This is a genomic window from Pseudomonas sp. 3B-A001-10F, assembly GCF_056313565.1.
Genome location: NZ_JBQYFW010000009.1, coordinates 114,649 through 172,319, shown reverse-complemented (window position 1 = coordinate 172,319; position 57,671 = coordinate 114,649). Strand labels below are relative to the sequence as shown.

General features: G+C 60.7%; 40 protein-coding genes (2 of these 40 only partly in view). 29 read left to right on the top strand and 11 right to left on the bottom strand.

Features of this window, described 5'->3' with window-relative positions:
- The 4 genes from speA to AC0ZWN_RS11680 form a co-directional block, all read right to left on the bottom strand.
- Positions 1–1,700, bottom strand: partial view of an arginine decarboxylase gene (gene speA, locus AC0ZWN_RS11695; RefSeq protein ID WP_093430253.1) — the 5' portion only. 214 nt of this gene lie to the left of the window's left edge; the window shows 1,700 of its 1,914 coding nt (coding positions 1–1,700); its start codon is at positions 1,698–1,700; the stop codon falls past the left edge of the window.
- A gap of 219 nt (positions 1,701–1,919) precedes the next feature.
- Complete coding sequence (locus AC0ZWN_RS11690) at positions 1,920–2,291, bottom strand: translation initiation factor Sui1 (protein WP_007914613.1); 372 nt, start codon at positions 2,289–2,291, stop codon at positions 1,920–1,922.
- A gap of 284 nt (positions 2,292–2,575) precedes the next feature.
- Complete coding sequence (locus AC0ZWN_RS11685) at positions 2,576–3,133, bottom strand: NUDIX hydrolase (protein ID WP_095047360.1); 558 nt, start codon at positions 3,131–3,133, stop codon at positions 2,576–2,578.
- Positions 3,134–3,136: 3 nt separating this feature from the next.
- Positions 3,137–4,204 (bottom strand): DUF2333 family protein, encoded by a 1,068-nt coding sequence (locus AC0ZWN_RS11680; protein WP_016984927.1) that lies wholly within the window; start codon positions 4,202–4,204, stop codon positions 3,137–3,139.
- A 425-nt stretch (positions 4,205–4,629) separates the two neighbouring features.
- Here AC0ZWN_RS11680 and gcbA point away from each other — a divergent pair, with 425 nt between their 5' ends.
- From gcbA to accC, 5 genes are all read left to right on the top strand, one after another.
- The gene (gene gcbA / locus AC0ZWN_RS11675; protein WP_093430251.1) at positions 4,630–6,300 is read left to right on the top strand and encodes a diguanylate cyclase GcbA; all 1,671 of its coding nucleotides are present in this window, start codon (positions 4,630–4,632) and stop codon (positions 6,298–6,300) included.
- A 51-nt stretch (positions 6,301–6,351) separates the two neighbouring features.
- On the top strand, positions 6,352–8,298 hold the full coding sequence (locus tag AC0ZWN_RS11670; RefSeq protein ID WP_476335120.1) for a methyl-accepting chemotaxis protein: 1,947 nt from the start codon (positions 6,352–6,354) through the stop codon (positions 8,296–8,298).
- Positions 8,299–8,539: 241 nt separating this feature from the next.
- Positions 8,540–8,992, top strand: coding sequence for a type II 3-dehydroquinate dehydratase (gene aroQ, locus AC0ZWN_RS11665; RefSeq protein ID WP_093430249.1), 453 nt, complete (start codon positions 8,540–8,542; stop codon positions 8,990–8,992).
- 48 nt (positions 8,993–9,040) lie between these two features.
- Entirely contained in the window at positions 9,041–9,505 is a 465-nt protein-coding gene (gene accB / locus AC0ZWN_RS11660) for an acetyl-CoA carboxylase biotin carboxyl carrier protein (RefSeq protein ID WP_093430248.1), read from the top strand.
- 17 nt (positions 9,506–9,522) lie between these two features.
- The gene (accC, locus tag AC0ZWN_RS11655) at positions 9,523–10,878 is read left to right on the top strand and encodes an acetyl-CoA carboxylase biotin carboxylase subunit (RefSeq protein ID WP_093430247.1); all 1,356 of its coding nucleotides are present in this window, start codon (positions 9,523–9,525) and stop codon (positions 10,876–10,878) included.
- A gap of 66 nt (positions 10,879–10,944) precedes the next feature.
- Here the strand turns inward: accC and AC0ZWN_RS11650 are convergent, their stop codons facing one another.
- The gene (locus tag AC0ZWN_RS11650) at positions 10,945–14,904 is read right to left on the bottom strand and encodes a type III effector 1 (RefSeq protein WP_476335117.1); all 3,960 of its coding nucleotides are present in this window, start codon (positions 14,902–14,904) and stop codon (positions 10,945–10,947) included.
- Between the two features lie 192 nt (positions 14,905–15,096).
- Here AC0ZWN_RS11650 and prmA point away from each other — a divergent pair, with 192 nt between their 5' ends.
- The 8 genes from prmA (at position 15,097) to AC0ZWN_RS11610 (ending at position 25,459) form a co-directional block, all read left to right on the top strand.
- Complete coding sequence (gene prmA, locus AC0ZWN_RS11645; RefSeq protein ID WP_093430245.1) at positions 15,097–15,975, top strand: 50S ribosomal protein L11 methyltransferase; 879 nt, start codon at positions 15,097–15,099, stop codon at positions 15,973–15,975.
- A 30-nt stretch (positions 15,976–16,005) separates the two neighbouring features.
- Positions 16,006–17,301: a DUF3426 domain-containing protein gene (locus tag AC0ZWN_RS11640; protein ID WP_099757888.1), complete on the top strand. Its 1,296-nt coding sequence runs from the start codon at positions 16,006–16,008 to the stop codon at positions 17,299–17,301.
- Between the two features lie 185 nt (positions 17,302–17,486).
- Positions 17,487–18,497, top strand: a complete 1,011-nt coding sequence (dusB, locus tag AC0ZWN_RS11635; protein WP_093430243.1) for a tRNA dihydrouridine synthase DusB — start codon at positions 17,487–17,489, stop codon at positions 18,495–18,497.
- Positions 18,494–18,814, top strand: coding sequence for a DNA-binding transcriptional regulator Fis (gene fis / locus AC0ZWN_RS11630; protein ID WP_003221275.1), 321 nt, complete (start codon positions 18,494–18,496; stop codon positions 18,812–18,814). The genes dusB and fis overlap by 4 nt, the downstream gene beginning before the upstream one ends.
- Positions 18,815–18,897: 83 nt before the next feature.
- Entirely contained in the window at positions 18,898–20,505 is a 1,608-nt protein-coding gene (gene purH, locus AC0ZWN_RS11625) for a bifunctional phosphoribosylaminoimidazolecarboxamide formyltransferase/IMP cyclohydrolase (RefSeq protein ID WP_476335114.1), read from the top strand.
- Between the two features lie 120 nt (positions 20,506–20,625).
- A complete protein-coding gene (gene purD, locus AC0ZWN_RS11620) occupies positions 20,626–21,921 on the top strand; it encodes a phosphoribosylamine--glycine ligase (protein ID WP_095047354.1) in 1,296 nt (431 codons plus the stop codon).
- Between the two features lie 99 nt (positions 21,922–22,020).
- Positions 22,021–24,798 carry a hybrid sensor histidine kinase/response regulator gene (locus AC0ZWN_RS11615; RefSeq protein ID WP_095126112.1) on the top strand — a complete coding sequence of 926 codons (2,778 nt, stop codon included), beginning with the start codon at positions 22,021–22,023 and terminating at the stop codon, positions 24,796–24,798.
- Positions 24,799–24,862: 64 nt separating this feature from the next.
- Positions 24,863–25,459: a MarC family protein gene (locus AC0ZWN_RS11610; protein WP_025111770.1), complete on the top strand. Its 597-nt coding sequence runs from the start codon at positions 24,863–24,865 to the stop codon at positions 25,457–25,459.
- A gap of 90 nt (positions 25,460–25,549) precedes the next feature.
- Here the strand turns inward: AC0ZWN_RS11610 and AC0ZWN_RS11605 are convergent, their stop codons facing one another.
- The 5 genes from AC0ZWN_RS11605 to cobG form a co-directional block, all read right to left on the bottom strand.
- Entirely contained in the window at positions 25,550–32,611 is a 7,062-nt protein-coding gene (locus AC0ZWN_RS11605) for a TcdA/TcdB catalytic glycosyltransferase domain-containing protein (RefSeq protein WP_476335111.1), read from the bottom strand.
- 300 nt (positions 32,612–32,911) lie between these two features.
- The gene (gene cobJ, locus AC0ZWN_RS11600) at positions 32,912–34,612 is read right to left on the bottom strand and encodes a precorrin-3B C(17)-methyltransferase (RefSeq protein ID WP_476335109.1); all 1,701 of its coding nucleotides are present in this window, start codon (positions 34,610–34,612) and stop codon (positions 32,912–32,914) included.
- A complete protein-coding gene (locus AC0ZWN_RS11595; protein WP_371857758.1) occupies positions 34,612–35,346 on the bottom strand; it encodes a precorrin-2 C(20)-methyltransferase in 735 nt (244 codons plus the stop codon). Before AC0ZWN_RS11595 ends, cobJ begins: the two co-directional genes overlap by 1 nt.
- On the bottom strand, positions 35,343–35,969 hold the full coding sequence (locus AC0ZWN_RS11590; protein ID WP_093430238.1) for a precorrin-8X methylmutase: 627 nt from the start codon (positions 35,967–35,969) through the stop codon (positions 35,343–35,345). Before AC0ZWN_RS11590 ends, AC0ZWN_RS11595 begins: the two co-directional genes overlap by 4 nt.
- A complete protein-coding gene (gene cobG / locus AC0ZWN_RS11585; RefSeq protein ID WP_476335108.1) occupies positions 35,962–37,257 on the bottom strand; it encodes a precorrin-3B synthase in 1,296 nt (431 codons plus the stop codon). Before cobG ends, AC0ZWN_RS11590 begins: the two co-directional genes overlap by 8 nt.
- Positions 37,258–37,389: 132 nt before the next feature.
- Between cobG and cbiE the strand changes: the two genes are divergently transcribed.
- The 10 genes from cbiE (at position 37,390) to AC0ZWN_RS11535 (ending at position 46,353) form a co-directional block, all read left to right on the top strand.
- Complete coding sequence (gene cbiE / locus AC0ZWN_RS11580) at positions 37,390–38,601, top strand: precorrin-6y C5,15-methyltransferase (decarboxylating) subunit CbiE (RefSeq protein ID WP_476335107.1); 1,212 nt, start codon at positions 37,390–37,392, stop codon at positions 38,599–38,601.
- The gene (locus tag AC0ZWN_RS11575) at positions 38,594–39,691 is read left to right on the top strand and encodes a cobalt-precorrin-5B (C(1))-methyltransferase (RefSeq protein ID WP_476335106.1); all 1,098 of its coding nucleotides are present in this window, start codon (positions 38,594–38,596) and stop codon (positions 39,689–39,691) included. The genes cbiE and AC0ZWN_RS11575 overlap by 8 nt, the downstream gene beginning before the upstream one ends.
- On the top strand, positions 39,688–40,404 hold the full coding sequence (locus AC0ZWN_RS11570) for a cobalt-precorrin-6A reductase (RefSeq protein WP_476335105.1): 717 nt from the start codon (positions 39,688–39,690) through the stop codon (positions 40,402–40,404). Before AC0ZWN_RS11575 ends, AC0ZWN_RS11570 begins: the two co-directional genes overlap by 4 nt.
- Before the next feature lie 171 nt (positions 40,405–40,575).
- Positions 40,576–40,878 (top strand): type II toxin-antitoxin system RelE/ParE family toxin, encoded by a 303-nt coding sequence (locus AC0ZWN_RS11565; RefSeq protein WP_093430233.1) that lies wholly within the window; start codon positions 40,576–40,578, stop codon positions 40,876–40,878.
- Between the two features lie 3 nt (positions 40,879–40,881).
- Entirely contained in the window at positions 40,882–41,172 is a 291-nt protein-coding gene (locus AC0ZWN_RS11560; RefSeq protein ID WP_093430232.1) for an addiction module antidote protein, read from the top strand.
- A 97-nt stretch (positions 41,173–41,269) separates the two neighbouring features.
- Entirely contained in the window at positions 41,270–41,668 is a 399-nt protein-coding gene (locus AC0ZWN_RS11555) for a DUF2946 domain-containing protein (protein WP_122599673.1), read from the top strand.
- A 48-nt stretch (positions 41,669–41,716) separates the two neighbouring features.
- Positions 41,717–42,196: a copper chaperone PCu(A)C gene (locus AC0ZWN_RS11550; RefSeq protein WP_476335104.1), complete on the top strand. Its 480-nt coding sequence runs from the start codon at positions 41,717–41,719 to the stop codon at positions 42,194–42,196.
- Between the two features lie 21 nt (positions 42,197–42,217).
- Positions 42,218–42,664 carry a DUF2946 domain-containing protein gene (locus AC0ZWN_RS11545; RefSeq protein ID WP_476335102.1) on the top strand — a complete coding sequence of 149 codons (447 nt, stop codon included), beginning with the start codon at positions 42,218–42,220 and terminating at the stop codon, positions 42,662–42,664.
- A gap of 84 nt (positions 42,665–42,748) precedes the next feature.
- Positions 42,749–44,869 (top strand): TonB-dependent copper receptor, encoded by a 2,121-nt coding sequence (locus AC0ZWN_RS11540; protein WP_476335100.1) that lies wholly within the window; start codon positions 42,749–42,751, stop codon positions 44,867–44,869.
- 110 nt (positions 44,870–44,979) lie between these two features.
- Entirely contained in the window at positions 44,980–46,353 is a 1,374-nt protein-coding gene (locus tag AC0ZWN_RS11535; RefSeq protein ID WP_476335099.1) for a PepSY-associated TM helix domain-containing protein, read from the top strand.
- Positions 46,354–46,420: 67 nt separating this feature from the next.
- Here AC0ZWN_RS11535 and AC0ZWN_RS11530 read toward each other — a convergent pair whose 3' ends face one another.
- Positions 46,421–51,094: a DUF4329 domain-containing protein gene (locus AC0ZWN_RS11530; protein WP_476335098.1), complete on the bottom strand. Its 4,674-nt coding sequence runs from the start codon at positions 51,092–51,094 to the stop codon at positions 46,421–46,423.
- Positions 51,095–51,541: 447 nt separating this feature from the next.
- Between AC0ZWN_RS11530 and urtA the strand changes: the two genes are divergently transcribed.
- From urtA to AC0ZWN_RS11500, 6 genes are all read left to right on the top strand, one after another.
- Positions 51,542–52,807, top strand: a complete 1,266-nt coding sequence (gene urtA / locus AC0ZWN_RS11525) for an urea ABC transporter substrate-binding protein (RefSeq protein ID WP_095047339.1) — start codon at positions 51,542–51,544, stop codon at positions 52,805–52,807.
- Between the two features lie 143 nt (positions 52,808–52,950).
- Entirely contained in the window at positions 52,951–54,453 is a 1,503-nt protein-coding gene (gene urtB, locus AC0ZWN_RS11520) for an urea ABC transporter permease subunit UrtB (RefSeq protein ID WP_476335097.1), read from the top strand.
- Positions 54,453–55,532 (top strand): urea ABC transporter permease subunit UrtC, encoded by a 1,080-nt coding sequence (urtC, locus tag AC0ZWN_RS11515; protein ID WP_476335096.1) that lies wholly within the window; start codon positions 54,453–54,455, stop codon positions 55,530–55,532. The genes urtB and urtC overlap by 1 nt, the downstream gene beginning before the upstream one ends.
- Positions 55,529–56,398 carry an urea ABC transporter ATP-binding protein UrtD gene (gene urtD / locus AC0ZWN_RS11510; protein ID WP_093430222.1) on the top strand — a complete coding sequence of 290 codons (870 nt, stop codon included), beginning with the start codon at positions 55,529–55,531 and terminating at the stop codon, positions 56,396–56,398. The genes urtC and urtD overlap by 4 nt, the downstream gene beginning before the upstream one ends.
- A 139-nt stretch (positions 56,399–56,537) precedes the next feature.
- Positions 56,538–57,236: an urea ABC transporter ATP-binding subunit UrtE gene (gene urtE, locus AC0ZWN_RS11505; protein WP_095047335.1), complete on the top strand. Its 699-nt coding sequence runs from the start codon at positions 56,538–56,540 to the stop codon at positions 57,234–57,236.
- A gap of 43 nt (positions 57,237–57,279) precedes the next feature.
- A protein-coding gene (locus tag AC0ZWN_RS11500) for an urease accessory protein UreD (RefSeq protein WP_116255811.1) crosses the window boundary here: on the top strand, positions 57,280–57,671 show its beginning. The gene runs 448 nt beyond the window's last position; the window shows 392 of its 840 coding nt (coding positions 1–392); its start codon is at positions 57,280–57,282; its stop codon lies off the right edge, out of view.

Sequence of the window (57,671 nt, the reverse complement as noted above, 5' to 3'; positions counted from 1 at the left end):
ATGTTCACCGAGTCGGTGTCACCGAACAGGTTGTGCATGTCGCCGAGGATTTCCTGATAGGCGCCAACCAGGAACACGCCCAGCAGGTAATCTTCGCCTTCATTCAAACCGTGTACCGGCAGGCTGGTTTCGATGCTCTGCTCGTCGACGTACTGATTGATCTTGCCGTCGGAGTCGCAGGTCAGGTCTTGCAGCACCGCGCGACGCAGCGGCTCTTCATCGAGACGGTGCAGCGGAATGATCGGCAGGACCTGATCGATTGCCCAGGTGTCCGGCAGGCTCTGGAATACCGAGAAGTTGCAGATGTACTTGTCGGCCAGCTTGTCGTTGAGTTCGTCGAGCACTTGGCGGTGCGAACGCTGACGGGCTTTCAGCGAGTTGTGCAGGCGACGGCACACGGCGAAGTAGCACTGCTCGGCCAGGGCTTTTTCCGCCAGGGTCAGTTTGCCGTCGGCGTACTGCGCAGCCACGTCGCTCATGTAGTGGGTGGCGCGCCAGTAGGTTTCGGTGACCATTTCGATGTCGGTCGGGCCGAGCAGGTCAACCAGCCACTGCACGGTTTCCGGCAGGTTTTCCTTGTTTTCGATCAGCGGGATTTCGTCGTTGTGCTTCTCGACGTCGGTGACCTGCACCACCAGCATGGCGTGGTGCGCGGTCAGCGAGCGGCCGCTTTCGGAGAAAATGTGCGGATGCGGCAGGCTCTGCGCGTCGCAGAATTCCTTGAGCATGCCGACCACGACACCGGCGTAATCGTCCATGTCGTAGTTGATCGAGCTGGCGTTGCGCGAGTGCGTGCCGTCGTAGTCGACGCCCAGACCGCCGCCGACGTCGATGTGATCGACCGGCAGACCGAGATTGCGCAGCTCGCCGTAGTAACGGATCGCTTCCTTGAAGCCGTGCTGGTAGTCAGCCAGGTTGGCGATCTGCGAGCCCATGTGGAAGTGCAACAGGCGAATGCCCTGATCCAGGCCAGCCGCACGGAAACGCTCGACCACCGACAGCAGTTGTGCTGCCGACAGACCGAATTTGGATTTCTCGCCACCGGTGTCCGCCCACTTCGACGACGCCAGCGACGACAGACGCACGCGCAGGCCGACCTGTGGCTTGACCTTGAGCGAGGCGGCTTCTTCGATCACCAGACCGACTTCGGATTCTTTCTCGATGACGATGAAGACGTTGTGGCCAAGCTTCTGGCCCATCAGCGCCAGACGGATGAACTCGCGGTCCTTGTAACCGTTGCAGACGATGGTGCCGCCCTTCGGCGCCAGCGCCAGCACGGCCAGCAACTCAGGCTTGGAGCCGGCTTCCAGGCCGATGGAAACGTCCTGGGTGGCGATGATGTTCTCGATCACCGCTTCTTGCTGGTTGACCTTGATCGGGTACAGCGCGGTGTATTTGCTCTGGTACTCCAGGCGCTCGATGTTCGAATCGAAGGCACCGGTCAGTTGGCGAACACGGTCTTGCAGAATGTCGGGGAAGCGAACCAGCAACGGCAAGGACAAACCGCTTTTGCGCAGTTGGTCGACTTGTTCGAACAGGTCGATAGGCGAGCTGCTCGGACCGTTCGGACGAACTTCGACGCGACCGGCGTCATTGATCGCGAAATACCCGGCCCCCCAATGGCGAATCCCGTAAACACTGCGGCTGTCCGCAACTGTCCATTGGCTGCCATCGTCTTTGCGTGTGCGTCGTACGGACATCGAAGTCCCCTATAAAGAAGTCATAGTGCGTCGCCTGATCTCAGGCCGGCGCATTCTAAAGAATGAAAATGACGGTTTGTCAGCGCGGCGGTAGACCGCACTGACTGCGTGGAGTTTAGAAACCGGTCATGAACAGGCTCTGTGAAAACCATGGAGACGACGCCGGATCTGAAGTGTTTCAGCGCCGGATCAAGCCGCAGGTGGTTTTCACAGAGGCTGCTAGCCGCCGGACTTCTTCGCTTTGAAACCGTGCTTGATCAGCTCAGCCAAGAGTAGCTCGACATGATCGCCCTGGATTTCGATGATTCCGTCTTTCAACGCGCCGCCAGTGCCGCAACGTTTCTTCAACGTTGTCGCTAGCTCCTTGAGCGCGTCTTCGGCCAGTGGCACGCCGGTGATGGTAGTCACCGTTTTGCCGCCACGGCCCTTGCTCTCGCGTCGCACGCGGGCAATGCCGTCGCCAGCCGGGATCACGGTTTGTTTGCAGATACAGGCGTCCACCGGCTTACTGCATTCCGGGCAATGACGACCTGCGTCGGTGGAAAATACCAGGCCGCCCAGGGCGGCGAAGGATGCGGCTTTTTTGGCCACCGGCAATCCTCTCGGGAGGACAAAGACTGATCGCGACCTTGGGCAAGGTCATCGACCGCGAAGCCCCACTCAGGCAGGGGCAGCGCTACTGCACCGATAAAGCGCCAAATGTAGGAGCTGTCGAATGAAACGAGGCTGCGATCTTTTGATTTCGACGCCAAAACAAAAAATCAAAAGATCGCAGCCTGCGGCAGCTCCTACAAAAAGCACTCGCGGTGCAGCTTGAAAAGGTCGCGCAGTGTAACGGCAAAAATCCCGATTGCTAAGTGCCAATCGGCGCCAATTTATGTGTTCTTTGCGACGTCGCTTTGCTGCGCCTTGAGATAGCGCTTCAATGCGGCCAGAGAGTCCGGGCAATAAGGCTTCTGCTGGATTTCCTGCAGCACCTGCTCGACCGGAATAAAGCGCGCTTCCAGCACCTCCTCCGGTTGCAGTTTCAACGGGCCGTCCCATACGGCAGAAAACGCCGAACACCACAGGCGATTGCCGGTGTCCTCAAAATAGAAATGGTCATGAGCCGTCAGCTCGACGCCGCTGACGCCCAATTCCTCTTCCAGTTCACGGGCCGCCGACTCGGCGTAGGTCTCGTCTGCCTGGACCATGCCGCCCGCCGCGACGTCCCAGTAGCCGGGATAAATCGCCTTGCTCAAGGTGCGCCGGTGCACGCACAGCTCACCGGCGGAATTGAACAACATGATGTAGGTGCCACGACCGATCAACCCGCGCTCGCGCAAATCGGCGCGCACGAGCGCGCCGAGCAGGTTGTCCTGCTCATCGACCCAGGCGATCTGTTCAGCATCGGAGGCGGCGCGATGGGCCGCCTCTTTGGCGTTGTGGCTCATGAATCAGCCCTGATTGAGCAGTTGACGCAAATCGATCACCGCGGCGTTGGCCCGGGAAATATAGTTGGCCATGACCAGCGAGTGGTTGGCCAGCACGCCGAAGCCGCTGCCGTTAAGAATCATAGGACTCCAGACCGGCTCCTGCGAGGCTTCCAGTTCACGGATGATCTGGCGCACGCTGACGGTGGCGTTCTTCTTCGCCAGCACATCGGCGAAATCGACTTCAATGGCGCGCAGCAGGTGCGACAGCGCCCAGGCCTGACCGCGGGCTTCGTAGAACACGTTGTCGATCTGCATCCACGGGGTCTCGACGACTTCTTCGTCAACCTGCGGCACTTCGCCGATCGCCGGCACTTCGGTTTTCAGCGCGGTATTGAGTTTGACTCGGCCTACGCTGGCCGACAGGCGTTGCGACAGCGAACCGAGACGGGTGCCGACATCGCCCAGCCAGTTGTTCAGGTTGTCGGCGCGAGCATAGAACAGCGCGTTTTTCTGGGTTGGATCAGACAGGCGCGCCTGATAACGACTCAGCGAGTTGATGCCCTCCTGATATTCCGACTCACTCGACGGCAGGATCCAGCTCTTGTTGTCGAAGTTGAAACGCGGCTCGGCCTTGGCCAGATCGGCATCTTCCGCCGACTGCGACTGCGAACGGGCAAAGTCTTTACGCAGGGCACGGGTCAGGTCACGCACCTGCACCAGCACGCCGTATTCCCAGCTTGGCGTGTTGTCCATCCACAGGCCCGGCGGGAAGCGGTCGTTGGAAATGTAGCCGCCCGGCTTGTTGAGCAAGGTGCCGGCAACGGTCTTCAGGGTTTCGACGGTGGTGTAGCCGATCACCATCTGCTTGCCTTCTTTCTCGGCCGCCACTTGCGCGTTTTGTGCGACCGGAAACAGCGCCGGCTCCTGGCTCCAGTACCAGCCAAGGCCAATGGTCACCAGCAGGTAGATGCCGATCAGCGTGGCCAATGCACGGCTGAACAGTAATCCGCCAACATAGCTGCGGGTGGCCGACTTGGGTTCGGCGGCACGTTCAGGCGCGCTGCCCGCGCGGTTTTTCCAGTCCAGCATGGCGATATCCTTTCAATCACTTGGGTTCAACGGTTCGACCACAACCATACAACAACGTGCCGAGGCCGGGCACCCGCGCGTAAAGATAAGCCGCAATTCGTGTGGGCGAATGACGCTTCGACGATGACTAAGGGAATCCCCGATGCCCATGCTTCAGCCCATCGGATTGAAAACCATCGCAAAAGTCATTCACTGCACGGATAAAAGCACGACTGCCCCGTCATCCTGATCACCCAGCTTAGTCAGGGAGTGCCCGGCCTACGGGGACTTGTCAGACACTCAGGTCAAAAACAAAACCGCCCGGTCAGAAACTGAATGGTGACGCACTGCAGATTATTGACGTACGACACTCGTGTAAGGGAAAAGAGGTGCTAGCATAGAGCCACCAGTCGATCTCAGCATGCAGCCTAACTAGTAGTCAGGATATGACCGAGCCAGAAGACCCCAGCCGTGAGCGTCTCAAGCACCACTTTGCCCAGCGGGTAATTCATCAGGCACGTCAGATTCTTGAGATATGGCAGCGCCTGCAACGCACTGAGTGGTCCAATGTCGATCTCGCCGAACTGAGCGAGGCCAACCTGCGCCTGCTGCGTTTTGCCGAGCGCTTCGAACAGCCCGAACACACGCAGCTTGCGCGCCATATCAGCCAATCGCTGGAAGCGGTGGACGCCAATCGCGGTCGCCTGAGCAGTGGCTTGATCACCGACCTCAATCGCTTGATGCAGCGCTTGTCACGCACCGGCCTGCGCCATGGCGATCAACTCGACCAGACTTTCCTGCCACCGCTGCGCAAACCGATCTATGTGATGCTGCAAGATCACGACCGCGCCGAACGCCTGGCCAAACAACTGGAATTCTTCGGTCTGAGCGCGCAGGCGCTGGACAGTGTGTCGGCGTTTCGCTCCTCGATGGTCGAGCGCCTGCCCGCGGCGATCGTCATGGACGTCGATTTCAGCGGCGCCGGCATCGGCCTGAAACTTGCCGCGGAGGCCCAGGTCGGTTTGGAAGAACCGCTGCCGCTGCTGTTCTTCAGCCTGCACGAAACCGACACGCCAACCCGTCTCGCCGCCGTGCGCGCCGGCGGCCAGGAGTTCCTCACCGGCACCCTCGAAGCGTCGAGCCTGCTGGAAAAGATAGAAGTCCTCACCTGCGTCGCCCAGTACGAACCTTATAAAGTGCTGATCATCGACGACTCGCGTGCGCAGGCCTTGCACACCGAGCGCCTGCTCAACAGCGCCGGCATCGTCACGCGGACCTTGATCGAACCGATTCAGGCGATGGCGGAACTGGCCGATTTCCAGCCCGACCTGATCATCCTCGACATGTACATGCCAGCCTGCACTGGCACCGAACTGGCCAAAGTGATTCGCCACAACGATCGCTATGTCAGCGTGCCGATCATTTACCTGTCTGCCGAGGACGATCTGGACAAGCAGCTCGACGCCATGAGCGAGGGCGGCGATGACTTCCTGACCAAACCGATCAAGCCGCGCCACCTGATCACCACCGTGCGCAACCGCGCCGCCCGCGCACGCAACCTCAAAGCACGGATGGTCCGCGACAGCCTCACCGGTCTGTACAACCACACGCACATTCTGCAATTGCTCGAAGACTGCTCGTTCCGCGCCCGCCGCGAGAACAAGCCATTGAGCTTTGCGATGCTCGACATCGACCATTTCAAACGGGTCAACGACAGCCACGGCCACCCGATGGGCGACCGGGTGATCAAGAGCCTCGCGCTGTTTCTCAAGCAGCGTTTGCGCAAAACCGATTTCATTGGCCGATACGGCGGCGAAGAATTCGCCATCGTCATGCCCGACACCGATATAGAAGCCGCGCACAAAGTGCTCGACGAGATCCGCCAGCGCTTCGCTGAAATCCACTACCCGGCGCAGCCGCAGGATTTGTGGTGCACCTTCAGCGCTGGCGTGGTGGAAATGCACGACGACTGCGACAGCCTGATGATGGCCAGTCAGGCCGACGAAGCGCTGTACCGCGCCAAGGGCGCCGGACGCAATCGCGTGCAGACCGCGCGCGACTCAAAGCAAAGTGCCACTTTTTCATCGGATTCCACTGATTCGGTCATAACCCTGTAATAGAACCGCAATAAATTCAGGCGCTTACCATTTCTGCCGTTGGTAGCCGTCATGCGCCTGAAGTTGCTCACCAATCTCAATACCCTGCTGTTGGTCGCCGTGTGTCTCGCACTCGGCGCGACGCTGTGGTGGTCGCAAAAAGCCCTTGAGCGCCCGTACCTTTTGATGGAGCGCTATCTCGGTCTGTCGCAACAATTTCAGAACGAGGTGGCACGCAACGTCGAGGATTACCTCGCCAGCGGCGACGCCTTGCGCCTGAGCAGTGCCAGTCAGGCCATCGACAATTTGCAGAAAGAACTCGGCGAATTGCCGCCAGCGCTGGCCGACACCCTGCGCCCGAGCCTGTCGGGCCTTGATGAATTCAGCAAGACCGACTTGCTCGCTGCCGGCAAACTGGCGGGCGACCCGCAGGCCTTGCTGTTGCAGGCAGAGCGCGAACTGAGCGCCAGCCTCGATCAGCTCAGCACTTACGCCAACGGCAACGCGGCTTATCTGACGCCGTTGCTCGTCGCCTCTCAGCACTTAGGCAAACTGTCACTGGCGCGGGACAAACTGGTCAGCAGCGGGCGCAGTGAACTGGCCGCCGATGTTGAGCGCGAAGTCACCAATATCCGCTCGCAAGCTCAGGTAATTGAGGCCCTGCCCTTGCTCGGTGTTGTCGCCAAAAGCGAATCGGGCAGTGATGACTTTGCGGCAATGATGGGCATCGAGAACAGCGAAAAAACCGTCGCCGAAGACGCTGGTGTCGGGCTCAAACGTGAGCTCAACAGCTTGCTCGGACGCTATCCGGCGGAGCTGGCACGCACACGGGATCAGATCCAGAAACGCACCGACCTCAGCACCGCCACCCACCAGAAAATCGCCGCCGTGCAGCAGGCCATCGCCGGACTTGAGCCAGTCGTGCGCGCGCAGCACGGGCAAATTCAAGGCGAAGTGCGGCTGATGCAAGGCGTGATGATCGGCTTGATTCTGCTGATTGCGTTGCTCATCGACACCTTGCAGCGGCGGCTGGCCCGCACGCTGACCAATCTCGCTCCGGCGCTGTCGAACTGGGCCGAAGGCGATTTCAGCCGCGACATTCATTTGGGCAAAACCAACCGTGAACTGCACGACATCGAGGCCTCGCTCAATCGCTTGCGTGCCTACCTGGTGGACTTGGTTGGGACAATTCGCGGCAATGCCGAACAAGTCGCAGGCAGCAGTCGCACGCTCGCCGAACTAAGCAACGACTTGCACAGCGGCGCCGAACATCAGGCCGGTGACACCGCGCTGATCCGCGATTCACTCGGCGAGTTGGAGGCGACGATTCAGCAGGTCGCTGGCGATGCGCAGCAGGCGGCGGATGCCAGCCGTCATGCCGGACTGGCGGTCGAGCATGGCCAGACCGTGATTGGCCAAAGCCTCACCGGCCTGCACGCGCTGGTCGGTGAGGTTCAGGGCAACGCGCAAATGATCGAGCATCTGGCCGAGGAGTCAGCGACCATTGGTGGCGTATTGACGGTGATTCGCTCGATTGCCGATCAAACCAACCTGCTGGCGCTTAACGCGGCGATCGAAGCGGCGCGTGCCGGGGAAATGGGTCGAGGATTTGCCGTGGTGGCTGAAGAAGTGCGCTCGCTGGCACAACGTACAGCCGGCGCAACTGCCGAAATTCAAACCCTGATCGCCGGCCTGCAAACCGCTGCTCGTCAATCGGTCGAAGGCATGCGCGCGCAGGTCGAGCACGCCGAAGCCACGGCCAATCAGGCGCAAGCGGCGGATGGCGCGCTGGATAAAATCGTCGGCGCGATCCAGACCATTTCCGACACGGCGATCCGCATTGCCGACGTCACGGCGCAGCAGAGCGGCGCGGTCAGCGAGATTCGCGATCACAGTGAGCGGATTCATCAGTTGGGTGGGGATAATCTGGTGCGTATCGGCCGCGGGCGTGAGCAGGGTGAGAATCTGCTGGTATTGGGTGGGCAATTGCATACGGCCGTACAGGCATTTCGCGTCTGACAAATTGCCTTCGCGAGCAAGCTCGCTCCCACATTGGAATGCATACCCCTGTGGGAGCGAGCTTGCTCGCGAAGGCGTCAGTCCAGACACCACAAATGACCGGATCAAACCACTTGGTCACATATTTCGCGCAAACATCGGCCATCGTGCTGGCTATTGCATAGAACTGGACAGTCACAAAGTCTTTGCGGCATAGTCGCCGGGTTCTGACGATTGCTCATTCATAACAAGGACTACGCAGATGGCGACCCTCCTGGTGCTGCACGGCCCCAACCTGAACCTGCTCGGCACCCGCGAACCCGGCACTTACGGTTCAACGACCCTGGCGCAGATCAATCAGGATCTGGAGCGCCGCGCCCGTGAAGCCGGTCATCATTTGCTGTATCTGCAAAGCAATGCCGAGTACGAATTGATCGACCGCATCCACGCCGCGCGTGGCGAAGGGGTCGATTTCATTCTGATCAATCCAGCAGCTTTTACGCACACAAGTGTCGCATTACGTGACGCGTTGCTGGGAGTGAGCATCCCATTCATCGAAGTGCATTTGTCCAACGTGCACAAACGTGAACCTTTCCGCCATCACTCTTACTTCTCCGACGTTGCGGTGGGAGTGATCTGCGGCCTTGGCGCCAGCGGTTACCGACTGGCCCTGGAGGCTGCGCTAGAACAGCTTGAAACACAGGCAACGGCTTGAACTACAAGCGTTAAACGCCCCTGACCGACCCTTGGGAGTTGATGATTCATGGATATCCGTAAAGTTAAGAAACTGATCGAATTGCTGGAAGAGTCCGGCATCGACGAGCTCGAGATCAAGGAAGGCGAAGAGTCCGTACGCATCAGCCGTCACAGCAAGACCCCGGCTCAGCAGTACTACGCGCCGGCTCCGATGCACGCTCCGGCTGCCGCACCTGCCGCCGCTGCTGCTCCGGTTGCTGCCGCAGCCCCGGCTGCCGCTGCTGCACCAGCGCTGAACGGCACTGTTGCCCGTTCGCCGATGGTCGGCACTTTCTATCGCAAATCTTCGCCAACCTCGCCGTCCTTCGTTGAAGTCGGCCAGACCGTGAAGAAAGGCGACACTCTGTGCATCGTCGAAGCCATGAAGATGATGAACCACATCGAAGCTGAAACCAGCGGTGTGATCGAGTCCATCCTCGTCGAAGACGGCCAGCCGGTTGAGTACGACCAACCGCTGTTCACCATCGTTTGAACTGCGGAGAGCCTTTGATGACTGCGAAGTTGGAAAAAGTTCTGATCGCTAACCGCGGTGAGATCGCCCTGCGGATTCTGCGTGCCTGCAAAGAGATGGGCATCAAGACCGTCGCCGTTTACTCCAAGGCCGACAAAGAGCTGATGCACCTGGGTCTGGCAGACGAATCCGTCTGCATCGGCCCGGCTTCTGCCGCTCAGTCCTACCTGCACATCCCGGCCATCATCGCTGCCGCTGAAGTGACTGGCGCTACCGCCATTCACCCAGGCTACGGTTTCCTCGCGGAAAACGCCGATTTTGCCGAGCAGGTCGAGAACTCCGGCTTCGCGTTCATCGGCCCGAAAGCCGACACCATTCGCCTGATGGGTGACAAGGTCTCGGCCAAGCACGCGATGATCGAAGCAGGCGTGCCAACCGTTCCAGGTTCCGATGGCCCGCTGCCGGAAGACGAAGAAACGGCATTGCGCATCGGTCGTGAAGTCGGCTACCCGGTGATCATCAAAGCCGCTGGCGGCGGTGGTGGTCGCGGCATGCGCGTGGTGCACAAGGAAGAAGACCTGATCGCCTCGGCGAAACTGACCCGCTCCGAAGCAGGCGCGGCGTTCGGCAACCCGATGGTCTATCTGGAAAAATTCCTGACCAACCCACGTCACGTCGAAGTGCAGGTTCTGTCCGACGGCCAGGGCCACGCCATCCATCTGGGCGACCGCGATTGCTCGCTGCAACGCCGCCACCAGAAGGTTCTCGAAGAAGCGCCGGCACCGGGCATCGACGAGAAGGCTCGCGAAGAAGTGTTGGCTCGTTGCGTCAAGGCGTGCATCGACATCGGTTACCGTGGCGCCGGCACCTTCGAGTTCCTCTACGAAAACGGTCGCTTCTACTTCATCGAAATGAACACCCGTGTTCAGGTGGAGCACCCGGTTTCGGAAATGGTTACCGGTATCGACATCGTCAAGGAGATGCTCAGCATCGCCGCTGGCAACAAGCTGTCGTTCACTCAGGATGACGTGGTTATTCGTGGCCACTCGCTGGAATGCAGGATCAACGCTGAAGACCCGAAAACCTTCATGCCGAGCCCGGGCACGGTCAAGCATTTCCACGCACCAGGCGGCAACGGCGTTCGCGTCGATTCGCACCTGTACAGCGGTTATGCGGTTCCACCGAACTACGACTCGCTGATCGGCAAGCTGATCACTTACGGCGCGACCCGCGACGAAGCCATGGCCCGCATGCGCAATGCCCTGGACGAAATCGTGGTTGACGGGATCAAGACCAACATCCCGCTGCACCGTGACCTGGTTCGTGACGAAGGCTTCTGCAAAGGTGGCGTGAACATTCACTACCTCGAGCACAAGCTGGCCAAGCAGTCGTAAGACTGACCTGGCGTGGAAAAACCCGATCCCTGTGGATCGGGTTTTTTTATGCCTGCAACCAGCGCATCAGTACATCGACACCAAGGTAAAAGCCTGCCCCTGAATCATTTCAGGGGTTGCCCGGCGCCCGTTCTGGTCGACTACAGCGCCAGAGGCATCTTGGTGCAATGGCTTTCGACGAAACCGCTCCATGAATACCTGTGCACGTTTCGACACCGGATCGCTGGCATATCTGGCCCGCTGCAAAACCGGCGAATACAAGCGTTCAACCTGGCTGGCTGAAGTCTTGAACACCGTCGAAACACCGTTGTTCAGATTCAATGAAACAGCATAGGTATTACCCAGACAGGAAGAATACGACCAGTAATCCCATGTCGGCCTCAGCCCCTGTTGACGCAATACACTCCTGACCGGTCCACCGATGTCGGTGCCGGTCAGCCAGTCACCGCCCACCAGCGTGACCCGAACATCTTTGGGCGAGCCTCCCAGACGCGTCATCGCATCCTTGACGGTGTGGTTGATCAGCGAGCGAATGTTGTGATCGAAATGAATGACTGCGCCGACCTTTGTCGCCGGGTTGTACATCGAGGCAATCACGCAGGTCTGCGCATTCAGCGAAAACAGATAATTGTCCATAGACCCGGCGACAAACTTCGCCACCACAGCCTCGCCCTGCAACGCACCACGGTTCAGCACTGGCTCGACCCGGCCAGGAAACGCATTGCGCAGATTGTTCACTCGACCAAGATTACGTACCTGATCATTGCCGCCGCGCAGCCCGACCCGGTCATGCGTCCATTTGCCACTCGCGGTCAGACGTACGGAGCGCTGATAAATGGCTTCGGGGCGCCGGGCATCGATCAGGCTGAGCCCCCCGAAATGCTGGTTTTCCCTGACCTGGAAGTACTTGCCTCTGTTGCGGATGTAATAGGTCGGCTGGGGCTGTGCAGCACTGGGCGGACTGCGCCATGTGCCAAAAAAGACACCTTCTTCAGTGACCTGCTGCAAATTATCCGGCTTGTTGCTGACGGCCTGTCTGGCGTGAAAACGCACCTTGCGAACCGCCGGCAGCACTTCCTTGCGAATCGGATCCACGGTGCTCAAGCGTTCTGTGAGCAATGAGACCGGCCGCGTCGTGTGCTTCAGATTTCTGACCGTGCGCCCGAGTAACTTGACCGTACTGCCGGCGCCAACCATGGCAAACAGCGCGCCCCACGACGCCTCAAGCCAATGGCCGAGCGCGCCATCGACATCGCCCTCCAGATGCGCCGCGACGGCATCACCGGCACTGACGGCAATGAACACCACGTCCAGCAGCAAGGCGAAGGGCGGAAACACCATGCAAAACGGCGCGGCGGCGAACATCAGTCCCTTGACCATCTGTCTTTCGATCATTTCCGCGCGGCTGGTCGTGATGTCGTGCACATCCGTAACCGTGCGCTCGATGTAAGCGTTGAACTCAACCCGCGCGTCGCTCACTCGCTGCGCTTCGTACAACGTATCGACGCGCTGATTTTTTACCGCTATCGCATGCAAGGAGAGCGAAACGGTTTTGCGTGCAGCAACCGCCGTGCGCGCCATCAAGTAGTCATGCAGCTCGCCGGCGATGTCGCCAAACAGTGAATGGTACGGGCGCACCGCGAGGCCGTCAGGAGCATCCGGGGTATACAACCACCAAGACGGCTCGGGATCGAAAGCGGTAAAAACATAAACCCCGAGTACGACATGACCACGCACAGTAAACCTGAATACGCCGTCAGTCGTGACCCTGTTGGCGCCCGGCAAATGGCCCCCTGACGTTGGCAATTGACTCAACAGCGAGACCTGGCGGACGAGCGCTGTATACACCGTGTCGCTTAGCCGTGCCTGACTTCGCGCAACCCGCAAGTCACGATCCATTGTCGACAGCAGCACATTGCGCCAGGCAAACCGGCGCGGCTCGTAGTCCGCATGGCGAGCGTCGAGATATTTGCCTCGGATTTCGCTGGCGTACTTCTCACCCAGCCAGGCCCCGCGCAGATACAACGCCAGATCGGCGCTGCGCACCTCGCTCAGATCCTGGCCAACGGATGAGCGCACGCCCTTTTTCGGATTGTCGATACCAGCGTTGTCGTCGTAGCCGTAGATCGCCAGATCGAGCAGGCTGGCTACCGACTGTTTCCTGCGATCGGCGATGCCGGCGTTGTAATCGATCAACACGGTGGCCGGATCAACCGGTTCCAGCACCTGTTTGCTGCGCATATAAGGCGCGATCTCTGCGGCCACCGTGCGTCTGGCAAAGTCGACAAAGACTTCGAAACCGCCCAGCAACTCATTGAAGACCTGCTGATGAACAACCAGCTCCTGATTCAGGCTGCTGAGGCGTCGACGCGCATCCAGGGTCAGCGTTGAGTTCCAGCGCAGTAAATTGTCCTCTTCGACCTGCTGCAGGTTTTTGGCCAGGCCCATTTTTACAGCCGCTTCGACGCACTGAGCAAACGGCAGGGGCGCACGCCGAATATCACTGCTCATACCCCAACGGCCAGGGTCGGCAGCCACGGCGACAAGATACTCCCGCGCTCGACGATGGGCAGTGGGAGAAAGCTGCTGCAAAAGATATTCGCGACCGGACTCGCTCTGCGTCCAGCCCCAGACCTCTCCGGTCAATGCCGCCAGCGAAGGCAGGCGCACCCACTCCTGGCCGTCTGGCTTGTTTGGCGCGTACAGCAGCAGATCGCTCACCGCTGGTGCAGGCTCTTGCCGGTAAAACACCAGAAAGTCGGCACACTGCATGCTGTTGGGTAAAGTCAGTGCGGCGACGCGCAAGGATTCGCCCATGGTTTCCCCTGCCCACATCGATTCGAGACGATCATGATCGTCCACCGCCAGATGCCCCGCACAACGCGCAACGAACGCGCTTTGCTTGAGTCGCGCGACAAACCAGTCGATCAAGGCCTTTTGTACGTCCTCGCGCTCATACTGCCCGGCGAGGGCTCGCAGGTACCCGACCGGATAATCCTGGCCGGCCAGCATGTCGGCGATGAATGCCGGCTCCAGCGGCTGATTGCGTCGCGAAGGACCACTGGAGACTTCCAGAACGGCAGCGAAATCCGTACCGATCGGCCCCGCCGCGAGCAACTGGCTCAAACTGCGGTTCTGCGTCGGCTCGCCGACCGCTGAAAGCCACCTCAGGCGGACATCGATCCGGTCCGGTTCCACCTCCATGTCGAGTTTGAGCTGGATATAGTCAATCGCCTGTTGCCGGGCATAGGCGCGCAACGAGCCGTAGCCTTCCAGCAGATCATCGAGCGCTGCCTGGGCCTGCGACGTCTGTTCTTGATAACGACGCAGCCTGGCACGCTCCGGTTCGTTCAGCACCCGCAGCCAATGCGGCAATTGCGCGTATGACTGCGCTTCGAGCCTCTTCTTTTCCGCACCCGTTGCCAGTGCGGTCAACCGATAGCGGCGAGCGCCTCGTTCCTGAACCTTTTCGATTTGCCTGCGCAATCGATCCGGCGTCAGTCGCACGAGCCGGTCAGTGTGGAACAGCGCGTCGATGTCATCGATATAACGCTGCAATTTGCGCAAAACCAACTGATCGAACGCAGGCTCCTGCCCTTTGGTTTCCCAATGTGTTCGCAGGTAGTTTTTGTATTGATCAAGGAAATGCTCAGAAACGCTCTCCACAGTCTGGATGACCGCTTGACGATGGCCGAGCGGAAATCCCCGGTCAGCAGCACCCGGCCAGCGGTACGGAGCGTCCTGAATCGCCAGGTACATCATCGGCTTGCCGTCGATGATTTTCTGCAGAATCGAATCGAGCAAAGCCAGCACAAAACCCGGATCGATATTGCCGTGCGGGTAATGATTGCGCAGCTCGGTCAACGCGAAAGCTTCCATGGCCTCCAACAAGGTCAGCTGACTGCTCAGGCGCTTGTCGATGAGTACCTGCCAACGCGTGATCCGCAGCAGAATCTCCTGGGCCGTCCCTGTGGGCGCAGCGGCTTCCGGTGGTTTTTCTTCTACAATCCCTTGTTCACTCGCCATATCGTCCAGCCCGCTTGCGTAGAAATGAGCTTTCACTCTATTTGCCGGCAACCGCGCTCCGGGGATACATATGTATATCGCGCCGGCGAATGTGTAACAGCCAAGAGGCTTGTCCACTTTGCCGGCGACCTGGCGTAAACTGCGCGCTTTTGCAGCTTCGGGCTGCCCCACAGATTTTCAAAGGTGCCCGCCATGCCTTGGCTGCAAGTCCGTCTCGCCATCACCCCCGAACAAGCCGAAACCTACGAGGACGCATTCCTCGAAGTCGGCGCCGTGTCGGTGACCTTCATGGACGCCGAAGACCAGCCGATCTTCGAACCGGAACTCAACACCACCCCATTGTGGTCGCACACCCACTTGCTGGCGCTGTTCGAAGGCGGCACCGAACCAGCCCCGGTACTGGCCCATCTGGAACTGCTGACCGGCAGCCCGCTGCCCGAACACCACAGCGAAGTCATCGAAGATCAGGACTGGGAACGCAGCTGGATGGACGGTTTCCAGCCGATGCGTTTCGGCCAGCGCCTGTGGATCGTGCCGAGCTGGCACGCCGCGCCGGAACCTGATGCGGTCAACCTGCTGCTGGATCCGGGCCTGGCGTTCGGCACCGGCACTCACCCGACCACCGCTTTGTGCCTGGAATGGCTCGACGGCCAGGACCTGAAAGACTGCGACGTGCTCGACTTCGGTTGCGGTTCGGGAATTCTGGCGATCGCCGCCCTGTTGCTCGGTGCGAAAGAAGCCGTTGGTACCGACATCGACGTGCAGGCGCTGGAAGCCTCGCGCGACAACGCCGGTCGCAACAATATTGCCGACGAACTGTTCCCGCTGTACCTGCCGCAAGACTTGCCGCAGGTTCAAGCTGACGTGCTGGTTGCCAACATTCTTGCCGGTCCGCTGGTTTCGCTGGCGCCGCAACTGTCTGGTCTGGTCAAATCCGGCGGTCGTCTGGCCCTGTCGGGCATCCTCGCGGAACAAGGTGATGAAGTCGCTGCCGCTTATGCACAGGACTTCGATCTCGACCCGATCGCCAATCGCGATGGCTGGGTGCGCATCACCGGCCGTCGGCGCTAATATGTCCGCCTGCATAATCCGGATCGCCGCATGACTGACAGTTTCGTCACCCAGTGCCCGCATTGCCAAACCAGTTTCCGTGTCAGCCATGCTCAATTGAGCGTGGCCCGCGGGGTGGTTCGCTGCGGCTCCTGCCTGCAAGTGTTCAATGCCGCCAAACAGCTGCTGGAACAACACGCTGGCAAGGACGCGGTGACGCCGCTCGCGCCGTCGCTTGCCGAGCCACTGCCGATTGCGGAGCCACCGCCGATTGTCGAGTCGACGCCAGCCGTCGAACCCGTAGCCATCGTCGAGCCGCCGGCACCGCGCGCCATCAGCCAAAAGCAGTGGAGCGCCTCGGAGCTGGATCTCGACAGCCTCGATCTGGACCAGGAACTTGCCCGCCTCGAGCAACGGGAAATCCAGCCGACCACCGAATTCGGTCGTCCCCGCGAAGATTCCCTGAGCGCCCGGCGCGACATGCCTGAGCCGGACGAAACCGTCTGGCGCGACAGCCTGTTCAGCGAACATGCCGATGAGCACACGATCGAGCCCGACGACGAGGCAGAAGTCTCGGAGATCGAACCGGCCAAAGCCGCGCGCACCGAGCCTTCGCTGACTTTGGAACCGGTAGATCTCGACGACGAGCCGGCGATCCCGCAACTGCGCCTTCACGACCCGATCGATCCGAATGCCCGTCGTGAACGATTTTCTGCCAGCGACGACAACGATGACGGCGACGAGTTGCCATCGATCGAGCCGCTGCGCAAAAAGCGCGAGCGCGCAGAACCCGGTGTACGTGCTGAAGTCCTGCAGGACCTGACTGACGACCCGCTGCAACTGGACTGGCAGAAACGCCGCTCGCCGTGGGGACGCCGTTTGCTCTGGTTGCTGTTGGTGCTACTGGCGGCGGGCGGACTGGCTGCCCAATACATCGCCTATCATTTCGACGAACTCGCCCGCCAGGATCAATACCGTCCGTGGTTCCAGCAAATCTGCCCGCAGATCGGCTGCACGGTGCCGTCCAAGGTCGACATCGCCCGGATCAAGAGCAGCAACCTGGTGGTGCGCAGTCATCCAGAGTTCAACGGCGCATTGGTGGTCGACGCGATCATTTATAACCGCGCGACATTTTCTCAGCCCTTTCCATTACTGGAACTGCGTTTCGCCGACCTCAATGGCCACTTGATCGCCAGTCGTCGCTTCAAACCCGGCGAGTACCTCAGAGGGGACCTCGAAGGTCTGGCGGAAATGCCGCCGCAAACGCCGATCCACATTGCGCTGGATATCCTCGACCCAGGCCCGAAAGCAGTGAATTACAGCCTGAGTTTCCACTCGCCCGAGTGAATCCCTGCGGCGGTTTGCAATTGACGGCGGTTTTCTGACTTTGCCACCCACAACCAAACCTGTGGCGATAACGGAATAACTGTTCAGATTTTGTTCAATTCAGCCTTTATCCAGTCATCGAGAGCGGGTATCATGCCAACCCTTTTTCGAACTCTCATGATCCGGCCCCACCTCAGGGAAGTCCTATGTCGGCGGTACGCATCGGCCCATACACATTGCAGAACGGCTTGATTCTCGCCCCGATGGCGGGCGTCACCGACCAGCCCTTTCGTCAGCTGTGCAAGCGTTTGGGCGCAGGGCTTGTAGTCTCGGAAATGGTCACCAGTGACATGAGCCTGTGGAACACCCGCAAGTCGCGCATGCGCATGATCCACGAAGGCGATCCCGAGCCCCGCTCGGTGCAGATTGCCGGTGGCGACGCGCAGATGCTGGCGGATGCGGCCCGGGCCAACGTCGAATTGGGCGCGCAGATTATTGATATCAACATGGGTTGCCCGGCAAAGAAGGTCTGCAACAAGGCCGCCGGTTCCGCGTTGTTGAAGGACGAAGCACTGGTGACCGAGATCCTGCAGGCCGTTGTGGCTGCGGTTGATGTGCCGGTCACCTTGAAGATCCGCACCGGATGGGATCGCGACAACAAGAACGGCCTGACCGTGGCGAAGATCGCCGAGCAGGCCGGGATCACCGCGCTGGCAGTGCATGGCCGCACTCGCGCCGATCTGTACACCGGTGAAGCCGAGTACGACACGATTGCCGCGATCAAGCAGGCGGTGTCGATGCCGGTGTTTGCCAATGGCGATATCGATTCGCCGGAAAAGGCCCGTTACGTGCTCGACGCGACCGGTGCCGATGGCCTGTTGGTAGGCCGCGCCGCCCAAGGGCGGCCATGGATTTTTCGCGAGATCGAACACTTCCTGCGTACCGGCGAGAAATTGCCGGCACCGGAACTGATCGAAGTGGAACACATTCTGCTGGAGCATCTGGCCGCCCTTCACGCTTTCTATGGGGATGTGATGGGCGTGCGCATTGCGCGCAAGCATGTGGGCTGGTATCTCGCAACCTTGCCGGGCGCCAGGGAGTTTCGCGCCCACTTCAATCGTTTGGATGGTACGGAAACACAATGCGCCAACGTTCGGGAGTTTTTCGCCGAGCGTTACAAGAGCCTGACAGGGGACGAAGAAGGGGTGGCCGCATGACGATGATGACCGAGACTTTAGTGAGTGGAACAGCACCCGTGAGCGACAACGTGAATTTGAAACAGCACCTCAATACCCCGAGCGAAGAAGGCCAGACCCTTCGCGGGAGTGTCGAGAAGGCGCTGCACAATTATTTCGCCCACCTTGAGGGCGCGTCCGTCACGGATGTGTACAACCTGGTGCTCTCCGAAGTCGAGGCTCCCCTGCTCGAAAGCGTGATGAACTACGTCAAGGGCAACCAGACCAAGGCCAGTGAGCTGCTCGGACTTAACCGCGGCACGCTGCGCAAGAAACTCAAGCAGTACGATCTGCTGTAAGCATTCAATCAAACCAGAAAGGCGCCCGCGTAAAAAACGGTCGCCTTTTTTGCTGACTTCCTTTGCTTTTGATGGAAATTGAGATGACCGACCAGACTACCCGCCTGCCGATCCGCCGCGCCTTGATCAGCGTTTCCGACAAGACCGGGATCCTCGAATTCGCCAAGGAGCTTGAAACTCTGGGCGTCGAGATCCTCTCCACCGGCGGAACGTTCAAGCTGCTGCGCGACAACGGTGTTGCCGCAGTGGAAGTCGCGGATTACACCGGTTTCGCCGAAATGATGGACGGTCGGGTGAAAACCCTGCACCCGAAAATCCACGGCGGCATCCTCGGTCGTCGCGGTATCGACGACGCAATCATGAGCGAGCACGGCATCAAGCCGATCGATCTGGTGGCGGTCAACCTGTACCCGTTCGAAGCCACCATCAACAAGCCAGGCTGCGACCTGCCGACCGCCATCGAGAACATCGACATCGGCGGCCCGACCATGGTCCGTTCGGCAGCGAAAAACCATAAAGACGTAGCGATCGTGGTGAATGCCAGCGATTACGCCAGCGTCCTGGAAGGCCTGAAAGCCGGTGGCCTGACCTACGCGCAGCGTTTCGACCTGATGCTCAAGGCCTTCGAACACACGGCCGCCTACGACGGCATGATCGCCAACTACATGGGCACCGTGAATCAAGCGGCTGAAACCCTGAGCACTGAAGGCCGCAGCGAATTCCCGCGCACCTTCAACAGCCAGTTCATCAAGGCCCAGGAAATGCGCTACGGCGAGAACCCGCACCAGAGCGCGGCGTTCTACGTGGAAGCCAAGCCTGCCGAAGTCGGCATCGCTACCGCGACCCAACTGCAAGGCAAAGAACTGTCGTACAACAACGTGGCCGACACCGACGCCGCGCTGGAATGCATGAAGAGCTTCGTCAAGCCAGCCTGCGTGATCGTCAAGCACGCCAACCCGTGCGGCGTGGCCGTCAGCCCGGACGCTGAAGGCGGCATCCGTCAGGCTTACGAACTGGCTTACGCGACTGACACCGAATCGGCATTCGGCGGCATCATCGCCTTCAACCGTGAACTGGATGCCGAGACCGCCAAAGCGATCGTCGAGCGTCAGTTCGTTGAAGTGATCATCGCCCCTAGCGTCAGCGAAGAGGCTCGCGCCATCGTTGCAGCCAAAGCCAACGTGCGCCTGCTGGCCTGCGGCGAGTGGTCGGCAGACCGCGCAGCCGCGTGGGACTACAAACGCGTTAACGGCGGTCTGCTGGTACAGAGCCGCGACATCGGCATGATCAGCGCCGATGACCTGAAAGTCGTGACCAAACGCGCGCCGACCGAACAGGAAATCCACGACCTGATCTTCGCCTGGAAAGTGGCCAAGTACGTCAAGTCCAACGCCATCGTCTACGCCAAGAACCGTCAGACCATCGGTGTCGGCGCTGGCCAGATGAGCCGCGTAAACTCGGCGCGTATCGCCGCGATCAAGGCTGAGCACGCTGGCCTGCAAGTTGCCGGTTCGGTGATGGCATCGGACGCGTTCTTCCCGTTCCGCGATGGCCTCGACAACGCGGCCAAGGTCGGCATCACTGCGGTGATCCAGCCGGGCGGCTCGATGCGTGATGCTGAAGTGATTGCTGCTGCCGACGAAGCTGGCATCGCGATGGTATTCACCGGCATGCGTCACTTCCGTCACTGATTATTGCTTGATCGTACCCACGCTCTGCGTGGGCACGCAGAGCGTCCGTAGAGGCATTCCTACGCAGAGCGTGGGAACGATCAGCCCCCACAGAATTAGCGTCATCCGAGGTTTTTTGAAATGAATGTTTTGATCATTGGCAGCGGTGGCCGTGAACACGCCCTGGCCTGGAAAGTGGCTCAGGATCCGCGCGTACAGAAGGTGTTCGTCGCGCCGGGCAACGCTGGCACCGCCATCGAAGCCAAGTGCGAGAACGTCGCCATCGACGTATTGGCTCTTGAGCAACTGGCCGACTTCGCCGAGAAAAACGTTTCCCTGACCATCGTCGGCCCGGAAGTGCCGCTGGTCGCTGGCGTTGTTGATCTGTTCCGCTCCCGTGGCCTGGACTGCTTCGGTCCGACCGCCGGCGCTGCGCAGCTGGAAGGTTCGAAGGCCTTCACCAAGGACTTCCTGGCTCGCCACAAGATCCCGACCGCCGACTACCAGAACTTCACCGAAATCGAGCCGGCCCTGGCGTATCTGCGTGAAAAAGGCGCACCGATCGTGATCAAGGCCGATGGCCTGGCGGCCGGTAAAGGCGTGATCGTCGCCATGACCCTGGCCGAAGCCGAAGACGCCGTGCGCGACATGCTTGCTGGCAATGCGTTCGGCGACGCCGGTTCGCGCGTGGTAATTGAAGAATTCCTCGACGGCGAAGAAGCCTCGTTCATCGTCATGGTCGATGGCAAAAACGTCCTGCCGATGGCCACCAGCCAGGACCACAAACGTGTTGGCGACGGCGACAGCGGCCCGAACACTGGCGGCATGGGTGCCTACTCCCCTGCCCCGGTGGTCACTGCCGACGTGCACCAGCGCGTGATGGATCTGGTGATCTGGCCGACCGTGCGTGGCATGGCTGAAGAAGGCAATGTCTACACCGGTTTCCTCTACGCCGGTCTGATGATCGACAAGGCTGGAAATCCAAAGGTTATCGAGTTCAACTGCCGCTTCGGCGACCCGGAAACTCAACCGGTGATGCTGCGTCTGCAATCGAGCCTGGTGCTGTTGGTTGAAGCCGCTCTGGCGCAAGCGCTGGACAAGGTTGAAGCACAGTGGGATCCACGCCCGAGCGTCGGCATCGTGCTGGCCGCTGGCGGCTACCCGGGCGACTACGCCAAGGGCGCGGCGATCAACGGTCTGGACGCAGCGGCGAGCCTGGAAGGCAAAGTCTTCCACGCGGGTACCGCGCTGAAGGATGGTCAGGTTGTCACTGCCGGTGGTCGCGTACTCTGCGCCACTGCAATGGGCGCCAGCGTCGGTGAAGCTCAGCAGCAAGCCTACAAGCTGGCGGCAGCCATCGACTGGGAAGGCTGCTTCTACCGCAAGGACATTGGCTACCGCGCCATTGCCCGTGAACGTGGCGAAACCCAGGAATAAGCTGTCGATCGAGCCCGGCGAGGGATACCGTTCCTCGCCGGGCTGTTCCGCCGCCGCGCATCGTTATATTCTGGCATCAACCTACGAAGGGATTTCGCCGTGCGCTGGCTCAGGATTGCCATAAGCTTCACCGTCACGTTGCTGACCTTGCTCTGCATGCTCCCGGCCCAGGCCGCGCAAGGCAGTGGCTGGTCGGTATTGCTTGACGATCAGGGCAGTCTGCAACTGAGCGATATCCGCTCCGCTCGCTACACCAATCAATTCAGCCCCATCGACCTCGACCGCCTCACTGCGGCCGAGCCCGATGGCGCCCTGTGGTTGCGCTTCAAACTGGCACCGGGCAAGCACGAACAAGTGCTGCGCATCTTTGCCCCCGACCTGTCACAGCTCAATCTCTACGTACTCGACGGTGACAAGCTGATCGAGCAACGCAACACCGGCACCGACCAGCCACAGGCCGAAAGACCGTTGCCGAGCAGCGACTTCATGCTGCCGTTGCCACAGACCGACAAACCGCTCGATGTCTATCTGCGCCTGGTCTCCGATCACCAGTTGCGCCCGCACGTCACCCTGCAATCGGCGGTGATGAGCGCGGCCAACCACAATCAGACGCTGATCTTCGGCTTGCTGTTCGGCTGTCTCGCCATGCTGCTGTTGCACAACCTTGTGCGCTACGCCTACTCCCGCTCGCGCAGCAGCCTGTGGCTGGCGGTCTGCGAGGGCCTGCTGGGCCTCAGTCTGTTGCTACTGCTCAACCTCGCCGGCCCCTGGCTGCCGAACTGGCACGCGGTGCAGACCCCGGGCGCCTATCTGGCGTTGCTGCTGACCGCTCCCGCAGGATTGATGTTCGCCTATCGCTTCTTCGCGCCGCTCGGCCCGCACCCGCTGAACAAACTGTTGATTGGCGACATCCTGTTTATCGTCACCTGCAGCCTGTTGCTGCTGTTCGTCAATACCCTGCCGCTGAACATCATCACCTATGCCCTGGTGGCCCTGGCCGGCCTGAGCATGTTGTTTGTCGCCTTCTATCACTGGCAGAAGGGTTACCGCCCGGCGCGCCTGTTCGTCGCCGCAATGGTGGTGTTCAACATCGGCACCTTGATCATTCTTCCCGCGTTGCTGGGGCTGACACTGGTGTCGCCGCAGGGTCTGATCATGACCCTGATGGCATTCATCTGTATCAGCGGGCTGCTGATGAGCATCGCCCTCGGCGAGCGTCAGCGCAGCATCACCGAAAGTCGTTTCAGCGTCAGCCGCGACCTCGCCGCGAGCAATGCCGAGATCAACGCCAAAGCCGAGTTCCTCGCCAAGATCAGCCACGAAATCCGCACGCCGATGAACGGCGTGCTGGGCATGACCGAACTGCTGCTGGGCACGCCACTGTCGGTCAAGCAACGCGACTACGTGCAGACCATCCACAGCGCCGGCAACGAATTGCTGACGTTGATCAACGAGATTCTCGACATCTCCAAGCTCGAGTCCGGGCAGATCGAACTGGACGATGTGCAGTTCGACCTCAATGCCTTGATCGACGACTGCCTGAGCATCTACCGGGCCAAGGCCGAACAGCAGAACGTCGAACTGATCAGCTTTATCCAGCCGCAAGTACCGCGGGTGATCAGCGGCGACCCGACCCGCCTGCGCCAGACTCTGCTGAGCCTGCTGGAAAACGCCCTGAAGAAAACCGATGAAGGTGAAGTGCTGATCGTCGTCGCCCTCGACGAGCGCAGCAACAAACCGCGTCTGCGCATCGCCGTGCAGGACAGCGGTGAACCGATGGATCAGGAAGAGCGTGACGCACTGATGCACGCCGAACTGCACAGCAAGCACTTCCTTTCGGCCAATCGTCTGGGTGGCAACCTGGGGCTGGTGATCGCGCGACAACTGATCCGCTTGATGCATGGCGAGTTCGGCATCAAGAGCGGCGCCAATCAAGGCAGCACGTTATGGCTGACTTTGCCGCTGGACCCCGACCGCCTCGAACACCCGACCTCCGATCTCGACAGTCCGCTGCAGGGTGCGCGGGTCCTGGTGGTCGACGACAACGACACCTGCCGCAAAGTGCTGGTCCAGCAATGCAGTGCGTGGGGGCTGAATGTCAGCGCCGTACCTTCAGGCAAGGAAGCGTTGGCTCTCCTGCGGACCAAGGCGCACCTGCGTGATTACTTTGATGTGGTGTTGCTCGATCAGAACATGCCCGGCATGACCGGCATGCAGCTCGCGGCCAAGATCAAGGAAGACCCGAGTCTGAACCACGACATCCTGCTGATCATGCTCACCGGCATCAGCAATGCGCCGAGCAAGATCATCGCGCGCAACTCGGGGATCAAACGCATCCTCGCCAAACCGGTGGCCGGCTACACCCTCAAGACCACCCTGGCCGACGAGCTCAACCAGCGCAACAAAGGTCAGGTGGTGTTCCAGCCGCAAGTGGTCACCCCGGCCACGGCGGCGAAAGTGCCGAGCGATTTCCGCATCCTCGTCGCCGAAGACAACACGATTTCGACCAAAGTGATTCGCGGCATGCTCGGCAAGCTCAACCTGCAACCGGACACCGCCGCCAACGGCGAAGAAGCCCTGCAAGCGATGAAAGCCCAGCGTTACGATCTGGTGCTGATGGACTGCGAAATGCCGATCCTCGATGGCTTCTCGGCGACCCAGCAATTGCGCGCCTGGGAAGTCAGCAATCAACGCATTCGCACGCCGATCGTGGCGTTGACGGCGCATATTCTCGCCGAACACAAGGAGCGCGCGCGTCAGGCCGGGATGGATGGGCACATGTCCAAGCCGGTCGAGTTGTCACAATTGCGCGAGCTGATCGAGCACTGGGTAGCCGAGCGTGATCAGCAGAACCGTGCCACGACGCCCACCTCCTGAGCCGACAGACCCCGTAGCGCCTGATAGACTCCCCCACGAATTCCCTCGCCAGTGAGCTTGCACCATGCTCCATGTGTTGTTCAGCGTTTACCTGAAGATGCTGGTGCTCTACAGCCCGTTCTTCGTGCTTTCGTGCTTTATCAGCCTGACCCGCGGTTATTCGCGCAAGGAACAACGGCGGCTGGCCTGGAAAGTCGCCGTGGCCACGCTGGTCTCCAGCGTTTTACTGTATTTGTTCGGGCGGGTAATTTTCGATGTGTTCGGCATCACCGTGGATGCGTTTCGCATCGGCGCCGGCAGTGTGCTGTTCATTTCGGCACTGGGCATGGCGCAGGGCAAACCGGCGGTACAGGCCGACAATGTGCAGCAGGACGTCACCATCGTGCCGCTCACCATCCCGCTGACCGTCGGCCCGGGCACCATCGGTGCCTTGCTGGTGATGGGCGTCAGCCAGCCGCACTGGGACGACAAACTCACCGCGATCATGAGTATTGCCCTGGCCAGTTTTACCGTCGGCGTGGTGCTGTACCTGTCGAATCGTATCGAGCGGATTCTGGGCGATCAGGGCTTACAGATCGTCAGTCGTTTGATGGGATTGTTTGTTTGCGCTTTGGCGGCGCAGATCATTTTTACAGGGGTCAAAGGCTATTTGGTGCCCTGAACAAGCGCATCGAATACGTCCGTACACTTCTTGCAAAGGGCCGTGAATTTATTCTTCACGGCCCTTTTTGCTTCTACATCGGTTTTGAGTTCAAAGCGCTGCCTCAATCAGCACGTTCAGACTGACCACGGCGTTAGCACCCTGCAGCCGTGCAAAACGCTGCAACCAATCGGTAAGGGTAAACGTGCAGTGGAGCCGCTCATTGAGCCGGACTGTTATTTCCATTGGCGTGTTTTCCTCGCCGCCCTGCGGCTCGACATCCCGCACAATCAGCGTGCTTGCACTGTCCGGGTCGGCAATCACCAGATGCCCTTCAACCCGCGACATCAAAAAGCGCGCGCAGTCAGCCATGTCGAGAAACAGCAGGTTCGTGCCCGAACCATCGTCGTCCGTTGCCAGCCGCGTATCGACCACGATGCAGTCCAGACGCTGCCAGGTTTCGTCGGTGATGCGATACCCGGTTTCCCGGGAACCGAAGGCTAGAATCAGTGTGTCGATACCATCGGGCAACAATGCGCAGACATCGGTCACCTCATCGCTCAAGGACAGGGACAACACCTCGCCTTCGCGGTGCGCGTGGCAGCCCGGAATCCAGACAGGATCAGGATCGACCGGGCCTGCGCTGAAGACAAGTCCGTCAACTGCGTCGAACAGCAGCGCTGCGGTGTTTTGGCGCGTGCCAAGAAACGTCGGCCACTGTCGCGCATGGCGGGCGGCGACCTCAAACAAGCGATCCGTTGCAGGCAGGTAATACGTGTAGCGCATGCCGGTGTGTTCGACCGGCAGGACCTGCGCGTGGACCTGTTCCGCGAGCAATCCTTTCAAGCGCGTACGCCACTGCTCGGCCGTCTGCCCCTGCACATGCGACCAGCGATTTTCCACGCTGATGATCCGCGCAGGCTGCTGATCGTGCAGCTCGACATTGACCCCGTCGCGGGTTTGCCCGAGCAGACCTTGTCCATGCCTCAGCACGTGAACAAATGACCACTGCGACCAGACCTTTTCTGCCATGGGCAACTGCTCGGGACTCACGCGCTGCAGCCCTGCAGCAAACGCGACGCGCAATGCCCCGATGGCAATCGTCGGCTGGCGATAAAGCCGCCCGGTCGAACCCTCCAGCAACCATGCGGCCTGTTTGTCCGGCGTCAGTCCCAACGGCGTCAACTGCACTTCAGGACCGATGTTCGACACAACGAATTGCTCCTCGATGCACCACGCCGGCAGAAATGCATGAGCCGCCCCATTGCCCAATCCGATGAGCGGAAAAGGTTCGGCTTTGTAGACTTTTGCCAGCGCCGGCAAGGCGTCCAGCCAGTCGGAGTTGAGCTGTAGCCAGCGCTGGCCGAGGCCGGCAAATTTCAGAATGTTCGGCGTGGGAATGCCGTCCATCCACTGCTCATCTTTGAGGCTGGTGTCGACCTCGAAGAGGCGGCCGTCGGCCTTGGTGGCAATGTAGCTTCCGAACCTTTGGGTGACGTCGACAATATCGCGCTCGATGACCCGATTGATGAATTGCCCCACCCTCGGCTCCACCCCTTGACTGATGGTCTGCGCTTGCTTGCTGTAGAACAGCAGCGCACCGCTCTGCGGATCGGCCGGCATCAACATGACCATGTCCGCCTCACTGCCCAACCCCGCCGAAAAATAGTGGCCCGTGCGTTTGTTGACCCAGGCACGCCGGCGCAATCCTTCGAAGTAGTAGGTGCGCGCGTAAACGAACGATGCATATACCCAGGTGCTGATGGCATTGGCCATGCCCGGGGTTTCATCGTTATACGCGCCGAAGGTCGTGAAGTGATGCAAGTCGCCCTGCCCGGGGCGCGCGGTGGGTTCCTCGATAAACGACGACTTGATGCCCGTCAGGACCACGGCCGCATCGCTGAGGCGATACTCCAGTGTTGTTTCGGTTTCAGTTATCCGGGCGTCGATCAGCAAGCGTTGCAACACTCGCAAACTGCCATCGGCGTCCTGGACACAACCCATGATGTGAGACCCGCTCGCGGGGTTCATCAAGCGGTAGCGATGCACAACCGTGCCGGTGATCGTGTCGACACGCCAGACCGTCGCCCGTTGCGGATGGTAGAACCAGGCATGGCGGGCACTGGCGCCGCCCAACAGCAGCCCCTCGTTCACCGCGCTCGGCAGATTACGTGCGTACAACAGACGATCACTGGTCGCGTCATACCAGGCGGTGGTCACCACCATGGTGGCGGCGGGCACGCGAAATTTGTACAGCGCCACAGCATTTGCGACCAATCGGCCTTCGCGGGCGTGCTGGCGCAGCATCGCCAGTATTTGCGGCAGGCGGCTTTGCTCATCAAGGGTGACCGACTGCAAGCGAAGGCAGCGCTCCCACCCATCGACCCGGAACAGGCCCTCGGCCAGTTCGATCAAGCCATCGAAAACCGACAGCACCGTGCCATCGACCATCAGTTGGACTTCATCATCATTTTCCCGATTCGGGACGGCAAATCTGACCTGTTCCAGGCAAGCCCAGGTCGCCTGTACGATCCACTTGGCTGGGCCATGAAATCTGACCGCCACAATGCCGGGTACCAGACGCACCTGATAGTGCCCAGCAGGAGCGGTGATCGCGTAGGAAATTTTGTTCTGCACTGGCGCTTCCAGCGTCGGCACCACCAACTGGCGTACCTGACTGTCCAGCACCACGCTGATGTCTGTCGGTTGATAGACCGGATGCAGCTTGTACAGAATGTGCGGCAGCGACGGGTTGCTGGTGAGATAAAAGCGCCGGTTTCCGTGTTGGTCATACTCCAGCGTGTCCGCCATGCGATCCGTCACTTGCGGGTAGCGGGTTTCAGCAGGGATGTCGCCAGCGTCCCCGACCTCGCCGGGAAGGGGGTCGTAGGTGTACCCGCCCAGCCCCTTCAACTGATACTCGTAACCGTAATGGCAGATCGGCGTGCACGGCAGCACCAGCGTCTCGAGCCTATCGGTTTCGTCACGGTAAAGATGAACGACCTCGGGCAGCCCCAGTGCCTGGCGGATATCGAGGGACAGGTGAATAGCCTGCGGGTCATCGTTGTACTGCGGCAGTTCCAGTGGCCCGCCCGTCCAGGGGTAAAACTTCTGGCTGTCGAAGCGCACGTCATTGGTTTGCAGGTTCAGACTGACGATGACCGCTTCTGCGGGAAATTGCAGCACGCCATCCTTCAAGGTGTAGGCACCGCGCCGGTAAGCATGACCGATCGCACGCAGATGATTGCCCACCGCCGTCGCCTTGTCCCTGATCTGCCCCAGGTTGCTGGCAATCGCCGTCACCCCAATGCCGACACCCAGCAGCGGCACCGAGAGAACGGCCGCTGCCGTGCCCACCGCCCCGCCAGCCGCCAAAGCAACAACATCCACCCCCAATGCCGCAACGTTGAACACCAGTGATGTGGAGAACCGCGAGCGTTGCTCGTGGTTCTCGGCCACCGACAGGTTGTGGAGATCGAAGCCGATGTTGGCGAGCGAAAATACCAATCCGCCTGCCGTGGTGGCACGCCCCAGCAGACGCCCGGACAACGACGACTGACCAAGCGTCAATGCCCGTTCGCTGGCCGCCACCTGACGCACCAGATTGATCGTCTGGGCCGTGTCGCTCAATACGCCGAAACCCAACTGCGCATAGTTGAAATAGACCTGCACTTGCAGGGCTATCGACAAAACCGGCGCCCGCTCGCCATCAGCCTGATAGTCACGATGGCGCATTTCAGTGACCAACGCCTGGATCGCGAAGGCGAAACTCAGACGACTGCCGCCGTCGGCTTCGACCGCGGTACTCGGCTTGCCCGTCAATGTGACAACCAAACGTTGAAGGTGTTTTTTAAGCCTGTCGAACCGCGCATCGGCGGTGCCGACTGTCAGTGATCTGGCCGGGTTCTGCACATCCACCAGCGTCAGCGAATAACCCGCGTCCGGGTTTGCCTTGAGCGTTTCCAGCAACGGCAGATAGTCGCGACCCAATGTGTGTTCAGCGCGCAGCTGCCGGGTTGCCTGATCAAATTCCTGCGCCCAGTAACGCGCGTCCAACTGCGCGAGGCTAGCCCCCAGCCGCGCGTTTTCACTGAGTAAGCGCGTGCGTGCGACAGCTTGCCTGGCCCAGACCGAAGCCGCCTGAGGGTCGGCGATAGCTGCGGTTTGCAAAAAACTCTCGACGCGCAACCCGGACGACAATGTCCGCTCGGCGAGCGCTACGGTGTCCAGTTCGATTACGTCGAACTGCGCAGTGCCGATGTCAGTCAGGCCGTACAACTTCGCCAAAGTGTTGCCGTCGTCACTTAAATAGCGTGCCACGCCCTGCTTCATTTCTGCGCTTGCGGCAAATCCATAAATCGCAAAATTGGGATCATAAAAGCGATAGAACGTTTGCTCATCCACTTGCACTTTGGCCACCAGCAAAGCGTGATTGCCTGTGTCGAGCAGCAGGGCGCCGGGGGCGGTTTTCGCTTCCAGTGTCTGCATCACGCTGTCGAGATTTTGCCGGCCACGAGCCTGTCCGATCGCACGCCCGGAGACCTCGCCCAGCTCATCCAGCGCACTGTGCAACGCCCGCGAATCAACGTCTTGCGGCCTCAGGCTGGCATTGGCCACACGTCCGATCAGTGCACGCTCGGCCAACCCGCCAGCCGCCACGGCGGCGCCCATCAACAACGCCAGCGGATAGCAACGGCGTCCCGGGTCGCCCGTGCTGCGCCTCAACAAATCCTGCGGCAGTTGCCTGACGGACACGGCACCGGACTGGAACAACGCCTCGCGCACCTGGCCACCCCGCTTGAAAATGTGCCTGTGATATTCACGCCGTGCCGTGCGATTGATCTGTCCGATGCGCTCGCCCCACTGTTTCAGCGTCAGCGGTTCGCTCATCGCCAACGCCTTGAGTTCGCGCGCCGTGTGCGTGCCGTGGATGCTCGCGCCGGCAAGCCCCGCCTCGAAGTTCGGCGACGCCTGCTGAATCAGGGCCTTTTCGATCGCGTGGTAACGGGCGAACAAGCCGCCCTCAGCGGTTTCCCGAGCGATGTCCATGACGCTCTGCCAGACCGGGGCAAACCCGGCGGCATCCAGACTGTTTGCCCCCAACATTCCGCCGAGGATGACGCGTTGCAACGGGCTGAGTTGCTCAACCGCCAGCGAGCCATGGGCAACGAGGGTGAACAACTCATTGAGATTGCGGGTAGGCTCCGCGCCATGGGACAGCGGAATCGCACGGACTGTTTGCGCGCGAATCTGCTCACGGCTGTCGAAACCGATGGAGATCGCTGAATTGAACGTCATGTCGCCGCTCAACTTCTCCTGCATCGCGCGCAGGAACGGCTCGCCCAGATCGTCCATCAGTGGCTGCAATACCGAGGTCAACATCACCGGTTGGCCTTCGATGACCGGCCAGCCCTGCTTGAAGGTTAGCGTGTGCGCTTTCAGCAGATCCGCCAGTTGGCCGACGTAGCGCGATTTCAGTTTGCCGTTCTGCCACTTTTCCCGCTCCTCAAGCAACCATTGCTCGGCCTTACCATCGACGGTCCAGCCGGAGATCATCTCCTCCTCGGTGTGGGTGTTGTAGCCTTCGAGCAACTTCAGGCGCTCACGGATCTGTACATGTCGATCGGGTTGCAGGTGCTGCTCTATGTATTTGAGCAGCGCGGCCGCGGCGGCCCCCGGGCCCGTCAGGGTGATGGTGCCGCGGGCTTCAAGGCGAATGCCATCGCGGTAATAGGTAAAAATCGCGTCGATCAGTCTGGAGCGGAACACCTCGCCTTGCGCTTCAGGCAGTTTGCCCTGCGCCTGAGCTTCGTTGACCACATTCTCGACCACATCAAACATCCGTGCCTGATCCGTCGCGTCGATGCCGGCGAGCGCCGCACGCCGCTCCACTTCCAGCAGACAGTCATAATTGAGGCGGATCATCTGCATGTACGCCAGGGTCATGGCACTGCCGGGATGGGCCAGCATGTGCGCATTCATTTCCGCCCAGTCCGGCAAGCCATAGGCCGTGCCCAAACGCATCGCGTCCTGCGGCACCGCGTGATCTTGCGGTGCGACAAAGATCTCACTTAGCGGGTGTTGCTCACGGGCAAACGCCGTCAATGCTTCGAGGTGTTCGGGCGGGATTTTGTCAGTGCGGTCGAGATAACGCTGGCGGTCGCGTCCCGGCATCAACGCTTCATTGTGGTTCAACAGCAACTGCAAAACGCCGATTCGGCCTTCTTCGCCGACGCTGAGAATATCGACACCGGCCAGCGTGTCCGCCAGTGGCGGCAAGTAATCCATGTCACTGTAACGGCCACCTTCGAGGTATTCGGCCTGCAGGCGCACGACATCGCTCGCTGCGGCAAAATTGCCGCGCATGGCCACCTCGCGCTGATAGACATCCTGCAAAAAGTGCCCAGCAAATTCGTCGCCGACATCGCGCAATTGCAGGTCCGCTCCGAGCATCGCCTGATGCGTCTGCAGGCAGCGCTGGCGAAAGGCTTCAAGCGTCGCCCGATTCTTGCCGTAGGCACGCACCATCAAGTCGATCCGCGCTTCGTCGGCTCGCCCCCGCCACTGGGCTTGCTGAAGGTGGGCGAACATCTGCTGCTTCAACACCCGCGCACGGTCTTCGATCATCTGCGACAACTGAAAAGCCTTGCTGACCTTGTCACCGCCCGACTCCAGCGCATCCACTCTGGCGCTGTCGAGGATCACCCGGTTCATTTCAAAGGCCAGCAACGCATCACTGTCGTACCAGAGGTTGAAGCGGTAACCCTGCGGCTCCAGCACCTGGCGCCAGATGTTCATGTAGTCGCGCTGATTGGCCCCGACTTCACTGCCGCCGACCCAGACAAAGTGCATGATTTTCGCCACGGGCCTGGCCACGCCATGGAGCATGGCGTGTGTGTCCTCCAGCCTGGCGACAGACTTGACCAGATCCGATCTGATCTGGCTGATGGCTTCGGAAAGGGGCTGAGTCCTGCGTTGGAGCAACGACTCCAGCGCCTGCTGAAACAGCTTGATCAACAGCAGTCGCTGCGGGTCATCAGCGGCTTGTCTGGCCAGTTCATAGTGCGACAGCAACACCTTGTATTCAGCGCTGCCGGCAAACTCGCTCAGCGCCCGCTGCAGTTGCGAGAAATCTTTGGCGGAAAGGATTTCGTACGGCTTGTTGGTTTTCATCGTGGCACTTCTTCAATAACGGCTTCGTTCGCCACGAAACTATTGAACTGGAGTACCACGCTCAAACCCGAACAAACTCAAACGATGTCCAGTGAAACAGCCAATAACACTCGGGGTTTGCGCTTGAACCATGTGGCAATGAATTGCCTGGTTTCTTACCGGCGCACAAACGCACAAGGCCGCCAATCCAGAAGATTGGCGGCCTTGTGTTCGAGCGGGATGATTCAATCCGAAGCGTTAACCGGATATCACGTCTCACGCAGTTGCTTACAACTGCGCTTGACGCTCAACACGACTTTCTCACGCCCCGGGTTTTTCACCGTACCAGCGCGGGGTGTAAACCCAGACGCCGCCGTCGCCGCGCGGGAAGGTGCAGGTGGTCGAAGAACCAATCAACACCATGGTGCGCATATCCACCTGCTCAGGGGTCAACGCGCCGAGTGTCGTGGTGCGCAGGGTCTGGCCCGGACGGCCGATGTCGCGGCCCAACACCACGGGGGTTTGCGGCGTGCGATGCTGCGCGACAATCTCCAGCGCCCGGCCCAGTTGCCACGGACGCGCCCGGGAGATCGGGTTGTAGAACGCCAACGCCAGATCCGCTTCAGCGGCCAGATCCAGACGTTTTTCGATGATCGACCAAGGCTTGAGATTGTCCGACAGCGACATCACGCAGAAGTCATGGCCCAGTGGCGCCCCGGCCTGTGCGGCGGTGGCCAGCGAAGCGGAAACACCCGGGAGAATTTCGACATCGACGCTGTGCCACGCCGGGTCCGTCGACTCGTGCAAGGCTTCGAGCACCGCCGCCGCCATGGCGAACACGCCGGGATCACCCGATGACACGACAATCACCGAGCGCCCTTCGGCAGCCAGCCGGAAGGCGTGACGGGCGCGCTGCATCTCTTCGCGGTTGTCGGTGCAGTGCTGCACTTGATCGTCGCGAAACGGCCCGGCCATGCGTACGTAGGTTTCGTAGCCGAGCACATCAGTGGCGCGGGCCAGTTCGGCTTTGACTGCCGGCACCATCAGTTCGGCAGCGCCGGGGCCGAGGCCGATCACGGCGAGACGGCCGCGTGGCCGGCCAATGCTGGAAACATCCAACGGCTGTTCGGCGACCGCGATTGCCATGCCGTGGCTGACCACAACTTTAGCCTCAGGCACTGCGGCACGTGCCAGAGTTTCGATGTCGCTTTGCGCCGCAACGAAGCGCAGCGGCACACCCAGCTCAAGCGCCGCTTCACGCAAAAGTGGCGAAGCCATTTGCGTCTCGCTGGCCAACAGACAGGCCAGCGACTGCACGGCGATTTTCGCCTGCTGCAACGCGCGGCGAACGGCATTCGCCAGGTCAGCTGTTTCGGCACTCACCGCCACCGCGACGCTGCGTGGATAGATCAGCAACTCACTGGCACTCGCCTCACGCGCGGCACTGCCGACATGAATCGAGCGCTGCGCCTGCGGATCTTCCGGCAATTGCGCCTGATCCAGCCACGGCGCCGCGCCTTCGATGCGCACGCTGTGACCGGCCAACAGGTCGGAGACAAAACGCTTGCCCAGTTCCAGATCGCCTAGGGCATAACCGCTCGGAGGGTTGAGCAGGCACGTGCCAAAACGCAACTCGCCGCTGGTGGTGATCGCGGCTGCGACTTGCAGCCCGGCAGCGATGTCGCGCGCCATGACATTCACCCCGCCGAGGCCACCCAACAGCGGCACCACGGCGCTGCCGTCTTCGGCCACGGCGAGTACCGCAGGCTCGGCGCCCTTTTCCAGCAACAGCGGCGCCAGCGTACGGATGACGATGCCGGCCGCGCACAGAGCAATGATCGGCGTGTCTTGCTGATACAGCGCGCGCAGGGTCGCGCCGAATTCCTGATAGGTGCAATCGGCGCCTTCGACGCGCCCGGCGAGGCCGTGGATCTGCGCTGCCGGATAGACCTGCTGAATGCGCCGTGCGGTGGCCAAGCTACCCTGACCGAGAATGACGATGGCTGGCGTGGATTGAGTCATCAGCCTTGCCACCGTTCGCCCGGCACGATGATCAGCGAGAAGTACGGCGACGACATCGGCTCGACCTGATCCATCGGCACGATCTTCTGATTGGCCATGGTCGCGCGCTCGACGTACAGCGCGCGTTCGGCCAGACCGAGTTCTTCGAGGACCTGACGCACTTTGGGGAAATTGCGCCCCAGCTTCATGATCACCGCCGCGTCGGCATCGGCCAGACGCCGCTTCAACTCTTCATGGGGCAACACGCCCGAGAGCACCGACAGGCTCTGATTACGATACACCAGCGGCGCGCCGAGCACCGAAGCGCCACCCAGCATCGAGCACACGCCCGGCACCACTTGGGCTTCATAACGAGTGGCGAGGCGATCGTGCAGGTACATGTAGGAGCCGTAGAAGAACGGATCACCTTCACAAATCACCGCCACATCGCGACCGGCATCCAGGTGTGCGGCGAGCGTCTCGGCGGCTTCGTCGTAGAAATCGCTGATGACCTGCTCATAGGACAGCGGCGCCGGCAGCGCTTCGGTGGTCACCGGATAGACCAACGGCAACAGGTTCTGCGCCTGTTGCAGATGCGCTTCGATGATGCCGAACGCGTTGCCCTTTTTGCCCTTGGCGACGAAGTACGCCACCACCGGCGATTCGCGCAGCAGGCGCAGGGCTTTGACGGTAATCAGCTCCGGATCCCCCGGGCCGACGCCCAGGCCAAGCAAACGTCCTTTGGCCTGCATCATTCGATCTCCGTGGCGAGGGCATTGACGGCGGCGGCGGCCATGGCGCTGCCACCGAGGCGGCCTTGCATGATCACGAACGGCACGCCACGGCTGTCGGCGGCCAGGGCGGCTTTCGACTCGGCGGCACCGACGAAGCCGACCGGGAAGCCGAGGATCAGCGCCGGTTTCGGTGCGCCGGCGTCAAGCATTTCCAGCAGATAAAACAGTGCGGTCGGCGCGTTGCCGATTACCACGACGCTGCCTTCCAGATGCGGACGCCACAGCTCCAGTGCGGCGGCGGAACGGGTGTTGCCCAGCTCGCGCGCCAGCTCCGGCACGCTCTCGTCACGCAAGGTGCAGATCACTTCGTTGTTGGCCGGCAGGCGCGCACGGGTCACACCTTCGGAGACCATCCGCGCATCGCAGAGGATCGGCGCACCGGCGGCGAGCGCGTCGCGCCCGGCCTTGCCCGCACCTTCGGAGAACTGCAGACCGTCAATGGCCTCGACCATGCCGCAGGCGTGAATCACCCGCACCGCGAGTTTTTCCAGATCGGCCGGGATGCGCGCCAGATTGGCCTCGCGGCGAATGATCGCGAAGGAGTTGCGATAAATCTCCTGACCATCGCGGATGTAATCAAGCATCAAAGGGGCTCCGAGAGCGGGCGGCGAGCAGGGTCGCGGCCGCTTCAATAGTAAGGTTGCGTGCGTGCAGCGCGCCGAAACCCGGCTGCGTTGCATCGCGAAAATAGAGGTCGTAATGACCGGCACTGACGGCCAGCAACGTCGCCGGGGCACAGTGGGCGGCAGCGCAAGAACGCGTGCAGCCACTGAGGTGGACGTTGAGGGCCGAGGGCAGCAACGTCGCCAGATGGCGGGCGTCCTGCTTGGTGTCGGCCAGGCCTTTGCCGCAGCCACTGGCACCGGTGCAAGCGATCAGGCGTGAGAGGGGCTCGGTAGCGCGGGTCAACAGGTTCAGGTGCTCAAAGCCTTCCAGCACCTGAGCCGCATCACTTGCTTTGACGTCAGGTACCAGCAGGCTTTGCCAAGGCGTAAAACGCAGGCTGCCATTGCCGAACTGGCGAGCCAGTTGCGCAGCCCCGCGCAGCATCGCCGGATCGAGACGGCCCAGCGTCGGCACCGCACCGATATACACCTGACCCAGATTGTTTTGCGGATGAACACCGATGTGCAGATTGTCCGCCACGGCGGTGCGCTGCCAATCGCTGATCGGCTTGATCGGCAAACGTGCGCTCAGTTGTTGCAGAAACGCCGGCATCGGCAATTCATCGAGCAAATGACGCATGCGCGTCTGCTCGGGACGCGCCAACGCCAGGAACAACTCCAGCACCGCCACCACCAACGCATGGCCGTGCTCCAGCGCCACCGCGCCGAGCGCACGATCCGTCGGGCACCCGGCCAGGCCGAACGCCAGCCAGGGCTTACCGTCACGCGCGAACGCCGATATCCACAGGTCATGGGGATGTTCGAGCATCGCCAGCGCTTCACCGCCATCCAGTTGCACGGCGAATTTGGCGCTCAGCTCGTGGAACCGTGGATGGCTTTGCAAAGTATCGAGGATCTGCCCGGCGAGGCCGCGCGTGTCGATCTGCATCTGCCGATCAATGCCGGCAGCGGGGCTGAGCATCAGGTTGCGCACATCGTCACCGGCCGCCGTGCGCGGGCCAAGGCCGGCGGCGAGCAGACGCTCGATCAGCGCTGCGGATTGCTCACCGATCCCGCGAATCTGCAGATTGGCACGGTTGGTCGCCTCGATCGCCGCGCCGAACTGTTCGGCAGCATCGGCCACCGCGTCGGCCTGATCGGCGCTAATCGAACCGCCATTGAGCTTGATCCGGCAGATGCCGCCGTCCAGTGCCTGGACGATACGCAGCAACCCCGGGCAGGCCGAGGGGCGTAAGGCGGTGGACATCGGGCGTTCGTTCAAGGGGCTGACCGGCTGCGTGGGAAAGGCGCTTCGCGGGCGAAGGCGCGGTATTATGCCTGCTTTGTCCGCTGGCATGAAAAGACTGCCCGTCGGAACGGCGTGTTTAGAGGAATATAGATGTCACCCTGGCTGACGGTAGTGGGAATCGGTGAAGACGGCTTCAAGGGCTTGGGCAAAAACGCCCGGCGTGCCCTGCTGGGCGCCTCGCGGATCGTCGGAGGCCAGCGTCAACTGGATTTGCTGCCGGTGTGTATTCGCGGCGAACGCCAGTTGTGGCCGAGCCCGTTCTCCCTCGCACCGGTGCTGGAACAGCGTGGCGAAGCAGTTTGCGTATTGGCCAGCGGTGACCCGATGTTCTTCGGCGTCGGTGCCAGCCTCGCCCGCCAGGTGCCAAGCGAAGAGATGCTGATCCTGCCCGCCCCGTCGTCCTGCGCGCTGGCCGCCGCCCGTCTCGGCTGGCCATTGCAGGAGGTGGTGACGCTGTCGCTGGTGGCCCGACCGCTGGCGGCGCTCAATGCGCAATTGTTCAGCGGCGTGCGCCTGTTGTTGCTGAGCAACGATGGCCAGAGCCCGGCAGCGGTCGCGCAATTGCTCGGCGAGCGCGGCTTCGGTTCGAGTCGCATGAGCGTGCTTGAGCATCTTGGCGGTGTCGCCGAACGGCGCATCGACAGCACCGCCAATGCCTGGAATGCCGCGTCCGTGGCCGACCTCAATGTCATCGCCATCGAATGTCTGGCCGACGCACAGGCCCCGCGCCTTTCGCGTCTCGCCGGACTGCCGGATTCGGCCTTCCAGCATGACGGCCAGTTGACCAAACGCGACGTGCGCGCCATCACCCTCGCCCGCCTCGCCCCGACCCCCGGCGAACTGCTCTGGGATGTCGGCGCCGGTAGCGGTTCGATCGGTATCGAGTGGATGCGTACGCATCCGAGCTGCCGCGCCTTGGCCATCGAAGCCGATGATGGTCGCCAGCAATTGATCGAGCACAACCGCGATGCACTGGGCGTGCCGGGCCTGCAACTGATTCGCGGCAAGGCACCGCAAGCACTCGCGGGACTGGAACGCCCGGACGCCATCTTCATCGGCGGCGGCGTCACCCGTGAGGGCGTATTCGAAACCTGCTGGGAACAGCTCAAACCCGGTGGCCGTCTGGTCGCCAACGCGGTGACGCTGCAAAGCGAAATGGCCCTGATGAACTGGCGCGAACGCTTCGGCGGCGAGCTGACGCGTATCCATGTCGCCCAGGCGCAGCCGCTCGGCGAGTTCGACACTTGGCGCCAGGCACTGCCGATCACCCTGCTCGATCTGGTCAAACCCCTCGATGCGTGACGAAACCGCGGAACAACCCGCGCCCTTGCGCAGCGGCCTGACCACCGGCAGCTGCGCCACCGCGACCAGCCTGGCCGCCGCGCGCCTGTTGCTCAGCGGACTGGCGGCCGATGCGGTGCAGATCGTCTTGCCCAAAGGCAAACAGGTGCAGATGCGTCTGGAGTTCTGCCGCTTGACCGATGATGGCGCCGAGGCCGGCACAATCAAGGATGCTGGCGACGACCCCGACGTGACTCACGGCGCGTTGCTCTATTCGCGCGTGCGGCTGCTGAGTGAACCGGGGATTCGTTTCAATGCCGGCGCCGGCGTGGGCACCGTAACGCGGCCGGGACTGGTGCTGGGTGTCGGCGAGCCGGCAATAAACCCGGTGCCACGCAAGATGATCAGTGATCACCTGACACTGCTCGCCGCCGAGACCGGTTACGGCGGCGGCTTCGACGTCACCGTCAACGTCGAGGGCGGCGAAGCGCTGGCGCTGAAAACCATGAATCCGCGACTGGGCATTCTTGGCGGTTTGTCGATCCTCGGCACCAGCGGCATTGTCCGGCCGTTTTCCTGCGCGGCTTACATCGCCTCGATTCATCAAGGCATCGATGTGGCGAAAACCAACGGTTATCTGCACATCGCCGCGTGCACTGGCAACGCCAGCGAAGACACCATGCGCCGGGTCTATAACCTGCCGGAAATCGCCCTGATCGAAATGGGCGACTTCGTCGGCGCGGTGCTCAAGCATCTGCGCAAAGTGCCTGTGGATAAACTCAGCCTGTGCGGCGGCTTCGGCAAGATCAGCAAACTGGCCGCCGGGCACATGGACCTGCACTCGCGGCATTCGAGCATCGACCTGCCGCAACTGGCTGACTGGGCCGCGGCGATTGGCGCCGACGAGGCATTGCAGCAGGGCATTCGTGAGGCCAATACCAGCCAGCAGGCATTGGCCATGGCCAGTGCGGCGGGGATCGCCCTCGGTGATGAAGTCTGCCGCCATGCGTTGAATTTCGCCCGCAGCGTGGTGCCGCCGCAGGTGCAGGTCGAGGTGTTTGCGATTGATCGTCAGGGCGGGATTGTCGGGCATGCCGGAGGTTTTGCATGAAGCGCATTTTGCTGCTCGGCGGCGTCACTGAGGCACTGGCGATTGCCCGCACGCTCAGGCCAGAACATATCTACAGCCTCGCCGGTGTTGGCCGGGTGCCGACGGATCTGACCTGTCAGGTCCGCGTCGGTGGTTACGGTGGCGCTGAGGGTCTGGCGCAATTCATTCGTGACGAAGGCATCGAGCTGTTGCTCGACGCCACGCATCCCTATGCCGCACAGATCAGCCAGAACGCCGCGACCGCCGCGCGACTGACCGACATCCCCTGCTGGGCGCTGCGCCGTCCGGCCTGGCAGCCGCAGCCCGGTGATGACTGGCGCGAAGTCAGCGACTGGGCCGAGCTGATCACCGCTCTCAAACCGTTTCGCCGACCGCTGTTCACCCTCGGCCGCGAACCGCTGCAGCACCTCGATGAAATCCCTCAGGACCAGTTCTGGACCCTGCGCGCCCTCGACGTCTACCCCGGCAACGAACGCTGCGAAGTGATCGGCGCGCGCGGGCCGTTTCTGCTGGAGGATGAGCGCGCACTGTTCGAACGGCGGCAGATCGATGTGTTGATCAGCAAGAACAGCGGCAGCACCGCCACCGAGCCGAAGCTGGAAGTGGCGCGCGAGCGTGGGGTGCCGGTGATTGTGTTGAAGCGACCGGGGTTGCCGGGGGTTGATCGGGAGTTTCGATCAGCGTCTGAAGTCCTTGAAGCCCTGACGTCGTAAGACTTTTCATCATTTCGTATTTATCTGTGAATTTACCTGCAAATTTTGAGGACGCAGCCGACTGTTCTTCACTACACCCTGACTCCAATACTTCGGTTCCTTTAATCCCCACAAGCAGCCAGCCGAGAAAAGCGGCTTGCCAGCTTGTATCCCAAGGAATACGATCCCGACATGATCGCTTTTGAACGATCCCGCATATTTTCCGAATGGCTCGACTCCTTAAAAGACATCAAAGGGAAAGGCCGAATCATCTCCAGGATTAAAACAGCCGAACATGGCAACTTCGGCGATTGCGGCTTCGTCGGTGACACCGTTTATGAAATGCGTGTTCATTACGGCCCTGGTTACAGAATGTACTTCACACGTAAAGGCGAAGTGATTTATCTGCTGTTGATCGGGGGCGACAAATCGACACAAAAGAGAGATATCAAACGCGCCGTGCAAATGGCTCATAACATCGGAAATGAGGAGTAAATCATGACCGAAGAATTCGCCCGTTTTGACGCCGTCGAGTACCTCAAGACTCCCGAGGATATGGCGGCATATCTGGATGCCTGTTTTGACGACGATGAAGGCGATGGCGTTCTGATTCGTGCAGCACTCAATGACATCGCCCGAGCTCAAGGCATGACACAAGTGGCGCGGGATGCAGGTTTGGGTCGCGAAAGTCTTTATAAAGCGCTCAGTAGCACTGGCAATCCCGAATTCGCAACTATCATGAAAGTCATGAAGGCTCTGGGTTTGCGATTGCATGCCGTAACACTGTGAAGGCGCTGCGACACCAAACCGCACGACGCTTTTTTACTTATCGGCCCTGATCAGGCTAAATAGCCGCGCCTGATCGCCCACCCAATGGATCTGTCCCATGAACCGACACCGGCTAGCAATTGCCTGGATCGCCTGCTTTGCAGTGCTGTTCAACATGCTCGCCATGCCGATGACGGGAGCGATGGCGCAGGCGGCCAATTCACCGGCCGAACAGTTGCTCTGGAGCAGTTTCTGCACCGGCAGCGGGACGAAGATGGTGGCGATCAACATCGGCACCACCGATCAAAAGGCCCCGAGCAACGACAATCATTCGAACATGCAGCATTGCTGGTGTTGCTCAGGCTCGGCGCCACTGGTGGCGCTGCCGGGGCATTCCCCGCAGCTGTATTTCGCCCGCTACGAAAGCAACCGCAGCGTGGCGCCAGCCTCTCTGCAAACACCCACTCCGCGCCAGCAATGGCCGAGTCTCAATCCCCGCGCTTCCCCTCTGGTTTGATTTGTTCGCGCAATTGACCTGCGTTTCAAATCGTTCTGGAGAACTGCCATGTTGAACAAACTCATCGTCGTCGCTGCGCTGCTGTTGCCGGCGTGCTTTGCCCATGCTCACGAATACAAGGCGGGCGAACTTGAGATCGCCCACCCGTGGTCGCAGGAACTGCCGCCGAACGCACCGACGGTCGCCGCCTATTTCATCATTCACAACGCCGGCAAGACGGACGACCGCCTGGTCAGCGTCGATTCGCCCATCGCTCCGGAAGCGCAACTGCACGAACACGTCATGCAGGGCGATCTGATGAAGATGCAACAAGTGCCGAGCGTGGCCATTCCGGCCGGCGGCAACGTGACGTTTGCGCCAATGGCCTATCACGTGATGCTGCTCAACCCGAAAGACCGCAGCCTGCTCAGCGACGGCAAGCGCTTCCCGCTGACGCTGCATTTCGACAAGGCCGGTGACGTCACCGTCGAAGTCTCGGTGCAGAAGAAACCGCCGGAAACCACGCAGGCCCACGCGCACGCCCAGTAAGCCTTCCGGCAGACTCCGCCCATGCGCCCGCTGAGCGCCAGGCCCTCCCGGCAACGCCGTCAGACTCAACACCTGACTCGCGGCAGCTGGATCGCCCTGTTCGCCATGTTGATGATTTTCATCGGCCCACTGATTTCTCAGTCGATGCCGATGGATCAACACGCCTCGACATCGATGCCGATGAGCATGGACATGTCGATGGACATGCCGGGCATGGATCACGCGGGCCATGATGCAAAACCGAGCGCCGAACACTGCCCACCGCAATCCTCGCACCACGTGCTGTGGGAAAAATGCGGCTATTGCAGCCTGCTGTTCAACTGCCCGGCGCTGACTGGGGGCGGTGATTTCGTCGCCTTCAACATCCCGCCGCTGAACACCTTCACCCCGCCCTCCCCGCGCCTGGGCCACGCCCGGCAACCCTTCTTCCCCGGAGCCCGCAGTCGCGCCCCGCCCATCGCAGCGTAAACACGCACCTTTGATTGCACACGGTTGAGAAGACAGCTTCAGGCTGCCGGCCGTGTCGTTTACGACTGTTTGATGGAAATTGTCATGTCCAGGTTTTCTGCTGTTCCACGCTCGGGCGTTGCCCCGGCGTCCTTCGCTCTGAACGAATCGCGGGTTCGTTTCAGGCACGCTACCGCCGTTCTTTGCGGTGTCCTGCTGTCCCCGCTGGTACTGGCCGATGAGCATGCCGGCCACCAGGAAGAACTGAGCCCTACGGTCATTACCGCGATCGCCCCGAGTTCGCCACTGACCATCGTCACCAATCCAAAAGATCCGCGACAACCGGTGCCGGCCAGTGACGGCGGCGATTATCTGAAAACCATTCCGGGTTTCGCGCTGGTGCGCAACGGCGGCACCAACGGTGATCCGGTACTGCGCGGCATGTTCGGTTCACGTCTGAACATCCTCACCAACGGCAGCATGATGCTCGGCGCCTGCCCCGGCCGAATGGACGCGCCGACTTCGTATATCTCGCCGGAAACCTACGACAAACTCACCGTGATCAAAGGCCCGCAAACGGTGCTTTACGGCCCCGGCGCGTCGGCGGGTACGGTGCTGTTCGATCGTGAGCCAGAGAGCTTCGGCGAACTCGGCACCCGCGTGAACGCAAGCATTCTGGCCGGCTCCCACGGACGTTTTGACAAGGTTGTCGACGCCGCTGCCGGCGGCCCGTTGGGCTACGTGCGCGTGATCGGCAACACCGCGCATTCCGACGATTACCGCGATGGCAACAACGACATCGTCGCCTCGCGCTACGACAAGTGGAACGGCGACATCGCAGTGGGCTGGACCCCGGACGCCGACACCCTGATCGAACTCACCGCCGGCAAGGGCGACGGCGAAGCGCGCTATGCCGGACGCGGCATGGACGGCTCGCAATTCCTGCGCGAAAGCCTCGGCCTGCGTTTCGAAAAATCCAACATCACTGACGTGCTGGAGAAACTCGAAGCGCAGGTCTACTACAACTACGCCGACCACGTGATGGACAACTACACCCTGCGCACGCCGTCCGGCACCGGGATGATGTCGGGGCCAATGGCGTCCAATGTCGACCGTCGCACCCTCGGCGCACGGATCAAGGCCACCTGGCGCTGGGCTGATATCCAACTGATCACCGGCCTCGACGCGCAGACCAACGAACACCGCCAGCGCAGCGGCATGGGCATCGATACCTACAAGGATCAGTCGTACAGCAAGGACGCCGATTTCCATAACTACGGCGTGTTCAGCGAAATGACCTGGTACGCCGCCGACCGTGATCGGCTGATCAGCGGCGCCCGCGTCGACCGCGCTTCAGCCAAGGATTACCGGCAAACCACCGGCTCGGGAATGATGTCCCGCCCCAACCCGACCGCCGACGATACCCGCGCCGACACCCTGCCCAGCGGGTTCATCCGCTACGAGCATGACCTCGCCGACAGTCCGACCACGCTCTATGCGGGTCTCGGTCACGCGCAACGCTTCCCGGATTACTGGGAGCTGTTTTCGCCCAAGTCTGGCCCGGCAGGATCGGTCAACGCGTTCGATTCGATCAAACCGGAAAAGACCACTCAGTTCGACTTTGGCGTGAACTACAAGAGCGCCGACCTTGAAGCCTGGGCCTCGGGTTATATCGGCGTGGTCCGCGACTACATCCTCTTCGACTACACGCCCGGAATGATGGGCATGAGCACCTCGCGCGCCGAGAACATCGACGCGCGAATCATGGGCGGTGAACTCGGTGCCGCGTACAGACTCACCGACCACTGGAAAGCCGATGCGACCTTGGCTTACGCCTGGGGCAAGAACAGCAGCGACGGTTCGGCACTGCCGCAGATGCCGCCACTGGATGCCCGCTTCGGTCTGACCTATAGCCAAGACAACTGGAGCGCCGGGGCACTGTGGAGAGTAGTCGCCGCGCAAAACCGCATCGACCAGAACAAGGGCAACGTGGTCGGCAAGGATTACGACAAGAGTTCCGGCTTCGGCGTGTTCTCACTCAACGGTGCCTATCGGATCAACAAGCACTGGAAGGTCAGCAGCGGCGTCGACAACCTGTTCGGCAAGGCTTACGCCGAACACCTGAACCTGGCGGGCAACGCCGGGTTCGGCTACCCGGCCAACGACCCGCAAGCGATCAATGAGCCGGGGCGCACGCTCTGGACCAAGGTCGACATGAGTTTCTAACAGCATCGCCAGCAGGCTGGCTCCCACTGTAGGAGTGAGCCTGCTCGCGATCGGTTGCGCAGCAACCGCCAATGACAACTAGAAGATCCAAGCCAAGCGGAGCACACGTGATGAAACAGCCCAAACCGAATTTCTACAACCTGGCCTGGCGTTGGCATTTTTACGCCGGTCTCTTCGTCGCCCCGTTCATGGTGATGCTGGCCCTGACCGGCATCATTTATCTGTTCAAACCGCAGCTCGATTCGCTGATGTACAGCAGCCTGCTCAATGTCCCCGCCGGCCATCACACTGTCCCGGCCGATGACCTGCTGCAGCGGGTGAAAAGCGCTTATCCACAAGGCCAGGTCACCCAATACCTGCCACCGGTCAACGCCGAGCGCAGCGCACAGTTTGTGGTGAAGAACGCCGGCCACGAACTCAACGTATTCGTCGATCCATACCACGGTGACATCCTTGGCGAGCAGGATGCCAAGCAGAATCTGCAAGCCATCGCCCGCGCCATCCACGGTGAGTTGATGATCGGCACCGTCGGTGACCGCCTCATCGAAATGGCCGCCGGCTGGGGCGTGGTGCTAGTGGTGTCGGGACTTTTCCTGTGGTGGCCACGCGGTCAGGCCGCGGGGATTTTGTGGCCACGGCTGAACAGTCGCGGCCGCGTATTGTGGCGTGATCTACACGCGGTCACCGGGTTCTGGGGTGCAACACTGTTGCTGGTGATGTTGCTCAGTGGCATGACCTGGACCGGTTTCTGGGGCAAGCAATACGCCCAGGTGTGGAACGTCTTTCCAGCGGCGATGTGGGACAACGTGCCGACCTCCGATGTCGAGGCGCGCAGCCTTAACAGCGCCACCCGCCAGACCGTGCCATGGGCGATGGAAAACACGCCGATGCCAATGTCCGGCGACCACGCCGAACACATGAACCACGGCGCCAGCAACGCCGGCCCCGCAGCACCCGCCATCCGCCTGCAAGACGTGCAAAACATTGCTACCCAACGCAAGGTCGAGCCGGGCTACAGCATCACCCTGCCGACCACCGCCACCGGTGTGTTCACCATCGCTGTGTTCGCCGATGACCCGCGCAACGATGCGACCCTGCATGTCGATCAGTACACCGGCAAGGTCCTCGCCGATGTGCGTTTCGAACACTACGGCACGGTGGCGCGGGCCACGGAAATCGGCGTGATGCTCCACGAGGGCAAGATGTTCGGCACCTTCAACCAGATCGTCGTGCTGCTGATCTGCCTGATGATTCTGCTCAGTGCCGTCAGCGGTGTGGTGATCTGGTGGAAGCGTCGGCCACAGGGCAAATTCGGCGTACCGCCGCTGCGTCATGACTTGCCGAAATGGAAAACCGGCGTGGTAATCATGTTGGCGCTGGCGGTGGTGTTCCCGTTGGTGGGGGCTTCGCTGGTGGTCGTCTGGTTGCTGGATCGATTGCTGCTATCGCGCATTGACCGGCAACCTGAGTCTGCCTCGACGTAAATCCGACTCAATGTGGAGTGGCCGCCGACGGCGGCACACTCCTGCCGTGTAGCCGCTGGATCGAGCGTTACAACTCGTCCCTGGCTCGCGCACCACCCTCCGTTACAGGCTGCTGGCGACGCACTCTCCAGCCGGCGCCCATTCGTCCGGTCTGACGCCAGTAATGCCCGGCGAGCAGCACCCTGAATTCACCCAGTTCCATGAGTTGTGAAACAAACTCCCCCGGACTCAGCCGGCTGACCCAGCGCCCCGCTTCGAAATCCACAGGCCGGGCCAGCAGCAAATCCCTCTCGGCCTGCGAGTAAACGGGTGTGTACCTGATCAACACGTGGTTCGGCGTTGAGTAGTAATAATCCTGAATGTCGAAACCCTGGTTCTTCAGTTCATGCGTGTGCGCATGCACCCGCGCAGGCGAAGCGAAATTTGCTCTGACATCATCAGTGTCCGGTGCGAGCGTGGTATTGCCCGACAGATGGAACTGGTGGCTGGCCACGAGTGTGTAGCCATTGGGGTAACGCGCCGCCGGATTGCGCCAACTGATCGTCGGATCACTCGACGAGCGAAATATCCGCAGGACAGGGTCCTCGGCATGGGCAGACCAGACTATTGGCTCGAGCGGGACAAATCGACTGCTGGCCGACCGCGCCAGGATCGCGCCTTCGTAGCCGGTTTCACTGTGACCGGAATCGTCCGTGCGTTGTTGCGCATAGCGGGCGGCATCGTCAGGGTGATGAAAAATCGGTCCCAGCGCCGGCACCGGGTTATCTCGCCATCGCTGCTCGTTGGAAGTATCGGCCATACGCGGTTGCCAATGCTCATCCACTTGACCCTGCCGCGACCAGTAGTCGCTGGTTTCAATCACGTCGAGCCGGCCGGCCTTGGCCATCCGGTGCACGTAGTCTGTAAATCTGAATCGGCCACTGGCAATGTCACGTTCATCGATCGCTGCCTGTTCACGCGATACAAACGCATTGGGGCGCAACTCAACCTGCCCGAAAGCGTCGTAGAACACGCCGGGTTCAAACGCATGCAATTGCAGCTTCAACAACGCGTCATCGGCACAGGAGATATAGATCGGTCTGTACCCCCGCGGCGTACTGGCCTGTCGGCAGGCTTGCTGAACATCGTTGGGAAGTACAAAGACATTTCGCATATCGTCAAGCCGTGCGCCGAGCGGAGGCAGCGCTGCGCGCAGATAAATCGAATCCTGTTCAAACCCTGAAGGCAGTCTTGCCTGTTCGAATACTCGATCCACAGCCAGGCCAGAGCGTTGCACATCAACGGGCAGGCTGGCGAGGAACAAGCCATCCCGAGAGCGCAGTATGAATCCGAACGTCTGGGTGTCCCTGCTCACCGAGGCTTCATGAACATACCGGGCAACAGCATCTGCTTGAACGAACACTGGGCTGCAAAGTGGTGCGCTCGCGGCTCTGGTGTAATCCATTAGAGGCTGCAGATCAGCAAAGAAAGGAACCCAGCGACTGATCTGGCGGGGCAAACCCCAGATTTCACTGCCGATGACAATTTGCAAGTAACCGGCCTTTGCCAAGGCGTCGACCCATTCACTCGGTTTCAGCTTGGCGCTACGTATGTTCTGTTTTATCGCATCGCCATCAAGGGACGCAGGAAGCGTTTTGTAATCCGTCAGAGCTGCCAAGAGATCTGCGCGCAGACGATCCCATATTCCTGGCTGATAGCGGATCAACGAACCGTCGGGGCCGAACAGGTATTCATCCCATGCCACTCTTGGTAGCCGCTTGAAGGATGAGTACACGGTGTCGACGGACAGCATGTTCAGATAGATCTGCTTCTCAATACGAGAAAAAATGACCGACAGCTCCCTGGCCACTCTGGATCGATAACGCGCCGTGATACTGCAGCCAGCAGGAAATACCCCGGCGCCATTGCTTTCATCCGGAAAAATCTCGGTGATGTCGAAATCCTCCCGCGACACCTTGATGGGCGCAGAGGCTACGTAAAGGCCGTCGGGGCGTTTCAGAATGACGCCGCCAAAAGGTTTGTCCGTGACCAGCGGCAAGCTCGATCTGGCAAACGCTGCGGCATCGTCAGCACTCTGAAAAACCGGGCCGAGCCAGCGCCGCTGCAGATTCGCGTAGGGCTGCCACGTTGGCCTGACCATTCCTGACCGATCCCAGCACGCGCTTGTTCGCAACACCGAGAGTTCGCCGCTTTCAGCGACCGTATGGACGAAATCCGTCGGCAGCCACTCGCCGGACGCGAGCCCTCGCTTGATCGAGTCGAGTGTTGTCTGAGACGTGTCGTCATGGAACAACTTGCTTGCCTGACTCCTCGCATACTTGAGCAGAGCACCGTCCCGAGTGGCAAGATAAAACGCGGCGGGGCTTGAAGCGATTACAGGCCGACGGCGACCGTAGTACATGGCTGTTGTCAGGATGTCTGGCGAAACAAAATACTGCGCCAGCCAGTCTTCAGGGCTGCTCGAAGATGCTTCTACTTTCTGATGCGCATAAAAGCTCCCATACATGTCGAAGCCTTCCGGGTATTGATGCCACGGCGCCGACCGTCGAGAGGCGAACACCAACGCCTGCCGAAAAAGATTGCTGTCTTGACCGCTGACTGGAAACAGTTCCGTGCAGATGTATTCCTCCCGATCCTTGTGCTTGAGGATGAATCCGAACCAGGCACGGTTCTCATCGTGCAAACGCCTGTCGCCAGCAAACAGATACTGTGCCGCATCGTCCGCCGAAGAACAGACAGGACCGTACATGACGAACTCAGGCCGCTTCCATGGCAAAGGCCGAGGAGAAGATGGCCGGGGCGAAGACGACGAAGGATACGGGGGCAGCGACGGCTGAGGCAGGGACGGCGTAGGGAGTGCAGGTATGGGTGACGTCGGTTCTGCGGAGGTTGACCCGGCGGATTCTGACATGCTCCAGCCCGGTAATATTTGGCCGCGATGGCCCCACAACTCGTTGTCCGTCAGGTTGAACAGCCAGCCGGCGGCGGCCTGCTCCCTGATGAAGTCTTGCGGTCGCTTGCTGCCCTTGTCCAGACCTAGAGCCAATGGACCGGGATGCACGCGTGTTCCCAGGCGTCGCGCCAGATCCTTCGAAGCCGGGGTTGCGTAAGGTGCAAACCTGACCAGACTGTTCATGGCAGCAGAGCAATACAGAACGGTGTTATCGAGCAATACCTGCCGGACCTCTTCTACACTCAACATTTGCAGGCTTAGTAACGCCTCCTGGAGCGTCCACTGCCGGGAACTGATATTGACCGGCTCAAGCTGCGTGAGCGCGACGTGGGAGACATATCGGGCATGCACCACGTGGTCGTCAGGGAAAACCGGACGCCCTCGATTATCCCGAGGATAAAGTCGCCCCTGGTCCAGCACATCGATATCCCCTTCCAACGGCTCGGTGACCACAAAGCGTGTGTCGCTGCGCTGAAATACATAGCCTGCGTACTGGCGGTCACGGCGAATGCCGACTTGTTCGTGGGCATACCGAACGGCGTCATCGGCGGATAAAAACGCCTGACTCAAGGGCGGCCAAGGGAAGTTCGCGAAGGGTATCCATTCCAGGCCCACCCTCCCCAAACGTGCCCAGAGCGCGCTGCCCCGCAACACCTCAAGCCGGCCCGCCAGTATCAGCATCGAGACAAATTCCCGTGGCGACAATGCTCCAGTCAGCAACCTGGATTGCACCCCGGCGTCGGTGATCGACCCGTCGGAATGCTCGACGCTCAGTGCCGCTTCTATCTCGCTGCCGCTGAAGCTGTACTTCAACATGGACGCATCGCTGGCCTGCATGTACAGCGACAAAGGTCGACCGGCCACAGCCAATTGCTGACTCCTCTTGTGACACGAAATGGCCAGAGCAATGTCCTGTGGCGTGAAGAAATTCTCGTAGAGCCACGGCTGAGCAGGAGTGAGCCGCGAAGGGTCAGGACGGGAGGCGTAGTAAAAACCTTCCAGCCTATAGCCTTCAGGCAACCGTAATTGACCGTCATCACCCGCCGCAAAGTTCTTCGCTGGATCCCATGACGCGAGCCCGAACGGGCGTGCATGGGTCGCGACATACTCATTGCCAGCAGTCTTCTTCAGCAGTAACCCCGAGTCCTGTGCACCTCTTGATTTCAGTGCAGCGAGTACCGCCCGCTCGACAGTGGAGCAAATGCGGGTCATCAAAGGTAATTCGGTCACCCTGCCCGTTGAAAAACCCTGGCCTGGTTGCCAGTCCGGCGGTACGACACCCACCGAATGCCCCCAGTCTGCACTTGAAACGAGGACTTTCAGTTCACCGACAGATGCAAGCTTATTGATGATGCTCATCACGTCACGAGTCCAAGGCTCACGCCCTGGTCGTGCACCTGCCTCGTGCCAACGGTAGTAATCGAGTTCCGCTTTCGAACCACTGGGCGAATACTTGAGCAATGTTCCATCGGGGCCGGAGAGGTATGAACCACGAAAATAGGCGCGCCCATCCACATCCCCCATGAAATCGCTACTGGAGAAGAAGTTGATGAAGAGTCGCAGGTTCATTTCATCCAGTTCTGGATAGGCCTCACCTACTACATCGTGAAGAGCGGCATGGCTGTGAATGTTTGCAGCAAACCGATACCCCTTGGGCGGCTCCAGCTCTCCCAGCGCATCAAAGTCGATGATGGTGCTCAAATCAAAGGTGGTGGCCTCTCCGGGTATCGGTGAAGTGGCCACGAATTTCCCATCCGGCCGCAGCAAAATCACGCTGCCATATTCCATTTCCGGCTTGGGCGGTATGCGCGTATGAACCCAATACGCAGCATCCTCCTCTGACAGAAACGGCGGACTCAGGGGAGGTAGCCTGGATTTTCGGGACTCGGTTGCGGCACGTCTGGATCGGACTGAACTATTACTCATGATAGAAACCTGCGAAGAACAATCGGGATAACGATCAAATGAGTGTGTTGCTGCACGCGCCGTGAGCCGAGGTACATGTTTATCGTTTATGTATCTTCATCTTCCCGCTCAGTAGTGCGCCCCAATCTGGCGCGCCCGGACGCACCAGCGCCCGTCAGATGTCCTCTACTGGTGCGCGCCCCCACCTTACAACCGCTCTAACACGACATTTTCCTACCCGATCCCGACCGGGCACAGCCCTTGCAAAACACACCTTCAGTCGTCCGCATCTGCCAACCAGAAAAATTAAATGTTCATGGAGATCGCACAATGAAGCGTCGCAGTTTGATCAAGGCTTTCACACTCACGGCATCCATTGCCGCGATGGGCATGACCTGGACTGTCCAGGCTGCCGAGACCATCAAGGTCGGGATTCTGCATTCGTTGTCCGGCACCATGGCGATCTCCGAAACGTCGCTCAAAGACATGGCGCTGATGACCATCGACGAAATCAACGCCAAGGGCGGTGTGAACGGCAAGATGCTTGAGCCAGTGGTGGTTGACCCTGCATCCAACTGGCCGCTGTTCGCCGAAAAGGGCCGACAGTTGCTGACCCAGGACAAGGTCGCCGTGGTGTTCGGCTGCTGGACTTCGGTGTCGCGTAAATCGGTGTTGCCGGTGTTCGAAGAGCTCAATGGTCTGCTGTTCTACCCGGTGCAATACGAAGGCGAAGAAATGTCACCGAACGTCTTCTACACCGGCGCTGCGCCGAACCAGCAAGCGATCCCGGCGGTTGAATATCTGATGAGTGAAGAAGGCGGCAGCGCCAAGCGCTACTTCCTGCTCGGCACCGACTATGTCTACCCGCGCACCACCAACAAGATCCTGCGTTCGTTCCTGCACTCCAAAGGCGTGGCCGACAAGGACATCGAAGAGGTCTACACGCCGTTCGGTCACAGCGACTATCAAACCATCGTCGCCAACATCAAAAAATTCTCCGCCGGTGGCAAGACTGCGGTCATCTCGACGGTCAACGGCGACTCCAACGTGCCGTTCTATAAAGAGCTGGCCAACCAGGGTCTGAAAGCCACCGACGTGCCGGTGGTAGCGTTCTCGGTCGGTGAAGAAGAACTGCGCGGCATCGATACCAAACCACTGGTGGGCAACCTCGCGGCCTGGAACTACTTCGAGTCCGTGGAGAATCCGGTGAACAAGAAGTTCGTCGATGACTGGAAGGCTTACGCGAAGAAACACAACCTGCCGGGTGCCGACAAAGCCGTGACCAACGACCCGATGGAAGCCACTTACGTCGGTATCCACATGTGGGCGCAGGCGGTCGAGAAAGCCAAATCCACTGACGTCGACAAAGTCCGCGAAGCCCTCGCCGGCCAGACCTTTGCCGCGCCGTCGGGTTACACGCTGACCATGGACAAGACCAACCACCACCTGCACAAGCCGGTGATGATCGGCGAGATCCAGAGCGACGGTCAGTTCAACGTCGTGTGGCAGACCGAAGGGCCGATCCGCGCACAACCGTGGAGCCCGTTCATTCAGGGCAACGACAAGAAGCCGGATTATGCGGTGAAGAGCAACTGAGTTATCCCGCTCAACCTGATCGTTCCCACGCTCTGCGTGGGAATGCCTCAACGGACGCTCTGCGTCCGCTTTGGGGACGCGGAGCGTCCCGGGCTGCATTCCCACGCGGAGCGTGGGAACGATCACTACGCAAGGCCACGCATATGCGCACTGCCCTCTACCGCTTGCTTCTAGCCATCGCACTATTGCTGCCGATGGTGGCCCATGCCGGCGATGCCGAAGACTTCGTCGCGGCCAATCCCGTGCAACAAGCCAAACTTTTGGAAACCTGGGCCGCGCAGCCCGATCCGGCGCGTATAGAACTGATCAACGCCCTGCAACAAGGCGAGTTGACCATCGACGGCCAACCCAAAACTCTGCGCCTGAACAATCGCCTGCGAGGTCTGATCGACACCGCCATGGCCAGCCACCAGTTGCTCGCCGCCGACGCCAAAATCCGTCTGACTGCCGCGCAGCAATTGCAGAAAAGCGCGAAACCCGCGCAGCTGAAATTCCTCGACCAGCAACTCGCTGGCGAAAAAGACGAAAGCGTCCATGCCGCTCTGAGCCTGGCGCTGGCCAATCTGCAACTGGTCGATAGCGACCCGGCGGTGCGCCTCGCCGCCGTACGCCTGCTCGGCGAAACCGGCGACCCACTGGCGCGAACACGCCTTGAAGGTTTGCTCGAACCCGGCGTCGAAAGCGATGCCGGCGTGCGCACCGCCGCGGAAACCAGCCTCGCGCAAGTCAAACGCAAACTGCTGATCGGCGAGATCCTCGGCCAGGCCTTCAGCGGCATGTCGCTCGGCTCGATCCTGCTGTTGGCCGCGCTCGGTCTGGCGATCACGTTCGGCCTGCTCGGCGTGATCAACATGGCCCACGGCGAAATGCTGATGCTCGGCGCCTACTCGACGTACGTGGTGCAGTTGATGTTCCAGCGCTACGCACCGCAGGCCATCGAGTTCTACCCGCTGATCGCCCTGCCGGTGGCGTTTTTTGTCACGGCGGCAATCGGCATGGCCCTGGAGCGCACGGTAATTCGCCACCTCTACGGCCGGCCACTGGAAACCCTGCTCGCCACCTGGGGCATCAGCCTGATGCTGATTCAGCTTGTGCGTTTGTTGTTCGGCGCGCAGAACGTTGAAGTCGCCAACCCGGCGTGGCTGTCCGGTGGCATTCAAGTGCTGCCGAATCTGGTGCTGCCGTACAACCGCATCTTCATCATCGCCTTCGCACTGTTCGTCGTCGTGCTGACGTGGCTGCTGCTGAACAAAACCCGCCTCGGTCTCAACGTCCGCGCCGTCACCCAGAACCGCAACATGGCCGCCTGCTGCGGCGTGCCGACCGGGCGCGTGGACATGCTCGCCTTTGGCCTCGGTTCAGGCATCGCCGGTCTCGGCGGCGTGGCGCTGAGCCAGATCGGCAACGTCGGCCCGGATCTCGGCCAGAGCTACATCATCGACTCGTTCCTGGTGGTGGTGCTCGGCGGCGTCGGCCAGTTGGCCGGTAGCGTGCTGGCGGCCTTCGGCCTCGGTATCGCCAACAAGATTCTCGAACCGCAGATCGGTGCGGTGCTCGGCAAGATCCTGATCCTCGCGCTGATCATTCTGTTTATCCAGAAACGTCCGCAAGGCCTCTTCGCACTGAAAGGACGGGTGATCGACTGATGAACCAGCCTCTGTTAGTCACGGCCACACAAAAGGCCGGCCCAAAAGTCACCCTCGCGGTCGGCGCGGTGATCCTCGCGCTGCTGATTGCCTTGCCGCTGCTGTCGTTGTTGCCGGCGGAAAATGCTCTGTCGGTCTCGGCCTACACGCTGACGCTGGTCGGCAAAATCCTCTGCTACGCCATCGTCGCGTTAGCGCTGGATCTGGTTTGGGGTTACGCCGGGTTGCTGTCACTGGGTCACGGTCTGTTCTTCGCCCTCGGCGGTTATGCGATGGGCATGTACCTGATGCGTCAGGCCGCCGGTGATGGTCTGCCGGCGTTCATGACCTTCCTGTCGTGGAGCGAACTGCCGTGGTACTGGACCGGCACGAGCAGCTTCCTCTGGGCGATGTGTCTGGTGGTGCTGGCGCCGGGATTGCTGGCGCTGGTGTTCGGTTTCTTCGCCTTTCGCTCGCGGATCAAAGGCGTGTACTTCTCGATCATGACCCAGGCCCTGACCTTCGCCGGCATGCTCCTGTTTTTCCGCAACGAGACCGGGTTTGGCGGCAACAACGGCTTCACCAATTTCCGCACGATTCTCGGTTTCGGCATCACCGAACCGGGCACCCGCGCGGTGCTGTTTCTGACCACGGTGTTGCTGCTGGTGGCGAGCCTGTTCATCGGCTGGCGCTTGGCGCAGAGCAAGTTCGGCCGGGTGCTGACCGCATTGCGCGATGCGGAAAACCGCTTGATGTTCTGCGGCTACGATCCGCGCGGTTTCAAGCTCTTCGTGTGGGTGTTGAGTGCGGTGTTGTGTGGCCTGGCCGGTGCGTTGTATGTGCCGCAAGTGGGCATCATCAACCCGAGCGAAATGTCGCCGACCAACTCCATCGAAGCGGCCGTGTGGGTCGCTCTCGGGGGTCGCGGCACGCTGATCGGCCCGCTGCTCGGCGCCGGTGTGGTCAACGGCATGAAGAGCTGGTTCACCGTAGCGTTCCCGGAATACTGGCTGTTCTTCCTCGGCGCGTTGTTCATCGTCGTGACGCTGTACTTGCCCAAAGGCGTGATCGGTCTGCTGAAGAAACGAGGTGAACAATGAGAGTCACGGCGAGCGCTGAATTCATGTTGGAACCGGCCTTTTTTCCCGTCGAACCGAACAAGGACGAGGGCACCAGTCGCGACTCGATCGGCCTCGGCCAGCGCGTCGGCCCGGGTCTGGATACCCGTCACGGCACGATCCTGACCCTGGAAGACATCAGCGTCAGCTTCGATGGCTTTCGCGCACTGAACAATCTGAATCTGTACATCGGCGTCGGTGAGTTGCGCTGCATCATCGGCCCCAACGGCGCGGGCAAGACCACGCTGATGGACGTGATCACCGGCAAGACTCGCCCCAGTCACGGCAAGGCCTGGTTCGGTGAAACCCTCGACCTGACGCAGATGAGCGAAGTGCAAATCGCTCAGGCCGGCATCGGCCGCAAGTTCCAGAAGCCGACCGTTTTCGAGGCGCTGAGCGTATTTGAAAACCTGGAACTAGCGCAGAAGACCGACAAGTCGGTGTGGGCCAGTCTGCGTGCGCGCCTCAGTGGCGAGCAGAAGGACCGGATCAGCGAAGTGCTGGAGACGATTCGCCTGACCACCTCGGTCAATCGCCCGGCCGGGTTGCTCTCTCATGGTCAGAAGCAGTTTCTCGAGATCGGCATGTTGCTGATGCAGGACCCGCAATTGCTCCTGCTCGATGAGCCGGTGGCGGGGATGACCGATGCGGAAACCGAGTTCACCGCTGAACTGTTCAAGTCACTGGCGGGCAAGCATTCGCTGATGGTGGTGGAACATGACATGGGCTTTGTCGGCTCGATTGCCGATCACGTCACCGTGTTGCATCAGGGCAGCGTTTTGGCGGAAGGCTCGCTTGAGCAAGTGCAGGAAAACGAGCGCGTGATCGAGGTTTATCTCGGCCGCTAAGGTTTGCGAATAGATCGTTCCCACGCTCTGCGTGGGAATGCCGCCATGGACGCTCTGCGTCCGCCGTTATGTGACGCGGAGCGTCACGGGATGCATTCCCACGCAGAGCGTGGGAACGATCACCGGGGGAGATTTGGAAATGCTGCAAGTCGACAAGCTGCACCAGTATTACGGCGGTAGCCACATCCTGCGCGGTCTATCGTTCGACGTGAAAGTCGGTGAAGTCACCTGCCTGCTTGGCCGTAACGGCGTGGGCAAGACCACCCTGCTCAAATGCCTGATGGGCTTGCTGCCGGCCAAGGAAGGTGCGGTGAACTGGGAAGGCAAACCGATCACCGCGTTCAAGCCGCACCAGCGTGTCCACGCCGGCATCGCTTATGTGCCGCAAGGCCGGGAAATCTTCGGACGCCTGACCGTGGAAGAAAACCTGTTGATGGGGTTGTCGCGGTTTCCCGGCAGTGAAGCCAAAGAAGTCCCAGGTTTCATCTACGAATTGTTCCCGGTGCTGCTACAAATGAAGCAGCGTCGCGGCGGTGACCTCTCTGGCGGTCAGCAACAGCAGTTGGCGATCGGACGAGCATTGGCCAGCCGCCCACGTTTACTCATCCTCGACGAACCCACCGAAGGCATTCAACCCTCGGTGATCAAAGAGATCGGCGCGGTCATCAAGAAACTTGCGGCGCGCGGTGACATGGCGATTTTGCTGGTGGAGCAGTTCTACGATTTCGCCGCAGAACTGGCCGATCAGTACCTGGTGATGTCCCGGGGCGAGATCGTGCAGCAGGGTCGCGGTGAAAATATGGAGGCCGAAGGTGTACGCGGGCTGGTAACGATCTAGTACAACGAACTAATCTGTAGCTTCCTAACGATAATTACAAACCATGAATTCGACTGTTTCACCTGCCCTGTTTACCCCGAGCTGGCACGCCGAGCTGGAACTCGCTTACGCCCGTTTCGGTGACTGCACGCGTCCGGTCATGCGCCGGCACCTCGGCCCGCTGCGGGTGCAAAAACACCTGTACGCCGAAGGCCCCGAGGTCTGCCAGCACATCATCGTCCACCCGCCAGGCGGGATTGCCGGCGGTGATCGCCTCGATATCAGCGCGCGCGTCGAACAACACGCCTGGGCGCAGATCACCAGCCCCGGCGCGGCCAAGTGGTATCGCGCGGGTGGGCCGGCGTATCAAAAGCTCGACTTGAAAGTGGCGGCCGGGGCGACGCTGGAATGGCTGCCGCAGGAGACCATCGTCTACAGCGCCGCGCAGGCTGAGCT

What these genes read in the sequence shown, in the direction of transcription:
- purD (WP_095047354.1), top strand. Translation starts at nt 20,626, where the DNA reads ATGAATGTTTTGATCATTGGCAGCGGTGGCCGTGAACACGCCCTGGCC.
- AC0ZWN_RS11595 (WP_371857758.1), bottom strand. Translation starts at nt 35,346, where the DNA reads ATGATGCAGGCCAAAGGACGTTTGCTTGGCCTGGGCGTCGGCCCGGGG.
- AC0ZWN_RS11670 (WP_476335120.1), top strand. Translation starts at nt 6,352, where the DNA reads ATGCGCCTGAAGTTGCTCACCAATCTCAATACCCTGCTGTTGGTCGCC.
- AC0ZWN_RS11685 (WP_095047360.1), bottom strand. Translation starts at nt 3,133, where the DNA reads ATGAGCCACAACGCCAAAGAGGCGGCCCATCGCGCCGCCTCCGATGCT.
- fis (WP_003221275.1), top strand. Translation starts at nt 18,494, where the DNA reads ATGACGATGATGACCGAGACTTTAGTGAGTGGAACAGCACCCGTGAGC.
- AC0ZWN_RS11545 (WP_476335102.1), top strand. Translation starts at nt 42,218, where the DNA reads ATGCGCCCGCTGAGCGCCAGGCCCTCCCGGCAACGCCGTCAGACTCAA.
- cobJ (WP_476335109.1), bottom strand. Translation starts at nt 34,612, where the DNA reads ATGACTCAATCCACGCCAGCCATCGTCATTCTCGGTCAGGGTAGCTTG.
- aroQ (WP_093430249.1), top strand. Translation starts at nt 8,540, where the DNA reads ATGGCGACCCTCCTGGTGCTGCACGGCCCCAACCTGAACCTGCTCGGC.
- urtE (WP_095047335.1), top strand. Translation starts at nt 56,538, where the DNA reads ATGCTGCAAGTCGACAAGCTGCACCAGTATTACGGCGGTAGCCACATC.
- prmA (WP_093430245.1), top strand. Translation starts at nt 15,097, where the DNA reads ATGCCTTGGCTGCAAGTCCGTCTCGCCATCACCCCCGAACAAGCCGAA.
- AC0ZWN_RS11550 (WP_476335104.1), top strand. Translation starts at nt 41,717, where the DNA reads ATGTTGAACAAACTCATCGTCGTCGCTGCGCTGCTGTTGCCGGCGTGC.
- AC0ZWN_RS11560 (WP_093430232.1), top strand. Translation starts at nt 40,882, where the DNA reads ATGACCGAAGAATTCGCCCGTTTTGACGCCGTCGAGTACCTCAAGACT.
- AC0ZWN_RS11640 (WP_099757888.1), top strand. Translation starts at nt 16,006, where the DNA reads ATGACTGACAGTTTCGTCACCCAGTGCCCGCATTGCCAAACCAGTTTC.
- urtD (WP_093430222.1), top strand. Translation starts at nt 55,529, where the DNA reads ATGAGAGTCACGGCGAGCGCTGAATTCATGTTGGAACCGGCCTTTTTT.
- AC0ZWN_RS11555 (WP_122599673.1), top strand. Translation starts at nt 41,270, where the DNA reads ATGAACCGACACCGGCTAGCAATTGCCTGGATCGCCTGCTTTGCAGTG.
- AC0ZWN_RS11575 (WP_476335106.1), top strand. Translation starts at nt 38,594, where the DNA reads ATGCGTGACGAAACCGCGGAACAACCCGCGCCCTTGCGCAGCGGCCTG.
- accC (WP_093430247.1), top strand. Translation starts at nt 9,523, where the DNA reads ATGACTGCGAAGTTGGAAAAAGTTCTGATCGCTAACCGCGGTGAGATC.
- AC0ZWN_RS11605 (WP_476335111.1), bottom strand. Translation starts at nt 32,611, where the DNA reads ATGAAAACCAACAAGCCGTACGAAATCCTTTCCGCCAAAGATTTCTCG.
- urtC (WP_476335096.1), top strand. Translation starts at nt 54,453, where the DNA reads ATGAACCAGCCTCTGTTAGTCACGGCCACACAAAAGGCCGGCCCAAAA.
- urtB (WP_476335097.1), top strand. Translation starts at nt 52,951, where the DNA reads ATGCGCACTGCCCTCTACCGCTTGCTTCTAGCCATCGCACTATTGCTG.
- AC0ZWN_RS11530 (WP_476335098.1), bottom strand. Translation starts at nt 51,094, where the DNA reads ATGGAATATGGCAGCGTGATTTTGCTGCGGCCGGATGGGAAATTCGTG.
- purH (WP_476335114.1), top strand. Translation starts at nt 18,898, where the DNA reads ATGACCGACCAGACTACCCGCCTGCCGATCCGCCGCGCCTTGATCAGC.
- AC0ZWN_RS11610 (WP_025111770.1), top strand. Translation starts at nt 24,863, where the DNA reads ATGCTCCATGTGTTGTTCAGCGTTTACCTGAAGATGCTGGTGCTCTAC.
- AC0ZWN_RS11570 (WP_476335105.1), top strand. Translation starts at nt 39,688, where the DNA reads ATGAAGCGCATTTTGCTGCTCGGCGGCGTCACTGAGGCACTGGCGATT.
- urtA (WP_095047339.1), top strand. Translation starts at nt 51,542, where the DNA reads ATGAAGCGTCGCAGTTTGATCAAGGCTTTCACACTCACGGCATCCATT.
- cobG (WP_476335108.1), bottom strand. Translation starts at nt 37,257, where the DNA reads ATGTCCACCGCCTTACGCCCCTCGGCCTGCCCGGGGTTGCTGCGTATC.
- cbiE (WP_476335107.1), top strand. Translation starts at nt 37,390, where the DNA reads ATGTCACCCTGGCTGACGGTAGTGGGAATCGGTGAAGACGGCTTCAAG.
- dusB (WP_093430243.1), top strand. Translation starts at nt 17,487, where the DNA reads ATGTCGGCGGTACGCATCGGCCCATACACATTGCAGAACGGCTTGATT.
- AC0ZWN_RS11650 (WP_476335117.1), bottom strand. Translation starts at nt 14,904, where the DNA reads ATGGCGAGTGAACAAGGGATTGTAGAAGAAAAACCACCGGAAGCCGCT.
- AC0ZWN_RS11535 (WP_476335099.1), top strand. Translation starts at nt 44,980, where the DNA reads ATGAAACAGCCCAAACCGAATTTCTACAACCTGGCCTGGCGTTGGCAT.
- AC0ZWN_RS11540 (WP_476335100.1), top strand. Translation starts at nt 42,749, where the DNA reads ATGTCCAGGTTTTCTGCTGTTCCACGCTCGGGCGTTGCCCCGGCGTCC.
- gcbA (WP_093430251.1), top strand. Translation starts at nt 4,630, where the DNA reads ATGACCGAGCCAGAAGACCCCAGCCGTGAGCGTCTCAAGCACCACTTT.
- AC0ZWN_RS11680 (WP_016984927.1), bottom strand. Translation starts at nt 4,204, where the DNA reads ATGCTGGACTGGAAAAACCGCGCGGGCAGCGCGCCTGAACGTGCCGCC.
- AC0ZWN_RS11590 (WP_093430238.1), bottom strand. Translation starts at nt 35,969, where the DNA reads ATGCTTGATTACATCCGCGATGGTCAGGAGATTTATCGCAACTCCTTC.
- AC0ZWN_RS11565 (WP_093430233.1), top strand. Translation starts at nt 40,576, where the DNA reads ATGATCGCTTTTGAACGATCCCGCATATTTTCCGAATGGCTCGACTCC.
- accB (WP_093430248.1), top strand. Translation starts at nt 9,041, where the DNA reads ATGGATATCCGTAAAGTTAAGAAACTGATCGAATTGCTGGAAGAGTCC.